This window comes from Rhodococcus sp. IEGM 1330 (assembly GCF_033142445.1).
GTDB lineage: Bacteria > Actinomycetota > Actinomycetes > Mycobacteriales > Mycobacteriaceae > Rhodococcoides.
In genome coordinates, this window is sequence record NZ_JAWLSB010000016.1 from 1 (window position 1) to 55,980 (window position 55,980).

The window sequence follows — 55,980 nt, forward strand, 5'->3', positions numbered from 1 at the left end:
GAAGACCAGGTCGGTGTCCGTCGCTCTGACTCGACAAAAGTTACGCCACCAACCACACCAACGCAAATCGGCAGGTCGACTGACGCTCTCTGGGCATTCGCGCAGCTCGACCTCGGAGCGTCACGTCATCGCGCCCGTCACACGCTGCAACGTACGCATGTGATGCCAGACACAGCCGAACTGCCACTGCTGCAACAGCGTTCACCCCCGCATCGCGTTCCTGCGCACATCATCCACATGCTCCGGCACCGGAATATCCCCCGCGAGTTCCGAGGCAGGTTCGGCGTCGCCGAGCGCCTCCCACACCGGAACGACGCCGGCCCACACGTCGCCCCGTTGGATGTCGAGGTCGTCGTCGACGGGTCCGCCGGACCTCGATTTCACCGATGCCTCGTACATCGGAAGTGCCAGAATCGCGGTGGCAGCAAGCTCCTTCCGCGTATGCGAACGCAGATGGGCACTCCTTCCCGGGACCACCTGATCGACTATCGCGTCCAATGCTCGAATCCGTTCGTCGGCGTCCTCCACTCGGCGAGGCCGGCCGACCACAACGGCACTTCGGTAGTTCATCGAATGGTGGAATGCCGATCGAGCCAGGACGAGTCCGTCGACGACGGTCGTCGTGACGCAGATGTCCTGCTCAGGAGCATCGATCATGCTGCGCGATGCCACGGATCCGTGCAAGTACAGCGTGCCTCCCTTGTCCGGACCGGCGGGATCCACGCCGAACACCGTCGGTAAAACGCGAGGCACCCCCGCCACGATCACGCCGATATGACAGATGCGCGCCGAGCGCAGGACGTCGAGCAGCGTTGCCCGTTCGAGCCTGGCGCGATGCCTACCCCGCATCACTACGGTTCGCGCGGTCGGGGAAAGAGGCACGTCGTCAACTGTCATGGTTGCAAGGATCCGGGACGAGTGGCCTTTCGTCATGGTCCAATAGAGTCGAATCTGTTCAGGCCACTTTCACGCGGATGCCGAAGGAGACCGACACTCCATGCTCCCTAGCTCTCTGTCGATCACCATCGATCGCGCCGACGCTCGGACACTGCCCGTCCAACTGGCCGATCGCATCCGATCCGCAATCGACGACGGAGAGCTGCAACCCGATTCTCGATTACCCAGTACCCGAGCACTTTCCGTCGATCTGGGCGTTGCACGTGCGGTCGTGGAGAAGGCTTACGAACAGCTCGTCGCCGAAGGATGGCTCGATGCCCGGCGCGGTTCGGGCAACTACGTCCGACGCATCCCCCGTGCACGTCGATCGAATGCGATGCCGTCGAACGCACACACCGCACCGCGAGCATCCCCGCGGATATCGCTCCGCCCAGGAATCCCGTGGACTCCACCCTCGGCATCCGATGCTTGGAAGCGCGCGTGGCGCGACGTCGGTGGCACACCACCTCCCGGCGACTATCCCGATTCCGCCGGCACGCTCGAACTGAGGACTCGCGTCGCCGAACTACTCCGCCGCGCACGCGGACTGCACACCACTCCAGCATCGATCGTGATCACGACGGGCAGCATTCACGGTCTCGATCTCGCCCTGGGCGCGCTTTCGGTTGCCGAATCGGTCGAACACGTTCTGGCACTGGAGAATCCAGGGTACAGGTCCGCCGCTGCGCTCGCGACACACCGCGGGTGGTCTCTACACGACGTTCCCGTCGACCGCGATGGCTTGATCGTCGAACAGCTGGACTCGGCTCCCCCGCGGACACCGGCCGTGTACGTCACGCCGTCGCATCAGTACCCGACCGGCGCTTTCATGCCCATCGGCCGTCGACGCGCCCTGGCGGACTGGGCCCGCGGCAACGATTCCATGATCATCGAGGACGACTACGACTCCGAATTCCGTTATGGCGCAGCACCTTTGCCCACTGTGGCCGAACTGGCAACCGACCGGACCGTCTACCTCGGCACCGTCTCCAAGACCCTCGGTGCCGGGATACGTCTCGGCTGGATGGTGGCACCCCAGTCGATGGTCGACCGTATCTCGGCAACGCGCCGCGCGATCGGCGACCACCCATCGGTTCCCGTCCAGCATGCAATGACGTCCATGTTGCGCGACGGCGAATGGGACAGAACCGTCCGAACGGCGCGGCGGCTCTATCGCACCCGCGACCGCGTGGTCGCCGCAGCGCTGGCCAGGTTCGGCGAGCTCCGGGGAGTTGGAGCGGGGCTGCATACGGTGTTGATGCTCGATACCGACGCAGCGCGCGACGTCGCTATTTCGTGTGCGGCGAGTGGCGTGGACGTACCGACACTCGAACACTCGACCCGCTCGCCCACAGCCAGGGGTGGAATCGTCGTCGGATACGGATCCGTCTCCGACGACGAACTGGACTATGCCATCAGTACATTGGTCGATGCGCTGGAAGCTGCGCTACTCAGCTGACCCGCTCGATGCTGCCACCGAGTGCACTCAGGTTCTCGACGAATCGCGGATAACCGCGATCGATGTGGAACACGTCGTGCACTTCTGTCGTACCGTCGGCCACCAATCCTGCGAGAACCAGGCCGGCTCCCGCCCGGATATCGGAGGACCACACCGGCGCACTGGACAGCTGCGGCACACCGCGCACCACGGCGTGGTGGCCATCGGTACGCGCGTCGGCCCCGAGCCTGATCATCTCCTCGACGAACCGGAATCGAGCCTCGAAGACGTTTTCGGTGATCATCGACGTGCCGTCGGCGACGGTCGCGAGTCCGATGGCCATCGGCTGCAGGTCGGTTGGGAACCCTGGATACGGAAGCGTCGCGAAATTGACCGCCCGCGGCCGTTCGTGCTGAACGACGCGGAAGCCGTCAGGCTCGCTGGTGACCTCGGCACCGGCAGATCTCAACTTGTCCAACACCAACGACAGGTGCTTGGGATTGACACCGCGGACTCGCACATCCCCACGAGTCATGGCAGCGGCGATTCCCCAGGTCGCAGCGACGATGCGATCGCCGATAACCCGATGGGTCGTCGGCTTCAGCGCGCTCACACCACGAATGGTCAACGTCGATGTGCCTGCACCGCGGACGTCGGCACCCATCTCGTTGAGCATGTTGCACACGTCGACGATGTCCGGCTCACGCGCGGCGTTGTCGATCACCGTCTCCCCGGTGGCGAGGACTGCGGCCATCAGGATGTTCTCGGTGGCACCAACGGACGGAAACGCCAGTCTGATGTTCGCGCCGCGCAATTCGTCTGCTTCCGCGACGACACACCCGTGTTGGATCTCGCTGCGCGCCCCGAGCAATTGGAGACCGGACTGGTGCATGTCGAGGGGACGCGACCCGATCGCGTCACCACCCGGCAGTGCCACCACAGCTCTCTTGCACCGCGCAACCAGCGGTCCCAACACGCACACCGAAGCTCGGAACTGGCGAACTGCCGCGAAATCGGCGTGATACTTCGGCATCGCCGGAGTGGTGATGTGAACGACCGATCCCTCCAACTCGACCTCACAGCCGAGCCCGCGCAACACCTCCGCCATCAGCGGCACGTCCAGGATGTCGGGGCAATTGGTGATCGTGCTCGTGCCCTCTGCCAGCAGCGCAGCCGCCATCAATTTGAGGACGCTGTTCTTCGCACCACCGACCGCCACCTCACCGACGAGGCGATTACCACCGTTGACCAAAAAGCGTTCACTCACGTCGACAGCGTAGCCAGCGGGACCGGCCGACACCCGCGCGGTACCGTAGCGCGCATGGCCGTCCACCTCACCCGCATCTATACGAGAACCGGCGACGACGGGACCACCGGACTGAGCGATTTCTCGAGGGTGTCCAAGAACGACGAACGACTGATTGCCTATGCGGACTGCGACGAGACCAACGCCAGCCTCGGTGTGGTTCTCGCACTGGGCAACCCGCCCGAATCGGTGCATTCGGTGATCCGCACCATCCAGAGCGATCTATTCGACGCGGGGGCCGATCTCTCGACTCCGGTCGTCGAGAATCCGCAGTACCCGCCTCTGCGTATCGATCAGAGCTACGTCGACCGCCTCGAAGGCTGGTGCGACGAGTTCAACGAGGATCTCCCCGCACTGACGTCGTTCATTCTGCCGGGCGGAACGCCGCTGGGAGCGTTGCTACACGTGTCGCGAACGGTAGCCCGACGCGCGGAACGGTCGGCATGGGCTGCAGTGCACGCGAGCCCGGAGACAACGAGTGCATTGCCGGCGAAATACCTCAACCGACTCTCGGATCTACTGTTCATTCTGAGTCGCTACGCCAACCCCGAAGGCGACGTCCAATGGGTTCCCGGATCGAGCCGCACTTCGGCCGATCCGACTACCGACGAGAGCTGATCAGGCCGCCGGTCGACGGCGACGCGAGCGGCCGGAGGGCCGAGACTCGACCCAGGACAGGAAAGCGGTCAACGCACTTCTGTCCAGCGCGATCTCGAAATTCTTGCCGTTGCCGGACAGTTCCAACACAGCGATGTCCGGTGTCATGATGTCGAACTCGGTGTCCCGTGGGGCTCGTCGATCACCCACATGAATGTCCTGCCTGCCCAGCCGATGATCCGGGCCGGGCCGAAGACTCGACAGCTTGAAGAAAACGAGCGTGTTGTCGCCGTACCGAATGATGCCGTGACGCCAACCGGCACCACCGTCCGACGGCAACACCCGCATGATCGCGGCAGTTCCCCCGCGCCGAAGAACCGTCAGACGGTACGCAAAAGCCGCGACGAGCCCTGCGAGCAGCACAACCAGAATGATCAGAACAATCAATCCGGTGTGCATCGCAGGTCTCGTCGCGGCTTCTCGTGAACCTAGGACCGCTCGACAGCGCGGATACGTCCCTTGGCCACCGCAATGGCCTCGAGGTCGTCGCCGTTCTCTGCCACTACGGACCGTGCTGCTTCCACGTCGATGTCGTCCGCAAAATCGGCGGACTCTGCCAGCACGGTCACCGTCTTGCCGGTGACCGACAGGAAGCCACCGTGGACAGCGGCGATGATCTTCTCGCCGTCGGTCGTGGTGATCGACACCGTGCCCGCCTCGACCAGCTGGCCGAGGACAGGCTCGTGGCCCAACATGATGCCGATCTCACCTTCGGTGGTCTGAGCGCTGACGATGGTCGCGGTACCGGACCACAGCTTTTGCTCCACAGCGACCAGGGAGACCTCCATGCCGCTCTTCTCGGAAGAAGTCACGTCGGTCTACTTTCCGGCCATCTTCTTCGCGGCTGCCTCGACATCGTCGAGACCGCCACAGCTGTTGAAGGCCTGCTCGGGAAGGTGGTCGTACTCACCCTTGGTGACCTTGTCGAATGCCTCGATGGTGTCGGAGAGCGACACGACCGAACCGGCCTCGCCGGTGAACTTCTCGGCAACGATGAAGTTCTGGCCGAGGAACTTCTGGAGGCGGCGTGCGCGGCCGACCAGAACCTTGTCCTCTTCCTGAAGCTCGTCCATACCGAGGATGGCGATGATGTCCTGCAGCTCCTTGTACTTCTGCAGGATCCGCTTGACCTCGTTGGCGACGCGGAAGTGCTCCGCACCGACGATGCCGGGCTCGAGGATGCGCGAGGTGGAGCTCAGCGGGTCCACAGCGGGGTAGATACCCATCTGCGAAATCGGACGCGAGAGCTCGGTCGTCGCATCGAGGTGCGCGAACGTCGTGGCCGGGGCCGGGTCGGTGTAGTCGTCGGCGGGAACGTAGATCGCCTGCAGTGAGGTGATCGAGCGTCCACGGGTCGAGGTGATGCGCTCCTGGAGCTCACCCATCTCGTCCGCCAGCGTGGGCTGGTAACCGACGGCAGACGGCATACGACCGAGAAGGGTCGACACCTCCGAACCTGCCTGCGTGAAGCGGAAGATGTTGTCGATGAACAGAAGAACGTCCTGCCCCTGAACATCGCGGAAGTACTCCGCCATGGTCAGTGCCGACAACGCCACGCGCATACGCGTGCCGGGCGGCTCGTCCATCTGGCCGAAGACGAGGGCGGTGTCCTGGAGGACGCCCATCTCTTCCATCTCGAGGTGAAGGTCGGTGCCTTCACGGGTGCGCTCGCCGACTCCTGCGAACACCGAGGTGCCCGAGAACTCGCGTGCGATACGAGTGATCATTTCCTGGATCAGAACGGTCTTGCCGACACCGGCACCACCGAACAACCCGATCTTTCCGCCCTTGACGTACGGGGTCAGAAGGTCGATGACCTTGATGCCGGTCTCGAGGATCTCGGTCTTGCCCTCGAGCTGATCGAAGGCTGGTGGCTTGCGGTGGATGCCCCACTGCTCGCCGTCGCGGCCGAGTCCGGGGGTGTCGAGGCAGTCACCGAGGGCGTTGAACACGTGGCCCTTGACGACGTCACCGACGGGAACCGAGATCGGCTTGCCCGAGTCGACGACTGCAGTGCCGCGAACGAGTCCGTCGGTGGGCTGCATCGAGATGGTGCGAACCAAGTTGTCGCCGAGGTGCTGTGCGACCTCGAGCGTCAGGGTCTTGGCCACGGTCGGCAGAGTGATCTCTGCGTTGAGGGCGTTGAACAGTGCGGGAATCGAGCCGCGCGGGAACTCGACGTCCACAACGGGGCCGATGACCCGAACGACACGGCCGGACTGTGTGTCCGCTCCGCTCGCGTTCTCTTGGGCTACTGCTGCGGTCATTGCTTAGTCACTTCCTGCGCTGTCGGCCAACGCGTTGGCGCCACCGACGATTTCGCTGATTTCCTGGGTGATCTGGGCCTGCCGAGCCTGGTTGGCCTGACGGCTCAAGGTCTCGACCAATTCGTTCGCGTTGTCCGTCGCTGCCTTCATGGCGGTACGACGCGCCGCGGATTCCGACGCTGCTGCATCGAGCAACGACGCATAGATCCTGGTGCTGATGTACTTGGGCAGCAGCGCCGAGAGCAGAGTTCCTGCTTCCGGCTCGAACTCGTACTGTGCCTGCACATCTGCGGACGGCGAGTCGCTCAACGCGTCTGCACCCATCTCGAATTCCTCGTCGGTGTACGAGATTTCGAGCGGTGCCATACGGCGAACTTCGGGCTTCTGCGTGAGCATCGACACGAAGCGGGTGTAGACGATGTGCAACTCGTCCACGCCCTCGACGGTGCCTTCACCGTTAGGAGCGTCGACCTCGGTGCCCGAGCCGGCCATGAACAGCTCGACCAGGTGCTTGCTCGCCTTGGCCGCGTCGGCGTATCCGGGCTCCTGCGAGAAGCCCGTCCAGGCACCCTTCACGTCCCGCTCGCGGAATGTGTAGTAGCCCAGGCCTTTTGCGCCTAGGACGTAGATGACCGGATCCTTGCCCTCGGAGCGGAGCAGCTGGAACAGCTCCTCCGTCTCCTTGAGCACGTTGGAGTTGTAGCCGCCGCACATACCGCGGTCGCTGGTCACGACCAGGACCGCAGCACGCTTGGGCTCGGGCCGCTCGTTGAGCAGCGGGTGATCGAGCGAACTCGATGCACTCGCCAACGCCGAGAGCACCTTGGTGATCTCTTCCGCGTACGGCTTCGATGCGGCAACGCGGGCTTGCGCCTTGGTGATTCGCGATGTCGCGATCAACTCTTGGGCCTTGGTGATCTTCTTGGTCGAGTTGACCGACTTGATGCGGGAGCGAAGCTCGAGAATGCTTGCCATCTAGCTGTTCACGCTCCCTTCTGTGCTCGTCTTGTCACCTGTCATCGCCGGCCTACTTGCTGACTGTCTTGCGAGTGACGTTGACCTGCTCCTGGCTGACCTCGTCGGCGTTGAGCGTGTCGGCCTCGGCCTCGTTGACGACGCGGTTGCCGTCAGCGTCGACGAATCCGGCCTTGAACTTCTCGGTCGCCTCGGTCAACGCCTTCTGGTTGTCCTCGTCGAGTGCCTTGCCTCCGGCAATGCTGTCGTAGACACCGCTGGCGTTGCGGTGCAGATCTTCGAGCAGCTCGCTCTCGAAGCGACGCACGTCGCCGACCGGAACGGAGTCGTACGTGCCCTGCCCGGCGAGCCAGATCGAGACGATCTGATCTTCGACGGCAACCGGTGAGTACTGATCCTGCTTGAGCAGCTCGACCAGACGTGCACCGCGTTCGAGCTGAGCCTTGGAGGCCGCGTCGAGGTCGGATGCGAATGCCGAGAAGGCTTCGAGCTCGCGGAACTGAGCCAGCTCGAGGCGAAGGGATCCGGAGACCTTCTTCATGCCCTTCGTCTGCGCGGCACCGCCGACTCGGGAAACCGAGATACCGACGTTGATCGCGGGACGGACACCCTTGTTGAACAGGTCGGACTCGAGGAAGACCTGGCCGTCGGTGATGGAGATGACGTTGGTCGGGATGTATGCCGAGACGTCGTTGGCCTTGGTCTCGATGATCGGCAGAGCCGTCAGCGATCCGCCACCGAGCTCGTCGGACAGCTTCGCCGAACGCTCCAGCAGACGGGAGTGCAAGTAGAAGACGTCACCGGGGTATGCCTCGCGGCCCGGCGGACGACGCAGCAGCAGCGAGATGGCGCGGTACGCCTCGGCCTGCTTGGTCAGGTCGTCGAACACGATGAGGACGTGCTTGCCCTGGTACATCCAGTGCTGGCCGATGGCCGATCCGGTGTACGGGGCGAGCCACTTGAAGCCGGCCGAATCCGACGCGGGAGCCGCGACGATGGTCGTGTATTCGAGTGCGCCCTGCTCCTCGAGTGCAGCCTTGACGCCTGCGATCGTGGAGCCCTTCTGGCCGATGGCGACGTAGATGCAGCGAACCTGCTTCTTCTCGTCACCGCTCTCCCAGTTGGCCTTCTGGTTCAGGATTGCGTCGATGCAGACCGCGGTCTTGCCGGTCTTGCGGTCGCCGATGATGAGCTGACGCTGGCCGCGGCCGATCGGGGTCATGGCGTCGATCGCCTTGATACCGGTCTGCAGCGGCTCCTCGACGGGCTGACGCTCGAGCACCGAGGCAGCCTGCAGTTCGAGGGCGCGGGTCTCGGAGGACTCGATGTCGCCGAGGCCGTCGATGGGCTCGCCCAGGGGGTCCACGACGCGGCCGAGGTAGCCGTCGCCCACGGGGACCGACAGCACGTCTCCGGTGCGCTTGACTTCCTGGCCTTCTTCGATGTGCTCGTAGTCACCGAGGATGACGGCACCGATTTCGGTGGCATCCAGGTTCAGCGCGACACCGAGGACTCCGCCGGGGAATTCCAGGAGTTCGTTGGACATCGCCGACGGCAATCCGGACACGTGAGCGATTCCGTCGCTCGTGTCCGTAACCGTGCCGACCTCCTCGCGGGAAGACTCCGGTGAGTAGCTCGCGGTGAAGTTATCGATCGCGCTACGGATCTCGTCGGAGGAGATCGTCAGCTCCGCCATAGTGTTTCCTGCTCTTCCTTCAAATGATCGCGGGGTGAAATGTCTCGAAAGTCGAGACGCTTCTTCTCGTTACTGTGTCCGTGTCGGACTATTTGAGCGTCTTTCGCAATGCAGCGAGGCGGCCTGCCCCGCTACCGTCGATGACCTCGTCGCCGATACGAACGACAAGTCCGCTGAGCAGTTCGGTATCGACCTCTACATGCACCGTGACCTGCTTGCCGTACGTGCGGGTCAAGGTTGCCGTCAGCTTCTCGAGCTGACTGTCGCTCAGTGGGGCTGCGCTGCGGACGTGTGCAACCGCGCGGTCACGCTGTTCGGCGGCCAGATCGGCAAGTCCGTTCAGTACGTCGGCGGGAGCCGCCTTTCGCGGACGCGTCACAGCCTGAACTGCGAGCGCCTCGGTGACAGCGGTGACCTTGCCGTAGAGCAGACGGCCGAGCAGTTCGCGCTTCGCCTGCGAGGGCTTCGAGCGATCCGATAGTGCCTGCTCGAGCTGCGGGTTGCCGGCCACGATGCGTCCGAGCCGGAACAACTCGTCCTCGACCGTGTCCAGCTGATCCTGATCGGCCGCGGCACGGAGCAGAGCTTCGCGTCCCAACTCGACCAGGGAGTTCAGTAGGTCGCGGGCGTTGGACCAGCTTTCGCCGGCAGCAGCCTTGACGATGGTCGCCGTTGCACTCGACACCTGGCCGGAGAAGACCTCTCCGGCCAGATTGCTACGTCGATCGCCCTCTACCGACGAGTCGGCAAGAGCGGTACGCAACGTGCGCTGCGCGTCGAGAGTTTCGACGACGGCGAACAACTCGGCTCCGGTCTGAGCAGCGACGGCTGTCGCCTCGCCTCCCGACGCGGACCCCAGAGCTTCGTGGGCAACCGACCGCGTGCGGGCGAGTGCCTCACGAGAAGTTGCGTACATGGTTCGACTCACTTTCCGGATGCGGAGTCCGCGGTGACGGAATCCAACTCGTTGAGGAAGCGATCGATCGAACTGGAACGCTTCGCGTCGTCGGACAACTGCTCTCCGATGACCTTCTCAGCGAGTTCGACGGCCGTACGTCCCAGATCTCCCCGAAGCTCGGTGACGATCTGCTGACGCTGAGCAACGAGCTGATTGTGACCTGCGGCCACGATCCGGTCGCTTTCTTCCTGCGCCTTTTCCTTCATCTCGGCGAGAATCGCCTGCCCCTGGGTGCGCGCTTCCTCACGGATCTGCGCGGCCTCGGAACGGGCGTCGGCCAGCTGAGCGTGGTACTGCTCAAGGGCAGCCTTGGCTTCTGCCTGAGCCTGCTCGGCCTTCTTGATTCCGCCTTCGATGAGCTCGGAGCGCTCGGCGAGAACCGTCTGGAAACGCGGTACGACGTACTTCCAGAACAGGAAGCCGATGATCACGACACAGACGATCGACCAAACGATGTCGTATGTTGCGGGCAGCAGCGGGTTCTGGGATTCACCTTCCCCGGCTGCGAGCAGCGTTATCGCGTTTGTCATCGCGCTCTCAGAGAATGAAGCCGGCGACGAGGCCGATCAGGGCGAGGGACTCGGTGAATGCAATGCCGAGGAACATGGTCGTACGGAGCTGACCGGCCAGCTCGGGCTGGCGAGCGGTGGCTTCCATGTTCTTGGCGACGACGAGGCCGAGGCCGATGCCACCGCCGATCGCTGCGAGGCCGTAGCCGATGGCGCCGTATCCGCTGGCGGTGATTTCCTGCGCCTGGGCCAGAACTTCAAGGCTCATTCGGTTTTCCGTTCCCTTTCTTCGGTCCACATCCGGGTGTCGGAGGTGGCGGTGTAGCTAGTTCGGTCTGTTGGTCGGTCAGTGCGAGTCGGCGTGTAGCGCCAGGTCGATGTAGATCGCCGTGAGTAGCGCGAAGATGTATGCCTGCAGGAAGATCACCAGCATCTCGAACATCGTGAACAGGAAGCCCATGATGAGCGAGGGTGCAGCGAAGATCTTCAGGCCGGCAGAGGCCTCGAAGAGGAAGAACTGCGTGGCGCTGAAGAACAGCACCAGCATGATGTGGCCGGCGAGCATGTTGGCCAGCAGACGCACGGTCAGCGTGAACGGGCGTAGGACGAAGTTCGAGATGAACTCGAGCGGAATCAGCAGCACATGCATAGCCGGCGGAATGCCGGGGATGACGATCGTGCCTTTGACGAACTTGCCGACGCCGAACTTCTTCACACCTGCGTAGATGAACGCGACATATGCGACCGCCGCGAGCACTATCGGCAGGCCGATGCGCGCATTGGAAGAGATGTTGAGGAACGGAATGACGGCACTGGCGTTCACCGCCAACACTGTGAAGAAGATTGTCATGATGACGGGCAGGAATCGACGTCCCTGTTCCTTGCCGAGTACATCCTCCGCGACGTGGATCCGAACGAAGTCGAGAGCGATCTCGGCCATGTTCTGAATCCCGCGAGGCACGATCTTGGGGCTGCGCAGAGCAATCAGCATGAAGACAATCAGCAGCGCCGACATCAGGATGCGGATGAGCATCAGTCGGTCGAGCTCGAACGGGGTTCCCTCGAACAGCACCGCGGGCGGAAAGAAGTCGGATAGTGACGGCGGACTGAACTCCGCAGCCAGGTTGGTGACGCTCAGCGGTCTCTCCCGTGTTCGGGCCGCAGCCGGTAGCGGCTGCGGTTCGATCGGACAATGACGATCTATCAAGTCGACGAAAATCGGCTCGCAATCGTCAGAGGCTGAGGCCCGGTCTTCATCGGCCAAGCGTCTGTCGGGTGTCGGCGACTCACGTCGACTCGGCAACTCTCAGGGCGAAACCTTACGTTGCCGAAGTCGAAGACTCCGGGCCCACTGTAAGGAAGCTCACGCTGATGGTTACCTGCGGGGGTCCAGTCCGGGGAAAAAGTCTCTTTCGTCCCAGTCTTGCCCACCGCTTGATACAAACTTTATCAACAGAACTACGACGTTGTGTAGGCGGGCCTCAGCTTAACCGATTACGACAGCCTGTCGTACTACCGGCCGTCGGTGTGGTCGGCGGCGGGAACGCTGTCGACGTAGGCAACCTTCGTCTTGACGACTCCGAAGACTTCTGCCCCGAGCACGACCACGAGCGCACCGAGGATGGTCAGGCCGAGCGAGTAGCGGTTGTAGAAGTCGGCATCCTTGAGCGCAACGAGCACGATCAGCGCGATGACCATCTTCACGAGCCAACCGCCGAGCAGCAGCGCTCCGACGGCCGAAGCCGGAAAACGGGTGGTGAGCGCAACCGACAGCGCCGTCGTGATGACAAAACCGCCGCCGATGGCCACGCCGATGAGCGATCCCCACAGGCCGGGCGTGCCTGCCGCGGCGACGGAGATTCCGACGCACACCACCGTCAGTACCACCAGTCCGATGAGTCCGTATCGAACTGCGGCGCGAAGCGGCGCGAATTGGTCGGGCATGGACTGCGGAGAGAAGGTCACAGTCGTCGAGAGTACCCAGGACGCGGCCGGGACCAGCCGACGGCATCAGCTGCCGGGTCGACCGCCTCGAGGTTCGACGCGAGGCGATCGGTCCACCCTCAAGGTGGGCACAGCTGTGACCACCAGGGCGAATACGAGGCCGGCCGCGACCAGAAGTACCACGATTCGGCGGTCGAGCAAAGACGAGCCGACGGCGCCGAAGGCGAGGACTCCGACCCACAGGTAGATCACCAGCACCACCCGGCGGTGCGAATGTCCGATCTGCAGCAGCCGATGGTGCAGGTGCATCTTGTCGGGACTGAAGGGGCTTCGCCCGGCTCGGGTACGGCGGATGACAGCCAGCAGCAAGTCGAGGATCGGGATGAGCATCACGGCACCGACCAGCAGAAGCGGCGACAACAGGCCCAACAGATCGCGTGGACCGTAGGCCGTCAGCGGGATCCGCCCCGAGGCACTCGTCGAGATCGTGGCCAGCGTCAGCCCGATGAGCATCGATCCCGAATCGCCCATGAAGATGCGTGCGGGTTGAAAGTTGTGCGGCAGAAATCCCAGACACGCGCCCGCCAGCGCCGCTGCGATCAGTGCCGGCGGGTAGACGCCGACATCACCGCCCTGCTCCTGCAACAGCCCAACCGAGAAGATGCAGATCGCCACCGAGGAAATGAGCCCGAGACCGGCCGCCAACCCGTCGAGACCGTCGACGAAATTCATTGCATTGACGATCACGACGGTGATCAGAACCGTCACGAGTCCGGCTTGCAGTTGATCGAGGACCAGGGTGCTACCCGGCTGACCGGGCTCGCCTCCCCACGGTTGATACAGCACGACCCAACTGACACCCATGATCACGAGCACGCCTGCTGCCGTCACCTGCCCGACGAACTTGGTCAGGGCGTCCAGGCCCCATCGGTCGTCGATGACGCCGACCAGCACGATCACGAAGCCGGCAACCAGTGCGGCCGGAATGTCGCGGTTGTAGGCGACGTCGAATCCACGAGCCAACGCAGGCAGTTGCGACGCGAAGAGCAGCGCAGCCAGCATGCCCGCGTAGATGCCCACTCCCCCGAGCCTCGGAGTGGCCTGCACGTGGACGTCACGATCTCGAGGCACGGCGACGGCACCGAACTTGATGGCCGCCACCCGGACTCCGCCGGTCGCGAAGAACGTGACCACTGCTGCGGTGAGGAACACCAGGAGTAGTTCGCGAATCGGAACGCCTGCACCCAGATTCGACTGAGCCAGCATCTCGACGCTCATGCGGCACGAACAGGCATGTCAGGACGCTCCCGGGACCAGGCTTTCGGCGGTGACACCGAGAACCTCGGCAATCTTCTCGGTGGGAATGGCACCGACCCGCAGAATTCGTGCTCGATCGCTCGTCAGATCGATGATGGTCGACGCCACCGCGTGATCGGCCGGTCCCCCGTCCAGGTAGACCGCAGCCGAGCCGCCGAGTTGATCTCGCGCCTCCGTCACGGTGGTGGCGGGTGGACTCCCGGAGATGTTGGCACTGGACACCGCGAGCGGGCCGACCTCGCGCAACAGCTCGAGCGCAACCGGGTGCAGCGGCATCCGCAACATGACGGTGCCCTGGGCGTCGCCCAGATCCCAGGCCAGGGATGGAGCCTGCTGCACGACGATGCTCAGCGCGCCGGGCCAGAAGGCACGTATCAGGTCTCGGGTGCGTGGCCGGACACTCTGGACCAGGCCGTCGATGGTGTTCCACGAACCGACGAGCACGGGAACCGGCATATCGCGTCCCCTGCCTTTGGCCCGCAGCAGATCCGTGACAGCGCTACCGTCGAATGCATCTGCGGCGATCCCGTACAGGGTGTCGGTAGGCATGACGACGAGTCGGCCGGACTTGAGGGCACCGCGGGCAGCGGTCAATCCGGCAGCGCGCGCGTCGGCTTCACGGCAGTCGTAGACGGTACTCACGGCACCTATCCTTCCATCTTCGATAACGAACTGATGTCAGGTGTCGCCCGCCTGCCGTTCCCGTAGTCAGGCCGAGGCTGGGTGTGCCCGTGCTGCGACGACGAACCGGGGCCTACCCGCCAGATCCGGATGCGCGGTGACCTCGGTGAACACTCGTCGTCGAGACAGCAATGCCGCCACCTCGCTGCCGTTGGAGTCGTCGTGTTCGATGGCGACACCGCCGCCGATCCGAAGCCAGCGGGCAATGTTGCCGATCATCGGTTCGATGACCGACAGTCCGTCCGAACCGCCGAACAGCGCCATGTGCGGATCGTGATCGATCACCTCGGGATCGAGGTCAGCCCCCTCCGGGATGTAGGGCGGGTTGGCGACGATCATGTCGACTGCACCGTCGAGCTCGGTCAACAGATCTCGTGCCGTGACGTCGCCGTGGTGCAGTGTGATCGGGGTATCGCCGTGGCCGCTGCGCAGATCGGCGTTGCGCCGGGCCCACGCCAACGCCGACGGGTCGAGCTCGACGGCATGGACGACGGCGTCGGGCCGAGCGTTGGCGATCGCCAGCGCCAATGCGCCCGAGCCCGTGCACAGATCGAGAATCACCGGCGGATGGTGGTCGACGTTTTCGAGGAACGCCAGAGCCCAGGCCAACAACAATTCGGTTTCCGGCCGGGGCACGAACACGCCCGGTCCTACTTCGACGTCGATGTTGCCCAGCGAGGTCGTTCCCGTGATGTATTGCAGCGGAATGCGTTTCGCGCGCTGCTCGACGGTGCGGAAGTACGCCTCGACAACCTCGGGTTCGACGAGAGGAACCAGACCGAGACGACCGCGATCCACGCCGACGAGGTGTGCGGCGAGCAGCTCCGCATCGACCCGTGGGCTCGGCACGCCTGCAGCATCGAGCATCGACGTTGCTTCGAGGATGGCCAGACGTAACGGCTTGCGGCTCACCCGTACAGACTGCCACGAGGCACCGACAACCCGATCACACGCGCCCCAGCAACTCCGACTTCTTGGCGTAGAACTCGTCGTCGGTGAGGAAGCCCTTCGCGTGCAGACCTGCGAGAGCCTCGATTGCAGCCGTGATGTCGGAGATGTCCACGCCTGAAGGGTTGCCCTGAGGCGACTGGTTCGAGGACTGCGAAGACTGCTGCGACGAGGACGGTTGCGCGTACGTCTGCGGAGCGGATTGCGGCGTCGACTGGTTCTGTGAGTTCGTTCCGCTCGACTGCTGGTCGACGCGAGGCAGGCTGCCTGCGGTGAACGTGCCGTACTGGCTGGTGAACTCGAGCGAGCCCGGTCCACCGCCCTGCTGTTGCTGGACTCCGCCGATGGAGTGATCGAGAGTGTCGTACACGGCCAATTCTCCGCCGGCCGACACGGCGAGGCGTCGAGATCCCGGGAACACTGCGTACTGCGAGCCGTTCTGACCACCGCTCGAGCTCGGCGCACCGAGATCCGACGGCCACCACGAACCGCCGCCGAACGAGTTGCCACCGAACGAGCTGCTGCCGGTCTCCCTGGGCGGGTACACCTGATGCTGCGCCAGCACCGCAGACAGATCGCGGCAGAGGCCGTCGACCCGGCTCTTGAGTCCGTGATCGAACATGTTGCCCACCATGGTCATTCCGCCGCGCATCCACTGCCCACTGCCGCCCAGCTCGGGGATGTTGAACTGAGCCATGGTGCCGCGGCCGTTGTTGACGGCGTCGAGCATCGTGCGGACGGCATCGGTCGAGACGCCGTAGCGCGACGACAGCTCGGACACGGCGTTCTCGCCTGCGGGGGTCAAGGCCTGGTTCATGTTCTTCTGTGCCTCTCGGGCGCTGTTACGGGGTCGAACTTGGCCGCCAGGGTATCGCACCGATCGGTGGATCAGCCCGGCGAAATCTGTAAAGCTATGCGCCGCAGCTACTCTGCTTGCATGCGCGCGTCGCGGTCCGCCTTGGCGAGCGCGTCGAGCAACGCATCCATTTCGCCGTCGAGCAGGGCATCGAGGTTGTGCGCCTTGAACCCGATGCGGTGATCGGTGATGCGGTTCTCGGGGTAGTTGTAGGTTCTGATCCGCTCCGAGCGGTCGACGGTGCGCACCTGGCTGGCTCGTCCGGCCGAGGCCTCTTCGTTGGCTGCTTCCTCTGCGGCCGCCTGCAGGCGAGCGGCGAGAACCTGCATCGCGCGTGCCTTGTTCTGCAGCTGCGAGCGCTCGTTCTGGCAAGTGACCACGATGCCCGTGGGAAGGTGCGTGAGCCGGACTGCGGAGTCGGTGGTGTTGACGCCCTGCCCGCCCTTGCCGGATGAGCGATACACGTCGATGCGCAGATCTGTCTCGTCGATCTGAACTTCTTCGACCTCGTCCGGTTCCGGATACACCAGGATTCCGGCCGCAGAGGTGTGCACGCGTCCCTGTGATTCGGTGACCGGTACCCGCTGCACGCGGTGGACCCCACCCTCGAACTTCAACCGTGACCAGACGCCGTCGAGCGGATCCTTGGTCTTGATGGACAGGGTCGCGTCCTTGTATCCGCCGAGGTCCGAGACGTTGGCGTCGAGGACCTCGACCCGCCACCCGCGGCGTTCGGCGTAGCGCACGTACATCCGCGCGAGATCGGCTGCGAAGAGCGCCGATTCCTCGCCACCCTCACCCGACTTGACCTCCATCACGATGTCGTCGCCGTCGTGCGGGTCACGTGGTGCCAACAAGTCGGTCAGAGTCTGCTCCAGCTGCACCACCGTCGCCTCGAGGTCTGGAACCTCGGCCGCGAACGACGAATCGTCGGCCGCCAATTCACGTGCAGCTTCGAGGTCGCCCTGCGCGGAGGTCAGCTTGGTGTGCGCGGACATGATGGGGGCCAGTTCGGCGAATCTCTTGCCTGCTCTGCGGGCCGCGGAGGGATCGTTGTGCAGAGCTGGGTCGGCGAGTTGCTGCTCGAGTCCGGAGTGTTCGGCGAGAATGTCGTCGATGGCCGAAGGCTTGTCTGTTCTCGCCATGTTGATGACTCACTCTCGAACGCCGGTGCAACTGAATGTGGACACAAAAAAGCCGACGCCCGTCCTGTGATGCACAGGACGGGCGTCGGCGAAACAGCTAGCTGTCTGCGTCGGCCTTCTTGCCGGCGCGCTTGCCGTAGCGAGCCTCGAAGCGAGCGACGCGGCCGCCGGTGTCGAGAATCTTCTGCTTGCCGGTGTAGAAGGGGTGGCACTGCGAGCAGACCTCGACGCTGATGCGCTCTTTGTCGGTGGTGCTTCGGGTCTCGAAAGTATTGCCGCAACCACAGACGACTGTCGTCAGTGTGTAGTCGGGGTGAATTCCTGCCTTCATGGTGTCCTTACCGTTCTCTCTAGTGGTCGCCGGGTCGTCTTCGCCGATCGAAGACGTGAACCGGAACCGGACTCGGCCGTTGATTATGCCAGAGCGTGCATCTGACCTGCTAATCGCCGGTACTTCTGTGCCGACAGATGCTTACAACGCGCGCACCTGTCGACTTGTTCCCCGGACGAAAGATCCGGAGGACAACCGTCAGTCGTTCGTCCCGCCCGGCGCAGTCTTGGAGACTTCCATCAGGAACTCGAGGTTGTTCTTGCTCTTCTTCAGACGGTCGACCAGCAGGTCGATGGCCTGATGCGAGTCGAGTCCGGACAACACGCGCCGCAGCTTGTGCACAACGGCAGCCTCGTCGGGAGCAAGGAGCAGCTCGTCGTGGCGGGTGCTCGACGGGTTGATGTCGACTGCCGGGAACACGCGGCGTTCGGCGATCTTGCGATCGAGCTTGAGCTCGGCGTTACCGGTGCCCTTGAACTCCTCGAAGATCACGGTGTCGCCGGTGGATCCGGTTTCGACCATGGCCGTGGCGATGATCGTCAACGATCCGCCGTGCTCGATGTTTCGAGCCGCACCGAGGAATCGCTTCGGCGGATACAACGCGGTCGAGTCGACACCACCGGACAGGATTCGGCCCGATGCGGGCGAGCTGTTGTTGTACGCACGTCCCAGACGGGTGATCGAGTCGAGCAGAACCACCACGTCCTGGCCGGCTTCGACCAGACGCTTGGCCCGTTCGATAGCCAGCTCGGCCACCGCGGTGTGGTCGCCCGGCGGCCGGTCGAACGTCGACGCGATGACCTCGCCCTTGACGGAGCGCTGCATGTCCGTCACTTCCTCGGGACGCTCGTCGACGAGGATGACCATCAGGTAGCACTCGGGATTGTTGATGGCGATCGCGTTGGCGATCGCCTGCAGAACGCTCGTCTTACCTGCCTTCGGCGGGCTGACGATGAGCGCGCGTTGGCCCTTGCCGATCGGCATCACCAAGTCGATGATGCGCGTGGTCAGGATGTTCTGCTGCGTCTCGAGACGCAGCCGCTGATTGGGGTACAACGGGGTGAGCTTGCCGAATTCCGGACGCTTGCGCGCGGCCTCGACCTCTCCCCCGTTGACGGTGTCCAGACGCACGAGCGGGTTGAACTTCTGCCGCTGGCTGGACTGCTCGCCTTCGCGTGCCACTCGAACCGCACCGGTCACCGCGTCGCCGCGTCGAAGGCCGTTCTTGCGAACGAGGTTCATCGACACGTAGACGTCGTTGGGTCCGGCGAGGTAGCCGGAGGTTCGGACGAACGCGTAGTTGTCGAGAACGTCGAGGATGCCGGCTACCGGCTGAAGAACATCGTCCTCGCGAATCTCGGTGTCGCGCTCGCGGCCACCGCCACCCTCGTTGCCTTCGCCACGGTCGCGTCCGCGACGGCGTTCACGGAACCGACGTCCCCGACGTCCGCGGCCTTCACCGTCGTCGTCCTGGTTGTTGTCGCGGTTGTCGCGCGGACCGTTGTTGCGATCCTCGTTGCGGTTGTCGTTGCGACCGTCGCCCTGATTGCGATTGCGACCGCCCTGATTGCGACCGCCGCCGTCGCGGTTGGAGTTCTCCCGGTCACCCTGATTGCGGTTTCCGTTGTCACGGTTGCCGTTCTCGCGGTTGGAGCCGTCCCGGTCGCCTTGATTGCGGCTTCCGGAGTCACGGTTCGCGTTGTCGCGGTTGCCGTCGGCGTCACGCGGTTCGCGTTCCGACCCGTCCTGGCGGTTACGTTCGCCGCGGCTACGGCGTGGGCGCTCGGTGGCGGCCGTGTCGCCGGTCTCGTCCTGCTTCTCGGCCTCCGGCGCGGGTGCCGGCGAATCGGTAGCCGCGGGAGCGGATCCAGCCGAATCGTTGCTGTCGTCGAGTGGGAGTTGATCGGGAGCACCGGCGCGCCGACCTGCGGCACGACGACCGCGTGTACGGCGGCCCGTCTCGGGAGCCGCATCGGCAGAATCGCCCGATTGCGTCGCGGGTGCGTCCGAGGACGGCGCTTCGGGAGCCGACTGCTTCGGTGCCGTCTCGGCTGCAGGCCGGTCCTCGACGGCCGGCGCGGATGCAGCGGCACGACGCGACCTGGGTGCGTCCGACTTCGGTGCGTCCGACTTGGCCGGTGCGCTGCCCGATTGCCGCTCGGAGATCGCAGCGATCAGATCGCCCTTGCGCATACCGGAAACGCTCTTGATACCGAGTTCACCAGCGAGGCTGCGCAGCTCGGTGAGAACCATTCCGGACAGGCCTGCACGTCGGCGTGACGTTTCGGGCGCAGAGATAAGTTCCGTATCGGTCACGGAGGTCCTTTCCTTCCCTCGCTCGCTCGATGCGCAGCAGAGGGTTCGTTCCGCAGTTCGGCGTTCTACCGAACTCGGATATTGCCGTTCATGTTCGACGCACTCCGTCGACGACGCCATCGATCCGAGACCGCAGAGAACCACGGGAAGGATCGAGTCAGGAGCGTCACATCACTCGGACGTTTGAATCCCCCGAATACAGCGACCTGATTGCCCTGACGAAACCGGCGTCTGAAGCGCACGATGTACGGACAGGGTTCACCATAGCGCCGTTGTCCCCGCTCGGCAAGAACCCTACTCGGCGTTTGTCACGCGATGGTGACTCCGTCGGCCACGTCGAGGTCGAGCACCCGCCACCCCTCGGCCGCTGCGGCGTCGCGCAGATCGGCCGGAAACTCCTCGGTGCACAGCGCCATCACCGTCGGGCCCGCGCCGGAGACCACTGCGGCGATCGACCGCGCACGTAAGGTGGCGATCCAACGGGTGGTATCGGGCAGCGCCTGAGCACGTTGACCTTGATGCAGCAGATCCTCGGTTGCCGCCATCAGCAGATCCGGACGTTCGGTCAGCGCTACGACCGCAAGGGCACTTCGACTGACGTTGAAGGCTGCGTCTCGGTGGGGCACCAACTCGGGCAACAGTCCTCGGGTGTGCGACGTCGACGAGCGTTCGGACGGTACGAGCACGACGACCTTGATGCTCGGATGCACCTCGAGCCGAACCGCCGCGTACTTCCGCGCCGTCACACTGGCATTGGGCGGTTCGCTCCACGACACCACCGCACCGCCGAGGCAACTCGCCGACGCATTGTCGGGATGACCCTCGAATTCCGACGACAGCTGGACGAGCTGGCCCTCCGACAGCGCAAGCGACCGATCCACTTTCGCGGCGAGCGCGTTGGCGGCAGCGAGGCCCCCGACCACAGCCGACGCCGAGGAACCGAGCCCCCTCGAATGCGGAATTACGTTGCGGCAGTGAACATCCAGGCCGTCCGCCCACACTCCGGCAGCTTCGAGTCCCCGCTCGATGGCGCGCACCACCAGATGCGTCGGCCCCCACGGCACGTCCGCCGAACCCTCACCGTCGACGTGTATCCGCAGTCCCGACGCGGTGGTCGTGACCTCGATCTCGTCGTACAGCCCCAAAGCGATTCCGAGACTGTCGAATCCGGGTCCGAGGTTGGCACTGGACGCCGGGACGCGCGCGGTGACCGTGAGCCCGATGGGCAGTGTCGTCGTCATGGCCGGAGATTCCGTCAACTCAGGCCAGCTCGAGCGCAGCCGCGACAGCGACGGGATCGACCGAAATCGGTTCTACGACAGGCATTCCCGCCAATGCGGTATCGGGATCCTTGAGCCCGTTTCCGGTGACCGTGCACACGACGGTCAGGCCCGGTTCGAGCCAGCCTTCCTTTCGAGCCGCGAGGAGCCCGGCGACACTCGCCGCGGAGGCGGGCTCGACGAACACGCCCTCGGTCTTCGCGATCAATCGGTACGCCTCGAGGATCTCCTCGTCGGTCGCTGCGCGGAATGCTCCGTTGGATTCTTCCTTGGCGTTGACGGCACCGTTCCAGGATGCGGGCGAGCCGATCCGGATTGCGGTGGCGATCGTTTCCGGATCCTTCACCGGCGCACCGTGAACCAGAGGAGCGGCGCCCGCGGCCTGGACTCCGAGCATCCGCGGCTTGCGCGTGGTGAGACCGTCACGGAAGTACTCCGAGTAGCCGCGCCAGTACGCGGTGATGTTGCCTGCGTTGCCGACCGGAAGTGCATGGATGTCCGGTGCGTCGCCGAGGGCGTCGCAGATCTCGAAGGCCGCGGTCTTCTGGCCTTCGATGCGGACGGGGTTGACGGAGTTGACCAGACCGATGGTCGGGAACTCGGCCGTGGTCTTGCGGGCCAGTTCGAGGCAATCGTCGAAGTTGCCCTGCACCTGAATGATCTTGGCTCCGTGCATGACTGCCTGAGCGAGCTTGCCCATGGCGATCTTGCCCTGCGGAACCAGTACGGCACAGCTCATTCCGGCCTTGGCCGCGTAGGCGGCTGCGGAGGCCGAGGTGTTGCCGGTCGAGGCGCACAGAACGGCTTCCTGGCCTCGGGCCAGCGCGTCGGTGACAGCCATCGTCATGCCGCGGTCCTTGAAGGAGCCGGTGGGGTTGAGACCCTCGACCTTCAGATGCACTGTGCACCCGGTCAGTTCGGACAGGTGCCCGGCCGGCAACAGCGGGGTGCCGCCCTCGCGCAGCGTGACGGTCTTCCAATCCGGGCCGATCGCCAGACGCGAGCGGTATGCCTCGATCAGACCGGGCCAGGGGGTGTGGACGCTCATACGGTGGTGCCTTCCAATCGGAGAACGCTGGCGACGTGGACGACGACGTCGAGCTGCTCGAGGGATGCAACGGTGTCGGACAGTGCGGAGTCGGCCGCGAGGTGCGTGACCACGACGAGCCTGGCTCCGTCACCCGAGCCCTGCTGACGCACCGTGGAGATGCTGACGTCGCGCTTGGAGAACTCGGCCGCCACCGTGGCGAGAACGCCTGGCTTGTCCGCGACCTGCATGCTGACGTAGTAGCGAGTGAGGATGTCACCCATGGGGGCCACCTTGAGCTTGGCGTACTTCGATTCGAGCGGGCCCCGTCCGCCGTAGAACTTGTTGCGAGCGGCCATCACCAGGTCGCCGAGTACGGCAGACGCGGTCGGCGCACCGCCGGCACCCTGGCCGTAGAACATCAGGCGTCCGGCGGCCTCTGCTTCGACGACCACGGCGTTGAACGCACCGTTCACCGATGCCAACGGGTGGTTCAGCGGAACGAGCGCGGGGTAGACCCGAGCGGAGATTCGCTCCTTGCCCTTGGGCGTGACGATTCGCTCGCAGATGGCCAGCAGCTTGATGGTGCAGTCCAGCGATTTCGCGGTTTCGAGATCGTCCGAGGTGATCTTGCTGATGCCCTCGCGGTAGACGTCACCGGCAGTGACTCGCGTATGGAACGCGATGGACGCCAGGATGGCGGCCTTCGATGCAGCGTCGTAGCCCTCGACGTCAGCGGTCGGGTCGGCCTCGGCGTAACCCAGACGCCCTGCCTCGGCGAGGGTTTCGGCGTAGTCCGCTCCGGTCTCGTCCATGGCCGAGAGGATGAAGTTGGTGGTGCCGTTGACGATGCCGGCAACCTTGTTCACGCGGTCACCCGCGAGGGACTGCATCAGCGGACGAACCACGGGAATGGCTCCGGCCACAGCGGCCTCGAAATACAGGTCGGCACGCGACTTCTCGGCCGCGTCTGCCAGTTCTCCGGTGTACTCGGCCAGCAGGGCCTTGTTCGCCGTGATGACGGACTTGCCCTTCTCCAGCGCAGACAGCACCAACTTGCGGGGAATGTCGATGCCGCCGAGTACCTCGACGACGATGTCGACGTCGTCGCGGCCGACCAGTTCGGCCGGGTCGTCGGTGAGCAGCTCGGCCGGTACTCCACGATCGCCGTCGACTCGACGCACTGCGATACCTCGAATCGCCAGCGGCGCACCGATTCTCGCTTCGAAGTCCTCGGCGTTCTCGGTGAGGATGCGGACGACCTCGCTACCGACGTTTCCGAGTCCGAGTACGGCGACGCCTATCGGCTTCGATGTCATGGCTGAACCTCCAAGCTGAGCAGATCTTCGATGGTTTCCCGCCGCAGGATCAGGCGCGAATGCCCGTCCTTGACCGCAACCACAGCGGGCCGCGTCAGCAGGTTGTAGCGACTGGACATGGAGTAGCAGTAGGCCCCCGTGGCCGCTACCGCGAGCAGGTCACCGGGCCCCACGTCTGCCGGCATCCATGTGTTCTTGATGACGATGTCGCCGCTCTCGCAATGCTTTCCGACCACCCGTGCCACGACTGCCTCGGCATCGCTCGAGCGCGAGACCAATCGACAGTCGTATTCGGCCTGGTAGAGCGAGGTTCGGATGTTGTCGCTCATGCCGCCGTCGACGCTGATGTAGCGCCTGCGCGTCGACTTGTCGACGGTGACATCCTTGATCGTGCCGACCTCGTAGAGCGTGACGGTGCCCGGTCCGGCGATGGCGCGGCCCGGCTCGACGGCGATCGTCGGGACCGGTAGTCCTACTGCGGCGGACTCCGTCTCCACGATGGCGGTCAACTTCGCCGCGAGTTGCTCCACCGGGGGCGGATCGTCACTCGGCACGTACGAAATACCCATGCCGCCACCGAGATCCAGTGTCGAGATCTGCGCGGTCTTCTCGACGCCGAACTCCGAGACGATGTCTCGTAGCAGCCCGATCACCTTGTGCGCTGCCAGTTCGAAGCCGTCGACCTCGAATATCTGCGAACCGATGTGACTGTGCAGTCCGACGAGGCGAAGGTTGTCGGCAGCGAACACGCGCCGGACGGCGTCGAGTGCCGAGCCGTCGGCGAGAGAGAAGCCGAACTTCTGATCCTCGTGCGCGGTGGCGATGAACTCGTGCGTATGCGCTTCGACACCGACGGTGATGCGAATCAGAACGTCCTGCACCACACCGGCCGCACCGGCGACGCCGTCGAGACGGTCGATCTCGATGTTGGAGTCGAGTACCACATGCTCGACGCCTGCACGCACGCCCGCCTCGAGCTCGGCGACCGATTTGTTGTTGCCGTGCATGGCAATTCGGTCAGCTGGGAATCCGGCAGCCAACGCTATGGCCAGCTCGCCTCCGGAGCAGATGTCGAGTGAGAGCCCTTCGTCGGCCACCCAGCGTGCGATCTCTCCGCACAGGAAAGCCTTGGAGGCGTAGTGAACTCGTTCGGGTGCCCCGAATGCGGCGGCCATTTCACGGCAGCGCGAACGGAAGTCGTCCTCGTCGATGACGAACAACGGTGTGCCGTACTGCTCCGCGAGCTCGGTGACCGACACTCCGGCGAGACGGACGGTTCCGTCCTCACCGCGCTCGGCGTTGCGGGGCCACACCTGCTCGGGCAGCGTCGTCATCTCCGACGCGTCGGCCGGACGATGGGACATCGACTCTTTCGCGGGGGCATCGGCATGCTTGGGTCCTGCCGGATGTGCGCTCACATGCGCTCCGGTGCGCTGACCCCGAGCAGTTCGAGGCCGTTGGCCAAGACCTGCCGGGTCGCGTTCCCCAACGCCAGTCGTGCGGTGTTCACAGGTCCGGGCTCCTCGTCTCCTTGTGGAAGTACTCGACACGCACCGTAGAAACGGTGGTAGGCCCCCGCCAACTCTTCGAGGTAGCGGGCGATTCGGTGTGGCTCACGTAGTTCGGCAGCGCTGGTCACCACACGCGGGTACTCGCCGACCGTCCTGATCAGCTCGCCTTCCTGCTCGTGAGTGAGCAAGCTCAGATCCGGTTGTTCCGCACTGATTCCGAGTTCGGCGGCATTGCGCGCGAGCGAGGCCAGGCGGGCGTGCGCGTACTGGACGTAGTAGACGGGGTTCTCGTTGCTCGCACTCGCCCACAGGGCGAGATCGATGTCGATGCTCGAGTCGACGGACGACCGGATCATGACGTACCGGGAGGCATCGACGCCGATGGCATCGACGAGGTCGTCGAGCGTGATGACGGTACCGGCGCGCTTGCTCATCTTCACGGCCACACCGTCGCGCACCAGGTTGACCATCTGCCCGATCAACACCTCGACGGTCTCGGGGTCGTCGCCGAAGGCTGCTGCGGCTGCCTTGAGGCGTCCGATGTATCCGTGGTGGTCTGCTCCGAGCATGTAGATGCACAGGTCGAACCCGCGCTGCCGCTTGTTCTGGAAGTAGGCGATGTCGCCGGCGATGTAGGCGGCGTTGCCGTCGCTCTTGATGACGACGCGATCCTTGTCGTCTCCGTACTCGGTGGACCGCAGCCACCAGGCGCCGTCCTCCTCGTAGAGGCTTCCGGAGCTCTTGAGGTACTCGACCGACTTCTCGACAGCACCCGAGTCGAACAGCGAGTTCTCGTGGAAGTAGACATCGAAGTCGACGCCGAACTCGTGCAGATTGGCCTTGATCCGGTCGAACATCAGCTGGGTGCCGATCGACCGGAACGTCTCTTCCTGTGCCTCGGGGGCCAGCGCGAGCGCTTCCGGCTCCTTCGCGAGAACCTGCTCCGCGATCTCGGCGATGTACTCGCCTGCGTAGCCGTTCTCCGGAGCGGGTTCGCCCTTTGCGGCGGCGATCAGGGACCGGCTGAAGCGGGCGATCTGTGCGCCGTGATCGTTGAAGTAGTACTCACGAGTGACCTCGGCACCGTGGGCGGTCAGGATCCGACCGAGCGCATCGCCGACGGCTGCCCACCGGGTACCGCCGAGGTGTACCGGGCCGGTCGGGTTGGCCGAGACGAACTCGAGATTGACCTTCTTGCCTGCCATCGATGAGCCGTTGCCGAACGCCGCGCCTGCTGCGAGCACGCGGGCAACGATCTCGCCTTGCGCTGCAGCGGCCAGCCTGATGTTCAGAAATCCGGGGCCTGCGACGTCGGCGTCGGCGATGGCGGCGTCGGCGGCGAGAGCCTCGGCGAGCCAGCCGGCGAAGTCGCGGGGATTGGCTCCGGCTTTCTTCGCGACCTGGAGTGCCACGTTGGTCGCGTAGTCGCCGTGCTCGGGATTGCGGGGACGCTCGACGGTCAGCTTCGCAGGGAGGACGGATGCATCCAGGCCGCGGTCGGCAAGCACCTTCGCGGCGGTCGCGTGAAGCAGTTCGGCAAGATCGGCGGGAGTCACAGGTAGCTATCCTATTGGCTGGTGCACGGCGTCCTCGCATCCACTGCCCGTCTGCCCGCGAGCAGCCTCGGCCGACGCGGTACGCGCAGGCTCTGAGCACGCTCTCAGGCGGAGAACGTACAGTGAGGACGCTCTGCGCCGACGCTCATCCAATGATGCCGTCACCAGCAGATACGCATCACCAGCGCTACCGACCACCACCTTTCCTCGACTGAGAGAGCAACTACAGCGATGCCAACGGGTCCCGACAAAGGCAGTCAGAACAAGTCGGCTGCGAAGGCAGACAAAGCCATCAATGCAGCCAACAAGAAGTCAGCTCGCAAGAAGAAGGGCGGCGTGCCCACCGCCACGGGCAGGCAGATTCCCTGGCTGACGGTTGCCGGTGTCGTTGTGGTTGTCGGTCTCGTTGCGGGCCTCGGGATCAATCTGTATCCGAAGTACCAGGACCGAGCCGAGGCGCAGAAGTTCGCGCCCAGCGAGGCCAATCAGGATCCGTCGACCGGCATCGAGGGCGTGACCGTGCAGGAGTACGCCGCGGCTCTTCACGTCGGGCGCACACAGCGGGTCGCCTACGACCAGTCTCCGCCGTTCGGTGGACCGCACGATGCCGTGTGGGCCACCTGCACGGGAATCGTCTATCCCGAGGCCATCCGTACCGAGAATGCGGTGCACTCCCTCGAGCACGGTGCCGTCTGGGTCACCTACAACCCCGACGATCTGAACGCGGACCAGGTCCAGTCACTGGCCGATCGCGTCGACGGTGAAACGCAGATGATGATGTCGCCGTACCCCGGCCTCGATTCCCCGGTCTCGCTGCAGTCCTGGGGCCACCAGCTCAAGTTGGACAGCGTGGACGACGAACGCATCAGCCAGTTCATCTCTGCACTGCGACTCAATCGCTTCGCCTACCCGGAGGTCGGTGCCAGCTGCGCGTCGGTCCCGAACACCAGCGGCGACGGCTTCGACCCGGACAACCCGCCGCTGTTCGATGCCTCCGCCCCCGGCGCGGATGCGGTGCCGATGGACGGTGCCGGAATCACTCCCGACGCCAGCGAGACCGGCGGAGCCGGCGGGGCGCAGCTGCCGAGCGATCTCCAGATCCCCACCAACTGATGACCGAACCGACACCGACCGAGAACGCGGGAGTCACCACGTCCGCGGCCAAGCCGAGTCAGCGCACCGCGCTGGTGGCCCTGGCGCTGATCGCCGTCCTGGCGATCGGCTTCGCCCTGGGCTTTCTGGTGCAGAGTCCGTTGGGCGGCGACGACAGTGCACCCGCCGCGGACTCGGTCGATGTCGGCTTCGCTCAGGACATGACCGTGCACCACAACCAGGCCATCGAGATGGCCGCGGTGGCGTTGACCAACGCCTCCGATCAGTCCGTCAAGAATCTGGCGTTCGACATGCTCACCTCGCAGCAGAACCAGGTGGGACAGATGCAGGGCTGGTTGGCCCTGTGGGACCGAGCGCCGATCTCGACCGACGGCTACATGACCTGGATGGCCGAGGACGACTCTCACGGTCACTCGATGGGCGGGATGTCCATGGATCCCGGATCCTCGGATCCCACCAGGGCCATGCCGGGCATGGCCAGTTCCGCTGAACTCGCCGCACTTCGCCAGGCCACTGGCACGGACGTCGACGTGATGTTCCTACAGCTCATGCTGCGCCACCACGAAGGCGGTGTGGCGATGATGCAGTACGCCCAGACTCACGCGCAGTCACCGGCGGTGATCAATCTGGCGAAGTCCATGGTTGCCACCCAGACCAGCGAGTCGACCCTGATGAAACAGATGCTCGCCGAGAAGGGTGCTCAGCCGCTGCCCGAGGGGTGATTTCGACTCGGGTCGCGGATGCGCTAGTCTTTCGTACAGCCCAACAGGCACACCGGTTCGTCCGGTGCGCCCCCGTAGCTCAGGGGATAGAGCGTTCGCCTCCGGAGCGAAAGGCCGCAGGTTCGAATCCTGCCGGGGGCACACATCTTTCACGCACGTCACCGTTGTACGGTGGCTGCTCGAACGAGACGGTGGACTTCGATGTCCGAGAATCTCCCCCGAGTCGAGACCGTCGTCGACGACCTGTATTCACTCCCTCCCGCTGAGTTCGTATCGCATCGCGCCGCGTACGTCACCCGGTTCAAGAAAGCCGGCGACAAAGCCGGTGCCACCCGCATCGGTGCCCTTCGCAAGCCCACGGTCGTGGCGTGGTTGGTGAACACACTCGCTCGGCGAGACGAATCGGCCCTGGCGGAACTGTTCGATCTGGGTGAGCAACTCGAACGAGCCCAGCAGCGCGGCGACGGCCTCCGGCTACGCGAATTGTCCACTGCTCGAAGCACTTCGATACGCGCCCTGACCGACCGAGCAGTCTCGCTGGGACGCGACCTCGGGGCGACCGTCGGTGACAACGCTGCCCGCGAGATCTCCAACACCCTGAACGCGGCGATGGCCGATGCCGAGATACGCGACCGCGTCCGCGCGGGCAGAACCGTGGTGGCCGAAACGTACAGCGGCTTCGGACCTGCGCTGCTCTCCCTCGTTCCCGACGCGCCCGACGACGACGATGATGATGACGACGACGACCAGTCCGACCCGGCGTCTGCGGAGATCGAGGACGACCGGCAAACAACCGATGAAGCCGAACGGAACCGACTGCTCGCCGAACTCGAGTCGGCCGAATCGTACCTCGACGCCGCGGCCGTCGAATTCGACGAAGCACAGTCCGACACCGAACGGACGGCAACCGAAGTACGCAGCGCTGCAGCAGAAGTCGAGCGAATCGAGTCGGAGCTGACTGCGGCGAAGGCCCGCGCACAGGTGGCACGGGAAGCACATGAAGCGAGTGCCGTCCGCGCACGGTCGGCAACGGAGACACACGAGAAGGCCCGCGCCCGGGTTGCCGAAGCCCGGTCGGCCCTCGAAGAACCGAGCTGACCTACCCTGGCGGGGTGACCACACGCTGGCAAGCCGAGAACTCTGCAGACGATTCCGCGCGCTACATCGAGCGATTCGAGCGCCTGGCCGAACGCGGCGTGGATCTCCACGGTGAGGCCCGCATGGTCGACGCGGTGGTCTCCCCCGCGTCGAGCATTCTCGATGCCGGATGCGGGACCGGCCGACTCGGTGCGGAGTTGGCCCGACGCGGACACCGTGTGACCGCAGTGGATCTCGATCCGGTCCTGGCCGAGGCCGCGCGAGCACACCCCGAACTCGACGTGCATGTCGCCGATCTGACGTCTCTGGATCTGGGACGAACGTTCGACGCAGCCGTGGCAGCGGGCAACGTACTCGTCTTCATGAAGCCCGGTACCGAACGCGCAGCGCTCCAACGTATCTGGGCCCACCTGACCGACGGCGGAGTGTTCGTCACCGGATTCGCCACCGACCGGGAGTACACCGTCGGCATGCTCGACGAGGATCTGACTGCGGTCGGCTTCGCCGTGGAACACAGATTCGCGACGTGGGATCTGCGTCCCTGGCGCGCCGACGCGGATTGGGCCGTCACCGTGGCACGAAAGCCGGCTCTGCTCGCCTGATGGGAAACGAATCGAGACCGACCATTGCTGGTCGGTCTCGATCGAACAGAGCGAGCGACGGGATTCGAACCCGTGTGAACGGCTTTGCAGGCCGGTGCCTAGCCACTCGGCCACACCCGCATCACCGATGACCATGCCGTGTTCGCTGCCCGAGATCCACCCTTTCGATCACCGTGATTCGAAGACCGAGGGTTGATTCGGACGCCCACGGGAAGACTGAGCGTCATGAAGGAACACATGGCGAAGCTGCGGGAATCGTTCTGGTTCATTCCTGCCGTCCTCGGAGTTGTCGCACTCGTGCTCGCGCAGGCCCTGGTGAGTCTCGATCGCTACCTGCTCGACACCCGCGTGGATCTGACGGGCTCGCTGCTCTATCACGTGGGTGCCAGCGGTAGCCGCGACATCCTCGGTGCCATCGGCGGGTCGATGCTCGGCGTGGCCGCGACGTCGTTCTCCATCACCATCTCGGTCCTCGCCACCGCCAGTTCCTCGTACGGCCCCCGCCTGGTGCGCAACTTCATGGCGGATCGCGGCAATCAGGTAGTGCTCGGCATCTTCGGTGCCACGTTCCTGTACTCGCTGATGGTGCTGCGGTCGATTCGCTCGATCGAATCCGACGGGTCGGTCTTCGTTCCGGACATCGCCGTCAACGTTGCCGTTGCGCTCGCGGTGGTCGACGTCGGTGTGCTCGTCTACTTCATTCATCACATCGCGCAGTCGATCCAAGTGGCGACGCTGTCCGGCCGCGTCCGAGACGAACTGTCGGAGTCCGTCGACGCGCTCTACCCGCCCAAGCAACCCACCGATGCAGCGTCGGCGGAGCACATCGTGAAGCCGCCCGTCTACACCACGGTGCTGGCCGAGGAGTCCGGGGTGATCATCGACATCGACGAAAGCGCCGTACTGGACATCGCTGCCGACACCGACACAATGATCGACATTCACCGAGTACCCGGTGAACATGTCGTTGCCGGTGAACCGCTCGCCGACATTCTGGCCGATCGCTCGGCAGACATCTCCGCGGACGCGATCGGCCGAGTTCGAGGGTCGTTCGACATCGGCACCAGTCGAACACCCCGGCACGACATCGCTTTCGCCGTCGAGCAGATGACCGAAATGGCGGTGCGCGCCCTGTCGACAGGGGTCAACGATCCGTACACGGCACGCAACGCCATCGACGATCTCACGGTCGGACTTGTCGCGGTCGTCCAGCGCCCCATGCCGTCTCGTGCTCGTTGCGGCTCCGACGGCACCGTGCGGGTGATCACCCGCCGCGTCGCCGTTCCGTCACTGATCGACCATGCCCTCGACGCCGTACGGATCTACGGCACCGGCAGCCCCATGGTGGTGCAGGCCGGCATTCGTCTCGCCGAGCGAGTCGGTCGTGCGGCACAGCATTCCGAGAACGTCGACGCCGTACTGACCCAACTGGACCTGCTGGACCGCGCGTTGGCCTCCGGCGACACCGATACCGCCCGCACAGCCGAAGCCCGAGAGCAGATCTCGCTCGCCCGCGCGGCGATCACGGATCGGGTTCCGCTCGCAGTACCTCGCGTCGTGATTCGGTAGACGCCGGAACCGGACACCGTGGGAGGATGGTCGGTATGCCAGCACCGTCTCCGCTTCCCCTCGATCCCATTGCAGAGGCACACCGCCAGTGGACCGCGCACGGGTGGTCCGATGCTGCCGACGGTATGGCCGCAGTGACGTCGTTGATGCGTGCGCAGCAGATCATGCTCGCCCGAGTCGAGGAAGCGTTGAAGCCGACGGGACTGACCTTTTCGCGCTACGAATTGCTGACGTTGTTGACCTTCACCAAGAACGGCGCTCTGCCGATGGCGAAGGCGAGTGCACGTCTGCAGGTGCATCCCACGAGCGTGACCAACGCTGTCGATCGCCTCGAGTCCGTGGGATACGTTCGACGCATCCCGCATCCGAGCGATCGGCGCACCACGCTGGTCGAAATCACCGAGCAGGGGCGCACGTTGGCAGTGGAGGCCACCGAGCGCCTGAACTCGCTGGTGTTCGCACACCCCGGGCTGGCGCGGGACAAGTTACTGTCGCTCGTTCGGATTTTGGCGGAACTGCGTTCGGATGCAGGCGATTTCGACAGTGATGACATCACCACATCGTTCTGAGTTCGATGGTGACTCGTCACAAGACAATGGCACACCCGTACCGTTCGTGGTGCAATTGCACTGGGAACGGGGCGGAGTCGATCTGCTGAAGGGCGGGGCGGGGTGCTGGTGTTGGGGGTCGGAGCGGGTGCGCACGGTGCACGCGCAATTCTGACGTATCTGGACAGCCCCCACCGCACACCCATCGTGTCGCGGACGGTGCGCCGCGCTCCTGGACAGTCGTTGTCCACCACGATCGCCACCGGCGTAGACGCCATCCACTCCATCGCCGCGACGATGTCGCTCCCGGTTCAGTTCTCGGCCATCGCCTACCGGGTTGCCACCGATCCCGGCTCGGTCGCCACCCGAGGTACGGCTCGCACGGCATCGCTCGTTCCGGAAACCGCTGCGCAAGTGCGCTATCTGCGTTTCATCGGGCTGGTACCCAATCACGGCGTCACCGTGTTGTGCGATATCGGTAGCACCGGAACCACGGTCACCGTCATCGATCTCGCGTCCACTCGCACCCTCATGACGCGACGCACTGCCACGTTCTGCGGCGACGATCTCGATCACTCGGTTCGCAGGTTGCTCTCGTCCAACGGCGTTCGCGTCGGAATCGACGCCAGCCGATCCATCAAGGAGCAACTGAGCGTCGACTCCGTCGTCAGCACCGCTGATCCATCCGGTGCTGCGCGGCATGTGCTGACCCTACGCGACTTCGACGATCTGATCGCCGGACCGGTGCGGTACGCGGGCATGCTGGTGGAGCAGACCATCCAATTGTCCGGTGCCAGGCCGCAGTCCATCGTCGTGGTCGGCGGCGGCGCGAACATCACCTCGATAGCGCGGTCTCTCGAGCTGCGGACCGGCCTGACGACGCTGGTGCCGTCGATGCCGGAGCTGGTCTCGGCCCGCGGGGCCGCCCTCCTGTCCCCCGACAGGTAGGGCGACCCCCGGAATGGAGCCTGCGGAACGACCCAGAAGATCAGTTACCGGTGCTGGAAGTTCGGCGTCCGCTTCTCGATGAAAGCCGACATGCCTTCCTTCTGATCCTCGGTGGCGAACGTGGAGTGAAACACGCGGCGCTCGAACAGAACACCCTCGCGAAGGCTCGACTCGAACGATCGGTTCACCGCTTCCTTCGCCATCATGGTGACCGGTAGCGACATCTCGGCGATGGTGGTGGCGGTCGCGATGGCGTCGTCGAGCAGATCGGCGACCGGCACGATGCGCGAGACCAATCCTGCTCGCTCGGCTTCCTCGACCTTCATGTTGCGACCGGTCAAGCACATCTCCATGGCCTTGGCCTTGCCCACCGCACGCGTCAGGCGCTGTGACCCGCCGATTCCCGGAATGACGCCCAGTTTGATCTCGGGTTGTCCGAATACCGCAGTGTCCGAGGCGATCAGCACGTCGCACAGCATCGCCAGTTCACACCCGCCGCCGAGCGCGTAACCGGAGACCGCTGCGATCAGCGGCGTCCGAGCCGATGCCAGTCGATCCCAGGCGGCGAAGAAATCGTCGAGATACACGTCCATGTAGGACTTGGGCTGCATCTCCTTGATGTCGGCCCCGGCCGCGAATGCCCGCTCGGAGCCGGTGATCAGGATCGCACCGATGTCGGAGTCAGCGTCGAGCTCGTCGACCACCGAGACCACTTCACGCATCAGCTCGGAGTTGAGCGCGTTCAACGCCTTCGGACGGTTGAGTGTGATGATGCCGACGCGTCCCCGACGCTCGAGCAGAATCGTCTCGTACTCACTCACAGGCCTGCTCCGTTCGAGCGCTCGCGGATGTCGTTGATGATTCCGGAGAAGTCGACATCGGTGCCGCCCCCGGACGTTTCCTTGAATCGAGCGTACAGCTCGGCTGCGGCCAGACCCAGGACGCCCTCGACACCGTTGTCGCGCAGTGCATTCGCCGCCAGACCCAGGTCCTTGTCCATGAGAGCCGCCGCGAAGCCGGGCTTGTACTCGTTGTTGGCAGGGCTCGTCGGGACCGGTCCGGGTACCGGGCAGTTCGTGGTCAGTGCCCAGCATTGACCGGACGCAGTCGACGCCACGTCGAACAGTGCCTGGTTGCTCAGACCCAGCTTCTCCCCCAGCACGAAGGCCTCACTGATCGCGATCATCGACACTCCGAGGATCATGTTGTTGCAGATCTTGGCAGCTTGGCCGTTGCCCGCCGCGCCGCAGTGCACCACCTTGCGACCCATGACGTCGAGAACTGCTGCAGCAGAGGCGAAATCCTCCTCGGATCCGCCGACCATGAAGGTCAGCGTTCCGGCGGCGGCTCCCCCGACACCGCCGGAAACCGGCGCGTCGAGACTGCGATGGCCGGCCTCGTGCACAAGCGTGTGCGCGGCGTGAGCGTCGGCGACGTCGATAGTCGAGGAGTCGATGAACAACGTGCCCGGCGCGGCAGCAGGCAGCAGGTCCGCGTACAACCCGAGTACCAGTCTGCCGTTGGGCAGCATCGTGATGACGATGTCGGCATCGGCGACGGCGGCCACGGCCGACTCCACCACGGTGACGCCGTCCTTCGTGGCCTGCTCGAGCGCGGCGGGAACCAGGTCGAAGCCCTGCACCGTGTAGCCGGCCGCAGCCAGATTGGCGGCCATCGGTCCACCCATGTGGCCGAGGCCGATGAAGCCGATCGTCTTCTCGCTCATGACTGCTCACCTTCTGTGTGTGCGTTCGACAGGCCCAGTTCCGCGTCCCCGAGAGGTGCGAAGTACCGGTCGATGTCCTCTGGCGTGACGTCTGCCAACGTACGCGGTTGCCATTGCGGGTTGCGGTCCTTCTCGACCACCTGTGCTCGGATTCCCTCGACGAGGTCGTGGCTGGACAGCGACGCGACCGACACCCGGTATTCCTCGTCGAGCACCGCCTCGAGCGTCGGCAGCGTCCCTGCCCGACGCAGCGATCTCAGAGTCACGGCCAGCGACACAGGCGATTTGGACGCAATGTCCTGCGCCGACTTCTGCGCCTCCGGCACTGTGCTGGCGGCCAGAGCGTCCACGATGCCTTGGACGTCGTCGCCGGCGTAGCACTCGTCGATCCATCCCTGCTGACCGACAACTGTGGACTCCGGTGCCGGCTCACTGAACGTTGCGACGGCCTCTCCGACGCTGACCGTCTCGAGTGCCGAGTAGAAGTCTTCCAGCTTGTCGGAGGGGATGTAGTGATCGGCGAAGCCGACCGCGATGGCGTCGGCGGCATCCATTCGCGCCGTGGTGAGCGCGAAGTGGGTGCCGATCTCGCCCGGGGCACGCGAGAGCAGGTACGTGCCACCCACATCCGGAACGAAGCCGATTCCGACCTCGGGCATCGCGATCTTCGATCGCTCGGTGACGATGCGAGTGTTGGCATGTGCCGAGAGCCCGACGCCTCCGCCCATGACGATGCCGTCCATGATGGCAACGAACGGCTTGGGGAACCGAGCGATCGCGGCGTTGAGGATGTACTCCTCGCGCCAGAAGTCCTTGCTACCGCTGCCGCCGTCTTTGGCGTCGTGGTAGATGGAGACGATATCGCCGCCGGCACACAGTCCGCGCTCACCGGCTCCGGTCAGAAGGACGAGGTCGACAGCGTCGTCGGTTGCCCACTGCGCCAATGCCGGTGCGATCTCACGAACCATCGCATGATCGAGCGCATTGATGGCTTTGGGGCGGTTCAGGGTGATCCGACCGATACCGCCGGAGACCTCGAGGATCACGTCGCTCATGCGGCACCCACGATCGACCGAGCGACGACCACCCGCATGATTTCGTTGGTGCCTTCCAGAATCTGGTGCACCCGAAGGTCACGAACTATCTTCTCGACGCCGTATTCACTGAGGTAGCCGTAGCCGCCCAACAGTTGCAGCGCTCCGTTGGCGACGTCGAACCCGGTATCGGTTCCGAAACGCTTTGCCATCGCGCACATTTCGACCTTGTCCGGAGCGTCGTTCTGCAACGCGTCCGCGGCCCGCCACAGCAGCGTACGGGCGGCCTCGAGTTCGGTCTTGAAATCGGCAAGTCGGAACTGGAGCGCCTGCGCATCGAGCAACCGTGCCCCGAACGCCTTGCGCTCGGCGAGGTAGGCAACGGCCTTGTCGAGAGCGGACTGCGCTCCGCCGATCGAACACGCGGCGATGTTGATGCGTCCGCCGTTGAGTCCGTTCATCGCGATACGGAACCCGTCGCCCTCGTCACCGAGTAGATTCTCGGCCGGGATGCGGACTCCTTCGAGGACGACCTGGCGGGTGGGCTGAGCATTCCACCCCATCTTCTTCTCGTTGGCTCCGAACGAGAGTCCCGCGGAGTCCTTCGGCACGATGAACGCCGAGATGCCACGCGGCCCCGCTGCACCGGTGCGCGCCATCACGACGTACACCTCGGATGTGCCTGCGCCGGAAATGAATTGCTTGACGCCGTCCAGCACGTATTCATCGCCGTCGCGCACTGCCTTGGTAGCGAGCATCGCAGCATCGGATCCCGCGCCGGGCTCGGTGAGGCAGTAGCTCCCCAGCTGGTCCATCGCGCACAGGCCCGGGAGCCAACGCTGCCGTTGCTCGTCGTTTCCGTAGGTGTCGATCATCCACGCCACCATGTTGTGAATGGAGATGTATGCCGCGATGGACGGGTCACCGGTGGCCAGTTGCTCGAAGATCCGCACCGAGTCGACTCTGGTCAGACCCGATCCACCCACATCCTCGCGAATGTAGATGCCGCCCATTCCCAGTCCCGCTGCCTTGCGCAGAACGTCGACCGGAAAGTGTTTCTGCTGATCCCATTCGATGGCATTGGGCGCCAGGAACTCGTCGGCGAATTCGCGAGCGGTGTCGTTGATCGCTCGCTCGTCCTCGTTCAAGGTGAACATCGCCGGATCAGTCCATGTTCGGAATGACGAAGTGATTCTGTGCAGCCGCCTCTTTGGTGCCCGACGGCCAGCGCTGGGTGACCGTCTTGGTCTTGGTGTAGAAGCGGATCGAATCGGGTCCGTGCTGGTTCAGATCGCCGAATCCCGAACGCTTCCAACCACCGAACGTGTGGTAAGCGATCGGCACCGGAATCGGCACGTTGACGCCGACCATGCCCACCTGGACGCGTGAGCAGAAGTCGCGGGCAGTATCACCGTCACGGGTGAAGATGGAGACGCCGTTGCCGTATTCATGCTCGGTGGGCAGGCGCAGCGCGTCCTCGTAGTCCTTCGCGCGAACGACGATCAGGACGGGTCCGAAGATCTCTTCCTTGTAGATGCGCATGTCGGTGGTGACCTTGTCGAACAGCGTTGCGCCCGCGAAGAATCCGTTCTCGTGTCCGGCGAGGCTGAAGCCGCGGCCATCGACTACCAGTTCGGCACCCTCGTCCACACCGATCTGGGTGTAATCGTTGACTCTCTTCAGCGCATCGCTGCCCACGAGCGGGCCGAAGTCCGCGCTCTCGTCGTCGCTCCGGCCGATCTTCAGCTTCGCCACCCGCTCGGTCAGTTTGGCGACCAACGCGTCGGCAGTCTCCTCCCCGACCGGAACCGCGACGGAGATGGCCATGCATCGCTCGCCCGCCGAACCGTATGCGGCACCGAGCAATGCGTCGGCGACCTCGTCGAGATCGGCGTCGGGCATCACGAGGGCATGGTTCTTGGCTCCGCCGAAGCACTGTGCGCGCTTGCCGTGCTGGGCTGCCGTCTCGTAGATGTACTGCGCGATAGGCGTCGAGCCGACGAAGCCGATCGCCTTGACGCGGTCGTCGGTGAGGAGCACGTCGACGGCATCCTTGCCGCCGTTGACGACGTTGAACACACCCGGCGGGAGTCCCGCTTCGAGGAAGAGCTCGGCAAGCTTGAGCGGAACGGACGGGTCACGCTCGGAGGGCTTGAGGATGAACGCGTTTCCGCAGGCGATGGCCGGGCCGGCCTTCCACAGGGGAATCATCGCGGGGAAGTTGAACGGGGTGATTCCGGCTACGACGCCGAGCGGCTGACGCATCGAGTAGACGTCGATTCCGCCGCCTGCACCTTCGGTGTACTCGCCCTTGAGCAGATGCGGGACGCCGACGGCGAACTCCACGACCTCGACGCCACGCTGGATGTCACCCTTTGCATCGGCGATGGTCTTGCCGTGCTCGGAGGACAACAGACGCGCGAGCTCGTCCATGTCGCGAGTCACCAACGCGAGGAATTTCATCAGCACGCGTGCGCGGCGCTGCGGGTTCCATTTCGCCCACTCACGTTGAGCCTGTTCGGCGTCGGCGATCGCAGCCTCGACCTCGGACACATCCGCGAGGGGAACTCGAGCCTGCACCTCGCCGGAATTCGGATCGAAGACGTCCCCGAAGTGTCCGGAGGTGCCTGCGACATGCTTGCCGCCGATGAAGTGCGTGAGTTCGCGAGCCATGGAGTTTGTCCGTCCTCGAGCGTGGAAGTGAAGTACGACCATCCTATAGTCGGATGTCCACGTAAGTCCAGGAGCGGTCACATCCGGTCGTAGAACTGCCTCAGATCGGCACCGGCGCGACTGACCTCGGCCTCGGTGGAGCCGTCGGCGCGGAAGATTCGGCGCAGGATCAACGGATCGAGATCGTCCACCGCCGGAGCGAACGACACCTGGGGGAGTTCGGGGAACGACGCGCGATCGGCGAACCAGTCATCGGGGTCGAACTCGTCGTCAGCGTCACCGACGCCCTCGATCAGTTGATCGAGATCGACTCCACGCAGAGTGAGGATGGTGGCGGCGGACGCGTCGATGTGCTCGGCGGCGATGTACATCAGAGCCGCCGCGTGTTTGCAGGGCCACCCGTCGTCTGGGCATGTGCAGTCGAAATCGAGCTGCCCCTTGTCGTGCGGCAGCAATACCGACGCCAGTGCCTGCGGAATGGAATTGGAGGCAAGCTCGCCCAGCATGCCAGGGTTCGATCGCACCCTGCCGACCAGCGCGGCGACCTCACCCTGCGTGAGCGGGTCGACGGTGACCGAGGCGGAGAACGGCTCGAGCTGACTGCCCTGCACCTCGCCGTATATCTGCCCGCGCTCGACCCCGAGAGTGAGCACCTGCCCTTGGCGCGCATACGTTCTGCCTCGAGCAATCCGACCCGGATCCGCGAGGTCTTCCATGGCCGCCACGAAATGCCTGCCCCACCACGTCTGCCCGAAAGCACCGCGCTTGTTTCTGGACTCGATGCCGCCCTTGGCTTTTCGCCGCTTGCCGTACTGCGAGAAGTCGACCATCACTCCCCCACCGCATCCTCGCTGAGGCGGAACAGTTCCTGCAGCTCCGCGGTGTCCATTTCGGTCACCCAGTTCTCGCCGGTGCCCACCGCCAGATTCGCCAGATCCTGCTTGGAGACGAGCATCGAGTCGATCCGTTCCTCCACGGTGCCCACGCACAGCAGTTTGCGCACCTCGACGTTCTTGCGCTGCCCGATGCGAAAGGCCCGGTCCGTCGCCTGATTCTCCACCGCCGGATTCCACCAACGATCCAGATGCACAACATGATTGGCGGCCGTGAGATTCAGCCCGGTGCCGCCGGCCTTGAGCGAGAGCATCATGATCGGCGGACCGTCGTCGCTCTGGAACTTCTCCACCATCTCGTCGCGCTTGGACTTGCTCACGCCGCCGTGCAGGAACGGCACCGCAGTCCCGAATCGTTCGGCGAAGTAGGGTGCCACGAGCTCACCGAACTCCCTGAACTGCGTGAACAGCAACGCTTTTTCGTTGTCGCCCAGAATCGAGTCGAGCATGTCCTCCACCAAACCGATCTTGCCGGAACGATGCTGCCCCCTCTTGAGCACCGGCGAGCCGTCGGACAGGAAATGGGCGGGGTGATTGCACACCTGCTTGAGACGAGTGAGCGCGGACAGCACCGCGCCCTTGCGCTTCATGCCCTTCGCGTCGGCGATCTGCGCCATCATCTCGTCGACGACCGCCTTGTAGAGCGCAGCCTGCTCGGCAGTGAGGTTGGCGCGCACGGTCATCTCGTTCTTCTCGGGCAGATCCGAGATGACCGTCGGATCGGTCTTGACGCGGCGCAGAATGAACGGCGAGGTGATGGCGCGCAGACGCGAGACTGCGTTCTCGTCGTTCTCGCGCTCGATCGGAACCGAAAATCGCTTCCGAAAGTCCGACGGCCTACCGAGCATGCCCGGATTGGCGAAGTCGAGAATGGACCTCAGCTCGTCCAGGCGATTCTCGACCGGTGTTCCGGTGAGCGCCAACTTGTGATCGGCGGGGATCGCGAGCGCCGCCTTGGCCTGCACGGTCCCCGAGTTCTTGATGTGTTGTGCCTCGTCGAGGACCACACGACGCCACGTCTGCTCCGCCAGCTGCGCGCGATCCTTGGCCATGAGCGCGTACGTGGTGACGATCAGATCGTGCTCGGCGATCGCCCGGTCGAGTTCGTCTCCTTTGGACCGAGCCGGCCCGTGGTGCACCAGAACTCGCAGTGCCGGAGTGAATTTCGCCGCCTCACGCTGCCAGTTGCCGACCACCGACATCGGTGCCACCAGCAGCGTCGGCGTCGAACTCTGTTCGTGTGCAAGCAAAGTCAACACCTGCAGCGTCTTGCCGAGCCCCATGTCGTCGGCGAGTACCGCTCCGAGACCGAGCCTGCTCATGAACGCGAGCCAATCGAGCCCCCGCTGCTGATAGGGCCGCAGAGTGGCGTTCACACCGGCAGGCACGGGAATCGTCTCCGGCACCGCACCCGGCTCGAGCAGCGTGGCCGCCCATCCGGTGGCCCGGATGTCCTGCACCGGAGCCGGCGGTGGATCGGCCAGCGTCATCTCGCGCATCAGCGTGCTCAGTGCAGTCCCGTCGCCGTGATGCTCGGCAACGTACTTCGCGGCTCGCGCAAGCTGACCGCCGTCGGCCAGCACCCACTGTCCGCGGAGCCGCACGAGATCACCCTTCGAGACGGCAAGTCTGTTCATCTCCGCCTCGGTGAGCACCATGTCGCCGAGTTGGAGCTGCCAGTCGTAGGACACCAATTCGTCCATGCCGACCGCCCGATCGGCTGCCGCTTTCGTCACCGCGGGTGAATCGACGCGCAGCCTCATCGACGGATCGAGCCTCGTCCAGGCCCGAGGGAGCAGAACCGTCGTTCCGGTGGCCTGCAGCGCCGTTGCCCCGTGTTCGACGAGGTCGATGACGACCGACGTCGGAAGCAACAGATCGAGGGTGCCTTCCTGAGACGGCAGATCCCGCAGTCTCGGGTACGCCGCCACGGCCTCACCGAGCTTGCGCACGGCGATGGAGAGCAAGGTGGCATCGACCTTGCGGCTCATCGGAACCGGTCGCGGCGCTTCACCGTCTGCTCGCAGACACACCTGCAGCGTCCAGTAGGACTCCACTGCTTCCTCGGAGGAACTGTCGACGGCGTCATCGTCATCGGGTTCGAGCAGGCGTAGCACCAGGGACGGTTCGTCGACGGTGAGGCTTCCACGCCAGTTCTCGAGCAACGTCGATATCTGTTGGGTGCCATCTGCATACGGGTCGTCGCGAATCAGAGCCGACAACAGCGGATGCTCCGAGTCGGGTCTACCCAGAACCGATCTGACGATCGGATCGGTGAGCTCCTCCACCATGTCGTCGAGGATCTTCTTGGGTCGCTCGCCGGCACGTTGGACCGACGGCATCGCGACGGCGAGTTCGCTCAGCCAGGCACGTTGACGTTCACCCCCGACCAGACGCCACCGTGGCCACCACTGCCCGTCCATCAACTTCAGGGCCGGAACGACGCGACCGCCGCGGACCCAGCGTTCGATTCCGCGGGCGACGTGCGCCAGGTAGCGGAGGTCACCGGAGATCGCCGCGTGCTCGGACGGCGTCCGCAACAGCAGATCGGCACCGTCGTGCGGGGCGAGCGCGATGGCCGGAACCTTCACCGGGGCCTGCGCGGTGGCACTCCGCCCGGACGCCGGAAACGACACCTCAGCACGATGCCGGAACGTTCTGGTGAGGACGTGCGCGTGGGTCGGCGGCAGATCCGGTTCGTCGCCGGTGGTGATCTCGTCGTCCCACAGCATCAGCCCGGCACCGGGAGACCAGAGACCGTGCAGCATCGGTCCATCCAACCAGCAAGCACCGACACACCTCCAGGTGAGGCGCTACCGAGCGAGTCGCTGGGTGAGGCACAGTATGTACATGATCGCGTACGGCTTCAGTGAATACGGCGGACCCGACACCGAATACCTTCTGGACCTCCCCGTCGCCGAGCCGGGACCGGGGCAGATTCTCGTCGCGGTGCACGCCGCCGGGGTCAATCCTGCGGATTGGAAGGTGCGGGCGGGCAATCGCAAGGACACCGTGCAGATCACGTTGCCCGCGGTTCTGGGTCGGGAAGTATCGGGCACTGTCGTGTCGGCCGGTGCTGGTGTGGCCGACTTCTCGGTGGGCGACCACGTGTTCGGAGCCACCGCGTCGGGATACGGAGGCTATGCGCAGTACACCGTGCTCAACGCGTCGAGCACTGCCCACAAGCCGGAGGCCGTCTCGTGGGCAGCCGCGGCCACTCTGCCGGTTGCTGCCGGGACCGCATACGACGCGCTGCGCCGGCTCGGCGTCGGCGCGGGTGATTCCATCCTGGTGCTCGGCGCTGGTGGCGGCGTGGGTTCGACCGTTCTGCAACTCGCGCAGGCCGACGGTATCGACGTTCTCGCGGTTGCGAGTGCAGGCAAGCGGCAGTGGATCGAGAGCCTCGGAGCCGAATTTTTCGCCTCTGGCCTCGACTTCGTCGATTCGATCTCGCGACCGGTGAACGGCATCGTCGATCTCGTCGGAGGCGAGACGTTGCGCGCCGCCGCGACCGCGGTGACGGCGGGGGTACCGATCGTCAGCGTCGCAGACCCGATGCTCGCGGCGCAGTGGGGCGGTTCCGGAGTCGATCGCGAACGCACCACCGCAGCGTTCGCGCGGCTGGCGGACCTCACCGCGTCGGGCGTCATTCGTCCGCGTATCGACCATGCCTTCCCGCTCGAGCGCGCGGGTGAGGCACTTGCTCTCGTCGAGGACGGACACGTGCTGGGGAAGGTCGTAGTCGAGGTTCGCTGACGCCGGGTTCGGGTGAGCGGATCACTGTCGGTACCTTCCGGCACACTGCTGTCGCGAGGACCGATGACGGAGTACGAAGATCGACGATGGGGCGTGCGTGAGAAAGCTGTGGGTAGCGGTACTGCTGGTGATCGCTGCGGCAGTGATGGCTGTGTTCGGCTCGTGCGACCGGCCCGTCATCCCCGGTTTCTCCCCCGCCGAGCCCGCTCCGGGTAGTCCCACGCGCACTCAGATCGAGCAGTTGCTCGCCCAGGTTCGCGTCGTCGCTGCCAGGCCCGATGCCCTCGGCTACGAGCGCGGGTGCAAGAGCGGCGAAGGGTGTGTGTTCGGCCCGGCGTGGACGGACGACTACGACGGGCCGGGTGGTCACGACGGCTGCGGTACCCGCGACAACGTCTTGGCGCTGTCGATGACCGAGGTCGAGTTCCGCGCCGGCACCCGCGACTGCGTCGTGCTGTCGGGTTCGCTCGCAGATCCGTACTCCGGTGAGCCGATGCAGTTCACCAAGTCGGACGCCGGAAAGATTCAGATCGATCACGTCTACCCCCTGTCCGCTGCGTGGGACATGGGCGCGAACACGTGGTTGCCCGACAAGCGCGTTCGGTTCGCCAACGACGTGGCGTTCAATCTGCTCGCGGTCAACGGGGCAGACAATCAGAGCAAGAGCGACAAGACACCCTCGCAATGGTTGCCGCCGAACGCGGCCTACCACTGCTTCTATGCGGGCAAGTACCTGTCGGTCGCTGCCCAGTACGAGTTACCGATCACCCAGGCCGATCAGGGTGTTCTCGCTTCGGTCGCCTCGACGTGCGCGGCGTAACGTCTCAGCGATGGCAACAGCACACCCGCGCAGCGTCCTCGACCGTGAGACACAGCTCTGTATGTCCTTGTCCGGCCGACCGAGCAACATAGGAACTCGCTTCCACAACTATCTCTACGACGAGTTGGACCTGAATTTCGTCTACAAGGCGTTCACCACCACCGACCTCGCCGCCGCAGTGGGGGGCGTTCGCGCGCTGGGCATCCGAGGCTGCGCCGTCTCCATGCCGTTCAAGGAAGATGTCATCGAACTGGTCGACGTGATGCACGAGTCGGCGAGCGCCATCGAATCCGTCAACACGATCGTCAACGAGAACGGCGTCTTACACGCGTACAACACCGACTACCAGGCCGTCGCAAACCTACTCGCCGCGAGTGGCTTCTCGACCGACTACTCGGTGGCCGTCACCGGCAGCGGCGGTATGGCCAAGGCTGTCGTTGCCGCACTGCGGGATTCGGGTTACACCCGGGGCACCGTCGTCGCCCGCAACTCGAACACCGGCCCTGCCCTCGCCGAGACCTACGGCTACGACTGGTCGGCCGACGCAGTGGGCGCAGACCTGCTGGTGAACGTGACCCCGGTGGGTATGGCCGGCGGGCCGGACGCTGATTCGGCACCGTTCACCGAACAGCAGATCGACGCATCGAAGGCCGTGTTCGACGTCGTCGCCATGCCGTCGGAGACGCCGCTGATCGTTGCCGCCCGGGCGGCGAACAAGCCTGTGATCACCGGCGCTCAGGTCATCGCCCTGCAGGCGGCAGAACAGTTCGTTCTCTACACCGGAGTGCGGCCGTCGGACGAACAGATCGCGCGCGCATCGGAGTTCTCGCGCAGCTGACTCACAGGTGCTGCCACCGGGGCTTGTTGGCATAGGCGTACCGGTAGTACTCCGCGAGTGCGAGCGACGACGCTGCGGCCTCGTCCAACAGCACCGTTGCGTGCGGATGCCACTGGATCGTCGACGCCGGACAGTGCGCCGACAACGGTCCTTCGACGGCCGCCGCCACCGCGTCCGCTTTCGACTCCCCTGTTGCGATCAACACGAGGTGACGCGCCTCGTCGATGGTGCCCAGCCCCTGCGTCAGCACGTGATGCGGCACGTCCTCGGGCAAATCGAAGAACCGCGCATTGTCGACGCGAGTACGTTCGGTCAGCGTCTTCACCCGCGTCCGCGATCTCAGTGACGATCCGGGCTCGTTGAAACCGATGTGTCCGTCGGTGCCGATTCCGAGGATCTGAACATCGATGCCGCCTGCGGCTGCGATCGCCGCGTCGTACCGCTGCGCCTCGGCAGCGATGTCGTCCGCTTCGCCGTCGGGCGAGAACACCGTGGCATCGTCCAGATCGACGTGGTCGACGAAGTTCGCTCGAATGAACGAAAAGTAGGACTGCTCTGCTGTTTTCGCCAGTCCGATGTATTCGTCGAGCAGGAAGGCTCGACATTGCGCGAACGACAGGCCGTCGTCCCGATGCCGTCGCGCCAATTCGCCATACGTGCCCACCGGGGTGGACCCGGTTGCCAGTCCCAATACAGCCGGACCGCTTCGTACCACTCGTTCGACGATGTCGGCGGCCGTTCGATTCACTGCGTCGACCCCCTCGAGGATCACGACCTCCATCTAGCTGTCCTCTCTGATTGCAGTTCCGCCTCTGATCACCTGTAGCGGCTCGAACGCCGCGTCGACCACCAGCACGTCGGCTCTCATGCCCTGTTCGAGGCACCCGATGTCGGAGCCGAGACCGATCGACGCCGCCGGAGTCGACGATGCAGCCCGTACCGCCTCGACCAAGGGCACGCCGGCGTCCAGCACGGCGCGGCGCAACAGGTCCAGCACGGTCGCGGTTCCGCCCGCGATCGGAGCGGTCTCGGAATCTGCGCCGCGGGACAACCGTGCGACCGAGTGGTGGACGGTCACATCCAGTGGTCCGAGTCGATAGCGACCGTCCGGCATACCGGCCGCGGCCATCGCGTCGGACACCAGCGCGATCCGTGCGCCACCGACGAGATCGAACACCGCGCGCACGGTCTCGTCGGCGAGATGCACTCCGTCGCCTATCAATTCGAGCACCATCACGCCGCGCGCCGCGGCCGCCAAGCACTCGCTCACCGGGCCCGGCGATCGATGGTGCCAGGTCGGCATTCCGTTGAACAGGTGCGTGGCCGTGATCGGACCGTCCCCCAGCGACTCGATACCGCGTCGGGTGGTGAGCGCATCGGCGTCCGTGTGACCGATGCTCGGCAGTATCCCGTTCTCCCGCAACATCTCTGCTACGGCAGCGAAACCGTCGATCTCGGGTGCAAGGGTCATCGACCGCACCGCTCCCCGTCCCGCGCCCAGTATGTCGCGCAGCAGTCCGGGATCTCCGCTACGCAACGAGGCCGGGTCCTGTGCGCCGCAGCGGACGACCGAGAGGAACGGCCCCTCGAGGTGGACGCCTGCGATGTCACCGGACTCGTACAGATCGGCCAACAGCGACGTCTGCTCGATCAGCCGTTCCGGCGGTGCCGACACCAGTGAGGCGAGCATCGTCGTGGTCCCGCGGGAGCGGTGATGCCGTACCGCAGTCATGAGATCGACGGCCGGTGAATTGGGAAAAGAAGCCCCCGCTCCACCGTGGCAGTGCAGATCGATCAACCCTGGGAGGATCGTCGAACTCGTGTGCGGTGCTGCTTCACCGGGCCACGCCGATGCGGGTCCGACCCACGAGATTCGGTCTCCCGTCAACGCGACGACGCCGTCCTCGATCACCTGGTCGCTGGTGACGACCCGCCCTCGGAGCGTCGTCGTAGTGGATGCGGTCATGCCCGATCGGGTTCGAGCACTGCGTCGTCCTCACGTCCGGGGGTGCGCAGGTTCCACTTCTTGATGACGAAGCTGAACAGGAAGTAGTAGATCACCGCGTACACCAGGCCGATCGGGATGAGCAGCCATGCCTTGGTGGCGATTCCGTAGTTCAGCAGGTAGTCGATGCCGCCAGCGGAGAAGAAGAATCCGTCATGGATTCCGAGGGCATTGGTCAACGCCATCGAGGTTCCGGTCAACACCGCGTGGATGATGTAAAGCGGCCAGGCCACGAACATGAACGAGTATTCGAGCGGCTCGGTGATCCCGGTGACGAAGGCAGTCAGGCCGGTGGACAACATGATTCCGCCGACGATCTTCTTCTGCGACGGCTTGGCGTTGCGGTAGATCGCGAATGCCGCAGCGGGAAGTGCGAACATCATGATCGGGAAGAATCCGGTCATGAACACTCCGGCGGACGGGTCGCCGGCGAAGAACCGGTTCAGATCTCCGCGGACCAATTGACCGCTTGCATCCTGGTAGTCCCCCACCAGGAACCATACGACGGAGTTCAGAATATGGTGCAGCCCTGTGGGAATGAGCATGCGGTTGGCGAAGCCGTAGATTCCGCTGCCCACCACACTGTGGTCGGCGACGGTGTTGCCCACCCATTGGAGAGCGCTGTAGAAGAGTGGGTACACGAACGACATGATGACGGCGAGAACGAGACCGGTGATCGCCGTCATGATCGGCACCAGACGACGGCCGCTGAAGAAGCCGAGATAGTCCGGCAGCTTCTGTCGATAGAAGCGCTGCCAGAGAATTGCCGAGAGCAGTCCGATGACGATGCCTGCCAATATGCCGTAGTCGATCACGGCCGGGTCACCGTTGGCATCGACCTCTCCGTCGAGCACGACCGGCGACATGGCCGTGAAGACGCCGTTCATCACCATGTAGCCGACCACAGCTGCGAGCGCGGTCGAACCATCGGACTTCTTGGCCCAGCCGATGGCGATACCGACCGCGAAGATGAGAGGAAGCCAGGTGAACACCGCCTGACCTGCGGCGGATATGACCGCAGCGGCGGTCTCCAGTGCGCTGAATCTCCCCAGCAGGTCGTCCTGACCCAGCCGCAGGAGAATTCCGGCGGCGGGCAGAACAGCGATCGGGAGCATCAGGCTGCGACCGAACCGCTGCAGCCCGGCCAATGATCGAGATTCCTTCTTCTGCTCGGTATCGACCGAGTCCGTCTTCTTCGGGGTCATGGCGACCTTCTCTTCGAGGCTGGTCCTTCGGGGGCGATTTCGCTGTTGTGACCGGGTGCCATCAGGGGTACTGTCCGGTCATTACCAGTTGTAGTTTGGCCAGGTGGCAAGCACATGTCAACCCGGCCGTGTGATCCACCCGACAGATATACGCCGACAGAAAGCGAGAACCCCACATGTCCAAAGCGGACGCGATCGTCGAAGGCCTCGGCGGTGCCGACAACATCGTCGAGATCGAAGCGTGCATCACCCGGCTGCGCACCGAGGTCAAGGACGGGTCGTTGGTGAACGAGGCAGCACTCAAAGCGGCAGGTGCCCACGGCGTTTTTCACAAAGGAACCGCAGTTCAGGTCATCGTCGGCCCCGAAGCGGACACGCTCGCAGAAGACATCGGCGACATCCTGTGAGCGACGCCAGGGCGATCCTCAGCCCTGTTGCCGGCCAGGTCATCTCGCTCACCGACGTGCCGGACCCGGTGTTCTCGGCGCAGATGGTCGGCTCCGGCGTGGCGCTACGCCCGGCCCCGAGCGACGGGTCGGTCGAGGTTCGTTCACCGGTCGCGGGCACGATCCTCAAACTCCATCCACACGCGTTCGTCGTCTTCACCGAGGACAAGGCGGGCGTGTTGGTGCACATCGGTATCGACACCGTGAAGATGAAGGGCGCGGGCTTCGAACTCGTTGCAGCAGAGGGTGATCGAGTCGAGGCCGGCGACCTCGTCGTCACCTACGATCCAGCCGCGATAGCGGCAGCGGGCTACTCGGACGTCGTTCCCGTGGTCCTGATGGATTCGAAGCCGGATTCGGTGACGAGTGCGAGCATCGACAACACCGTGGCAGTGGGCGACCTACTGTTCGAGCTGCCCTGATCTCACCGACGCTGCGAGGTGCGTCGCCCGCCTTCGACTTCCATCGACAACTGGTACCGATCGCAGCGGTACCAGCTCTCGGTGTGTTCGAGCGGCTCGTCGCCGCTGAAGGAGACGCGGTCGAAGTACAGCACGGGGGCACCTCGCTTGGTGCCGAGCAGGGTGGCGGTATCACTGTCGGCCGCAGTGGCTTTGACGGTCTGCTCGGCCCGGTCGATGGTCAACCCGTAGTGGATCTGAACGGCCTCGTACACCGATTTGCTCAGGTCGTGATCGATCAGACCCGGGAGCAGTGCGGCCCGAAACCACCCGTCGTCGACGCTGACCGGTTCGGCATCGGCCAGTCGTAGACGCTTGACGTGGTAGGTCTGTTCACCATCTGCCAGTCCGAGAGCACGAACCGTTGCCGCCGAGGGTTTTTCGAGTCGCGCGAACAGCACCACCGTCGTCGGCGTCAACCCTTGCGCCCGCATCTCCTCCGAGAACGACGCCAGGTGCAAACGAGACTGCACGGTGCGACTGGCCACGAACGTGCCCTTGCCACGGACCCGCACCAGGTGTCCGTCGTTGACGAGCTGGCCGATGGCTTCGCGAACGGTGATGCGGCTGACGCCGTAGTCCTCCATCAGTTTTCGCTCGCTGGGCATCAGATCGCCGGGTTGCAGCTCCTTGGTGCAGCGGTGCAACAGAATTGCGCGAAGCTGTTCGTGCTTCGGGACCTGACTGTCCCTCAGATGTACGGGCATCACCACTGCGCCGGCCTTTCCGTCACTCGCCGAACCAGCGGTACGGACTGGTCCGGTCCAACCAAGAGACTACGTCACATCGACGGTGCCCCGACAGCACTCGACCGCCGACGCATAGCGCCGACTCGGCTCGATGCGAAACGACGCGACAGGCGACGGCCCACAGTGCATCATCGACACTCGTGACCACTGCCGACGCTGCCGACAGACCGACGCCACTCTCGACCCCCGTCAGCGCTGGAATCGTGGCCTCACTGGTCGGCTTCACCAGCTCGTTCGCCGTCGTGTTGACGGGCCTGCGGGCGGTAGGTGCCAGCCCGACCGAGGCGGCCTCCGGATTGCTGGCGCTGTGTGTCACCCAGGCCGTGGGCATGATGTGGCTCGCGCGCAGATACAGACAGCCCATCACGCTGGCGTGGTCGACGCCGGGCGCTGCGCTGCTCGCCGGAACCGGCGTGGTGGTCGGAGGGTGGCCCGCCGCGGTGGGTGCGTTCGTCACCGTCGGGGTGCTGATCGTCCTGACTGGCCTGTGGCCGAGACTCGGCGCGCTCGTCTCGAGAATTCCGGTACCACTCGCTCAGGCGATGTTGGCCGGAGTGCTGCTACCGCTGTGCGCGGCACCGGTCGTTGCATTTGCCGACTCCCCCGCTCGGATAGCGCCGGTGGTACTCGTCTGGCTCGTGGTACTTCGATTCAGCGCGCGCTGGGCAGTGCCCGCTGCGTTCCTCGCGGCGGCAGCGGTCATCGCGGCCGACTTGATCGGCGGCGGCACCCCCATCGCGGCCTCCGATCTGATTCCCCGAATCGACTGGACGGTTCCGCACTGGAGTTGGCAGGCCACAATAGGTATCGCGGTGCCGTTGTACATCGTCACGATGGCGTCCCAGAACATCCCGGGCACCACGGTCATGGCGTCGTTCGGGTTCCGAATTCCGTGGCGTGCGTCGATGACCGTCACCGGAGCCGGCACCGTCCTGGGCGCATTCGCCGGCGGTCACACGATCAACCTCGCCGCGATCAGCGCTGCGCTCTCGGCGAATCCAAGTGCCCATCCGGACCCGAAGCGGCGATGGGTCGCCGCCTTCTCCGCAGGATCCTCCTACCTGGTGCTGGCGCTGCTGTCCACGGCCCTGGCGACCCTGGTCGCCGCAGCTCCCGCAGGTGTGGTGGAAACCGTTGCCGGCCTTGCCCTGTTGGGAACTCTCGCGGCGTCGTTGTTCGGCGCACTCGAACATGCATCGGACCGAGAAGCAACGGTTCTGACTTTCCTCGTCGCTGCGTCCGGCCTGACATTCGCAGGAATCGGCTCCGCGTTCTGGGCCTTGGTCGTCGGTCTGGTGGTCCGAGCAATCTTGCGTCGGCAGTCCCCGGCGGTGCCCGCTACCGACGCCACTGGTTAGGGTCACGTTCATGACCGATCAGGTGAACCCCGGGCCGGAGTTGTCGCATGCATCGGACTTTCCGGCTCTGTGGCCCGTGACGACGCGATGGGACGACAACGACCACTACGGCCACGTCAACAACGTCACCTACTACGCGTATTTCGATACCGCCGTCAACGGTTGGTTGATGGAGACGACGGGACTCGATATCCGGACACTGCCGGCGATCGGTGTCGTCGCCGAAACCTCGTGCCGATACCTGTCCGAGTTGAGCTTTCCGGATCGCCTTCAGGTGGGCCTGGCCGTCGAGAAGCTCGGCACCAGGAGCATCGTGTATTCGCTCGGGTTGTTCCGCGAGGCCGGCAACGATGTGTTGGAGCTGGCGGCGAGGGGTCGATTCGTACACGTGTACGTCGACGGGGTCACTCGCCGACCGGTGGCGATTCCGCCCGAAATCGAGAGCGCAGCTCGCACTTTGGTGATCGGGACCGCGTCGATCTGACCGACTACAAGCCGATCTCGTCGGCTGTACGCAACGCCCTGGTGATGATGTCGTCGATGAGCGTCGTGGTCGGCCCGCCTGCCACGGCCCGATTCCGCGAGTCGGCTTCCAGACGGCGCATGACGCCTTCGGCGATGATCGAGAGCTTCCACAGCGCCAGCACTTGCCAGAATCCGACATCGGAGACGTCGCGCCCGGTGTGCTGCGCATACGACTCGACGAGCTCGGCCCGAGTAGGAAAGCCCGGCAGAGTCGACGCCATGAACGGACCGGCGACCCCGTCGTCGGCTTGCGGCCAGTAGGCCAGCAGGCCGCCGAGGTCCGCCAACGGATCTCCGAGTGTGCACAGCTCCCAGTCGACGACCGCGGCGACACGGCCGTCTTCGCGGAGCGTGATGACGTTGCTGAGGTGAAAGTCTCCGTGCACCAGGGTCACCTCGTGCTGCGGAGGAATGCCGGCTGCCAATCGAGTTGCCAGCGAATCGATACCGGGTACGTCGCGAGTGCGCGTGGATTGCCACTGCTTGGTCCACCGGGCGAGTTGGCGAGCGGCGTACGGCTTGTGGCTGGCCAGATCGGCCAGACCCGAAGAGTCCAGATCCACGCGGTGGATGTCGGACAGCGCCACCGTGAGGCCGAGCCCGACTCGGCGTCTGTGATCGGCGTCGAGTTGTTCGGCTGCCGTCACCGAGTCGACGACGATCCCGTCGACGAAACTCATCAGCACGAGCGGGACCTCGGACACCGAAGAATCCTCGGTGATCGCAATCATTTTCGGAACCGGCACCGCCGTGTTCTGCAGGCCCGACAGAATTCGATGTTCGCGCACGACATCGTGTGCGGACGCCAACAGTTTCCCCAGTGGGGGACGTCGAAGTACCCAGCTACTGCCACCGGCGTCGCGGACCGCGTAGGTGAGATTGGACTGACCGTTGCCGATCCGATGAAAGGTGAGAGGCGAGGTTGCGCCGATTCCCAATCCTGCGATCCAGGTCGATACTGCTTCTTCGTCCAGTCCCACGACACCCATTCCGCACCCTCACCTCGCCGTTCAGCTCCATTGCCGACTGCAATCATCGCGTCGAACGATCCTAGCGATGTGGGACCGTCCGAGGTGCGGGCACGGGGGGTGAGGGCGAATCAGCTGGCGCGCTCGAACGCGGAGATCAGCGCCGGAGTAGCGATCGCGGCGGCAGGCGTGGCCGCCTCGTGCCGCTTGACCGCGATTTCATCGACTTCGCCTACCAGCAACGCAACAAGAGCGTCTGGCTCGGCCGCCCAGACCGAGGAGATGTTGCGTACCTCGGCAGGGGCGAACAGCCCGCTGGTGGCCAACGCGTCGATCCACTCGGCGATGGCATCGCCGGTTGGCTCGGGCATGATCGTGCGGTCCAGTGAGTCCGCTTGGAACTCGTTGCAAAAGAACGCGCGGACCATATCGAGCTGTCCCTGAGACATTGCGGTCATGTTCTTCTCCTTCGAGTTCCGGCATCCTGAGGTGTCGAGTACCCGACTTCGGCGGGCTGTGACGCGTACCAAGGACCGTGTTCAGATCGTTATCGATCTCGCTGTAACAACAGAACACGTTATTCCGATGTGGCTGAAACTACGCCCTTTTGGACGGTCCCGCCCAGGGTGAGCGGGTGCATGTGACCATCGTCACACACATTTCCCCATCCAAACAACACTCTGCAACGAAGTCATAGTTTGCTTTACGAAATGCTGTGAACCAGAACAATGCAGGGATAAAACACCAGGCTGGCGCCCCGGAGGTCGCCCGGGTACACATTCCAGCAGTTCAAAATCGGACACGGCCCCTCCGAGACAGGCGATTCGATTTCAATCTGCACGCCCTTTCAAGCGATAGAAAACAGTCTGGTCACCCGAATTCGACCGATTTCACCAACAGTGAGCATTTGACAGACGGCTCGCGCGCTAGTGGAGCTAGGACACGTTCACACCCTGGCGGTGTTATCTGATCGTTACTGATCAGCGCTCAGCAAGTTCCCACTGTGCTCACATCCAACGTTCAGTCGGATGAGGCACTGTGGCTTTCATGCCATGCCCTCGCCTCGACGATGACCCGATCCGAGCATCCCCTCGAGCCGAAGCGTCCACGGCACCGACCGGCAGGAGGCTTCGTTCTCGACGGACTGCGGTTCTGATTCGCGCTACGACCGCGGGCATCTGTGCGGCACTGTTGCCGGTGTGGTTGCTCGGGGCGCCGCACGTGATGCCATCGGTCTCGTTCGATCCGAGCCAGGCGACCGTTCTCGCCGCCTGGTTGGTGGATTCGATCGATGTGACGACTGTGCTGCTCATGGTCGCTGCGCTCACCGTCGTAGCGCTGCTCCGCTCGCTGCCCTACGGGATCGGGGTGGTGATCGCCTGCACCGTCGGGGCTGTCGTCAGCACTTCACTCGGCCGCGAACTTGCCGGATCGTCGATCACATCGACCGATCTACCGAATGGGCAGCTGGTCGCGGCTGCGGCACTCCTCGGCGCGGCGTCGATGGTTGCGTCCACCACATGGCGTCCGGCCGTCCTCGGTCTGGGCACCGTGACGACAGTCGTGGTGGCACTGTCGGCCGTCGTCGTCGAATCCTCATCGATCACCGGCATCGTGGGTGCTGTGTTGATCGCGTCCGTGTGGTGGTCCATGTGCTCGATCGTCATGCTGTACTCGCCCGACGCAGCTGCCCGCGAAGCCCGCAACCCGCTCGACACGGCCGCTCTGGCCGTTCAACGCACAACGGGGCGCTCCCGGTGATGAACAACCGGAGCGCCCCATCGGTACTGCTGACTGCTCGTGTTCAGAGGGCCTTGAGCTCCTCGGTCACCTCGGACACCGATTTCTTCGCGTCACCGAACAGCATCGAGGTGCCCTCGGCGAAGAACAACGGGTTCTCGATGCCTGCGAATCCGGACGACATCGACCGCTTCAGAACGATGACCGACTTCGACTGATCCACGTTCAGGATCGGCATCCCGTGAATCGGGCTCGACGGATCGTTACGCGCCGCCGGGTTGGTCACATCGTTCGCGCCGATGACCAACGTGACATCGGTACGGGCGAACTCGTCGTTGATGTCGTCCATCTCCTTCATCGCGTCGTACGCGACGTCGGCCTCTGCCAGGAGCACGTTCATGTGCCCTGGCATGCGACCGGCGACGGGGTGAATGGCGTACTTGACCTCGACACCCTTCGACTCGAGCAGCTTGGCCATGTCCTTGACCGCGTGCTGTGCCTGCGCAACGGCGAGGCCGTATCCGGGAACCACGATGACCTGATTGGCGTAGGCCATCTGGATGGCAGCGTCGGCCGCGGACGTGGCCTTCGCCGTTCCCCCACCTGCACCCGCGGGACCTGCAACAGCGTCACCGCCGCCGAATCCACCGGCGACGATTGCCGGAATCGAACGGTTCATGGCCTTGGCCATGAGGTTGGTCAGGATCGTGCCGGACGCGCCGACAATCATGCCTGCGACGATCATCGCGGTGTTGTTGAGCGCCAGACCTGCAGCCGCAGCGGACAAACCGGTCAGAGCGTTGAGCAACGAAATGACGACCGGCATGTCCGCGCCACCGATGGGCAGCACTACCGTCAGACCGAGAATTCCGGCCAGTACGAGAACCGCAACGATCCACCACTGCGACACCCCGCCGCCCGGAGTGGCGTTGATGCCGATGACCACTGCAGCTGCCACAGCGCCGATCAGCAGCAGAGCGTTGAGCGGCTGCTGCAACTTGCCGATGGTGATGGGCGAACCGGGCAGGGTCTCCTGCAGCTTGAGAAACGCGATCAGCGATCCCCAGAACGAGATGGACCCGATGATCGCCGCGAACAGCGACCCGATGACGATGTGGACCGTCGGCGATTCACCGTGCTTGAAGTTCGAGAATCCCGACGTGTCGAGGAACTCGGCCCAGGCGATCAGCGCGACCGTTCCACCGCCGAC

At 64.5% G+C, this 55,980-nt stretch carries 55 protein-coding genes and 2 tRNA genes (1 of these 57 only partly in view); 18 read left to right on the top strand and 39 right to left on the bottom strand.

The features are described from left to right. Positions 1 to 201 precede the first annotated feature (201 nt). The gene (locus R4P57_RS25670; RefSeq protein ID WP_317805689.1) at positions 202 to 897 is read right to left on the bottom strand and encodes a pyridoxamine 5'-phosphate oxidase family protein; all 696 of its coding nucleotides are present in this window, start codon (positions 895 to 897) and stop codon (positions 202 to 204) included. Positions 898 to 997: 100 nt separating this feature from the next. Here R4P57_RS25670 and R4P57_RS25675 point away from each other — a divergent pair, with 100 nt between their 5' ends. After that, on the top strand, positions 998 to 2,395 hold the full coding sequence (locus R4P57_RS25675) for a PLP-dependent aminotransferase family protein (RefSeq protein WP_317805690.1): 1,398 nt from the start codon (positions 998 to 1,000) through the stop codon (positions 2,393 to 2,395). Here the strand turns inward: R4P57_RS25675 and murA are convergent. Beyond that, the gene (gene murA / locus R4P57_RS25680; RefSeq protein ID WP_094614651.1) at positions 2,388 to 3,641 is read right to left on the bottom strand and encodes a UDP-N-acetylglucosamine 1-carboxyvinyltransferase; all 1,254 of its coding nucleotides are present in this window, start codon (positions 3,639 to 3,641) and stop codon (positions 2,388 to 2,390) included. The genes R4P57_RS25675 and murA overlap by 8 nt on opposite strands. A gap of 54 nt (positions 3,642 to 3,695) precedes the next feature. On the opposite strand from murA, the gene R4P57_RS25685 reads away from it, so the two are divergent. Then, positions 3,696 to 4,298, top strand: a complete 603-nt coding sequence (locus R4P57_RS25685) for a cob(I)yrinic acid a,c-diamide adenosyltransferase (protein ID WP_317805692.1) — start codon at positions 3,696 to 3,698, stop codon at positions 4,296 to 4,298. On the opposite strand, the gene R4P57_RS25690 is transcribed toward R4P57_RS25685, so the two are convergent. From R4P57_RS25690 to argS, 22 genes are all read right to left on the bottom strand, one after another. Next, entirely contained in the window at positions 4,299 to 4,736 is a 438-nt protein-coding gene (locus R4P57_RS25690; RefSeq protein WP_317805693.1) for a DUF2550 domain-containing protein, read from the bottom strand. Positions 4,737 to 4,765: 29 nt separating this feature from the next. Next, positions 4,766 to 5,125 (bottom strand): F0F1 ATP synthase subunit epsilon, encoded by a 360-nt coding sequence (locus R4P57_RS25695; RefSeq protein ID WP_032402867.1) that lies wholly within the window; start codon positions 5,123 to 5,125, stop codon positions 4,766 to 4,768. A 30-nt stretch (positions 5,126 to 5,155) separates the two neighbouring features. Beyond that, positions 5,156 to 6,604 carry a F0F1 ATP synthase subunit beta gene (atpD, locus tag R4P57_RS25700; protein ID WP_027497899.1) on the bottom strand — a complete coding sequence of 483 codons (1,449 nt, stop codon included), beginning with the start codon at positions 6,602 to 6,604 and terminating at the stop codon, positions 5,156 to 5,158. Positions 6,605 to 6,607: 3 nt separating this feature from the next. After that, complete coding sequence (locus R4P57_RS25705) at positions 6,608 to 7,579, bottom strand: F0F1 ATP synthase subunit gamma (RefSeq protein WP_317805694.1); 972 nt, start codon at positions 7,577 to 7,579, stop codon at positions 6,608 to 6,610. 52 nt (positions 7,580 to 7,631) lie between these two features. Further along, the gene (atpA, locus tag R4P57_RS25710; RefSeq protein ID WP_317805695.1) at positions 7,632 to 9,275 is read right to left on the bottom strand and encodes a F0F1 ATP synthase subunit alpha; all 1,644 of its coding nucleotides are present in this window, start codon (positions 9,273 to 9,275) and stop codon (positions 7,632 to 7,634) included. 88 nt (positions 9,276 to 9,363) lie between these two features. Continuing rightward, positions 9,364 to 10,191 carry a F0F1 ATP synthase subunit delta gene (locus R4P57_RS25715; RefSeq protein WP_317805696.1) on the bottom strand — a complete coding sequence of 276 codons (828 nt, stop codon included), beginning with the start codon at positions 10,189 to 10,191 and terminating at the stop codon, positions 9,364 to 9,366. Between the two features lie 8 nt (positions 10,192 to 10,199). Beyond that, the gene (locus tag R4P57_RS25720; protein WP_317805697.1) at positions 10,200 to 10,763 is read right to left on the bottom strand and encodes a F0F1 ATP synthase subunit B; all 564 of its coding nucleotides are present in this window, start codon (positions 10,761 to 10,763) and stop codon (positions 10,200 to 10,202) included. 7 nt (positions 10,764 to 10,770) lie between these two features. Next, positions 10,771 to 11,010: an ATP synthase F0 subunit C gene (locus tag R4P57_RS25725; RefSeq protein WP_008715092.1), complete on the bottom strand. Its 240-nt coding sequence runs from the start codon at positions 11,008 to 11,010 to the stop codon at positions 10,771 to 10,773. 78 nt (positions 11,011 to 11,088) lie between these two features. Beyond that, positions 11,089 to 11,949: a F0F1 ATP synthase subunit A gene (gene atpB, locus R4P57_RS25730; RefSeq protein ID WP_411742444.1), complete on the bottom strand. Its 861-nt coding sequence runs from the start codon at positions 11,947 to 11,949 to the stop codon at positions 11,089 to 11,091. 305 nt (positions 11,950 to 12,254) lie between these two features. After that, positions 12,255 to 12,686 (bottom strand): hypothetical protein, encoded by a 432-nt coding sequence (locus tag R4P57_RS25735; protein ID WP_317805772.1) that lies wholly within the window; start codon positions 12,684 to 12,686, stop codon positions 12,255 to 12,257. A 66-nt stretch (positions 12,687 to 12,752) separates the two neighbouring features. Continuing rightward, positions 12,753 to 13,964: an MraY family glycosyltransferase gene (locus R4P57_RS25740; RefSeq protein WP_317805698.1), complete on the bottom strand. Its 1,212-nt coding sequence runs from the start codon at positions 13,962 to 13,964 to the stop codon at positions 12,753 to 12,755. 18 nt (positions 13,965 to 13,982) lie between these two features. Then, entirely contained in the window at positions 13,983 to 14,645 is a 663-nt protein-coding gene (locus tag R4P57_RS25745) for an L-threonylcarbamoyladenylate synthase (RefSeq protein ID WP_317805699.1), read from the bottom strand. Between the two features lie 66 nt (positions 14,646 to 14,711). Continuing rightward, entirely contained in the window at positions 14,712 to 15,596 is an 885-nt protein-coding gene (gene prmC, locus R4P57_RS25750; protein WP_317805700.1) for a peptide chain release factor N(5)-glutamine methyltransferase, read from the bottom strand. 34 nt (positions 15,597 to 15,630) lie between these two features. Next, complete coding sequence (locus tag R4P57_RS25755) at positions 15,631 to 16,449, bottom strand: SHOCT domain-containing protein (RefSeq protein ID WP_317805701.1); 819 nt, start codon at positions 16,447 to 16,449, stop codon at positions 15,631 to 15,633. Positions 16,450 to 16,556: 107 nt separating this feature from the next. Next, positions 16,557 to 17,633, bottom strand: coding sequence for a peptide chain release factor 1 (gene prfA, locus R4P57_RS25760; RefSeq protein ID WP_317805702.1), 1,077 nt, complete (start codon positions 17,631 to 17,633; stop codon positions 16,557 to 16,559). A 97-nt stretch (positions 17,634 to 17,730) separates the two neighbouring features. Then, entirely contained in the window at positions 17,731 to 17,964 is a 234-nt protein-coding gene (rpmE, locus tag R4P57_RS25765) for a 50S ribosomal protein L31 (protein ID WP_008715081.1), read from the bottom strand. 198 nt (positions 17,965 to 18,162) lie between these two features. Beyond that, the gene (rho, locus tag R4P57_RS25770) at positions 18,163 to 20,217 is read right to left on the bottom strand and encodes a transcription termination factor Rho (RefSeq protein WP_411742445.1); all 2,055 of its coding nucleotides are present in this window, start codon (positions 20,215 to 20,217) and stop codon (positions 18,163 to 18,165) included. A 371-nt stretch (positions 20,218 to 20,588) separates the two neighbouring features. Continuing rightward, positions 20,589 to 21,521 carry a homoserine kinase gene (gene thrB / locus R4P57_RS25775; RefSeq protein ID WP_317805704.1) on the bottom strand — a complete coding sequence of 311 codons (933 nt, stop codon included), beginning with the start codon at positions 21,519 to 21,521 and terminating at the stop codon, positions 20,589 to 20,591. Between the two features lie 19 nt (positions 21,522 to 21,540). After that, entirely contained in the window at positions 21,541 to 22,608 is a 1,068-nt protein-coding gene (gene thrC, locus R4P57_RS25780) for a threonine synthase (protein ID WP_057477861.1), read from the bottom strand. Next, positions 22,605 to 23,906 (bottom strand): homoserine dehydrogenase, encoded by a 1,302-nt coding sequence (locus tag R4P57_RS25785; protein ID WP_317805707.1) that lies wholly within the window; start codon positions 23,904 to 23,906, stop codon positions 22,605 to 22,607. Before R4P57_RS25785 ends, thrC begins: the two co-directional genes overlap by 4 nt. After that, the gene (gene lysA / locus R4P57_RS25790; RefSeq protein WP_317805709.1) at positions 23,903 to 25,324 is read right to left on the bottom strand and encodes a diaminopimelate decarboxylase; all 1,422 of its coding nucleotides are present in this window, start codon (positions 25,322 to 25,324) and stop codon (positions 23,903 to 23,905) included. The genes R4P57_RS25785 and lysA overlap by 4 nt, the downstream gene beginning before the upstream one ends. Continuing rightward, positions 25,321 to 26,973, bottom strand: a complete 1,653-nt coding sequence (gene argS / locus R4P57_RS25795; RefSeq protein WP_317805710.1) for an arginine--tRNA ligase — start codon at positions 26,971 to 26,973, stop codon at positions 25,321 to 25,323. Before argS ends, lysA begins: the two co-directional genes overlap by 4 nt. Before the next feature lie 231 nt (positions 26,974 to 27,204). Between argS and R4P57_RS25800 the strand changes: the two genes are divergently transcribed. From R4P57_RS25800 to R4P57_RS25820, 5 genes are all read left to right on the top strand, one after another. After that, on the top strand, positions 27,205 to 28,086 hold the full coding sequence (locus R4P57_RS25800; protein WP_317805711.1) for a DUF3105 domain-containing protein: 882 nt from the start codon (positions 27,205 to 27,207) through the stop codon (positions 28,084 to 28,086). After that, positions 28,086 to 28,808, top strand: a complete 723-nt coding sequence (locus R4P57_RS25805; RefSeq protein ID WP_317805712.1) for a DUF305 domain-containing protein — start codon at positions 28,086 to 28,088, stop codon at positions 28,806 to 28,808. Before R4P57_RS25800 ends, R4P57_RS25805 begins: the two co-directional genes overlap by 1 nt. A gap of 68 nt (positions 28,809 to 28,876) precedes the next feature. Continuing rightward, positions 28,877 to 28,949 (top strand) — tRNA-Arg (locus R4P57_RS25810). A gap of 60 nt (positions 28,950 to 29,009) precedes the next feature. Next, entirely contained in the window at positions 29,010 to 29,906 is an 897-nt protein-coding gene (locus R4P57_RS25815; RefSeq protein WP_317805714.1) for a hypothetical protein, read from the top strand. 14 nt (positions 29,907 to 29,920) lie between these two features. After that, positions 29,921 to 30,508: a class I SAM-dependent methyltransferase gene (locus R4P57_RS25820; protein ID WP_317805715.1), complete on the top strand. Its 588-nt coding sequence runs from the start codon at positions 29,921 to 29,923 to the stop codon at positions 30,506 to 30,508. A gap of 49 nt (positions 30,509 to 30,557) precedes the next feature. Here the strand turns inward: R4P57_RS25820 and R4P57_RS25825 are convergent. Continuing rightward, positions 30,558 to 30,628 (bottom strand) — tRNA-Cys (locus R4P57_RS25825). Between the two features lie 105 nt (positions 30,629 to 30,733). On the opposite strand from R4P57_RS25825, the gene R4P57_RS25830 reads away from it, so the two are divergent. The 3 genes from R4P57_RS25830 (at position 30,734) to R4P57_RS25840 (ending at position 33,573) form a co-directional block, all read left to right on the top strand. Beyond that, on the top strand, positions 30,734 to 32,077 hold the full coding sequence (locus R4P57_RS25830) for a DUF2254 domain-containing protein (protein ID WP_317805716.1): 1,344 nt from the start codon (positions 30,734 to 30,736) through the stop codon (positions 32,075 to 32,077). Between the two features lie 35 nt (positions 32,078 to 32,112). Continuing rightward, positions 32,113 to 32,646, top strand: a complete 534-nt coding sequence (locus R4P57_RS25835; protein WP_317805717.1) for a MarR family transcriptional regulator — start codon at positions 32,113 to 32,115, stop codon at positions 32,644 to 32,646. A 102-nt stretch (positions 32,647 to 32,748) separates the two neighbouring features. After that, positions 32,749 to 33,573, top strand: coding sequence for a hypothetical protein (locus R4P57_RS25840; protein WP_317805718.1), 825 nt, complete (start codon positions 32,749 to 32,751; stop codon positions 33,571 to 33,573). Between the two features lie 44 nt (positions 33,574 to 33,617). Here R4P57_RS25840 and R4P57_RS25845 read toward each other — a convergent pair whose 3' ends face one another. The 7 genes from R4P57_RS25845 to R4P57_RS25875 form a co-directional block, all read right to left on the bottom strand. Next, positions 33,618 to 34,394 carry an enoyl-CoA hydratase gene (locus tag R4P57_RS25845; RefSeq protein ID WP_317805719.1) on the bottom strand — a complete coding sequence of 259 codons (777 nt, stop codon included), beginning with the start codon at positions 34,392 to 34,394 and terminating at the stop codon, positions 33,618 to 33,620. After that, complete coding sequence (mmsB, locus tag R4P57_RS25850; RefSeq protein WP_317805720.1) at positions 34,391 to 35,299, bottom strand: 3-hydroxyisobutyrate dehydrogenase; 909 nt, start codon at positions 35,297 to 35,299, stop codon at positions 34,391 to 34,393. Before mmsB ends, R4P57_RS25845 begins: the two co-directional genes overlap by 4 nt. Continuing rightward, complete coding sequence (locus R4P57_RS25855; RefSeq protein WP_317805721.1) at positions 35,296 to 36,354, bottom strand: enoyl-CoA hydratase/isomerase family protein; 1,059 nt, start codon at positions 36,352 to 36,354, stop codon at positions 35,296 to 35,298. The genes mmsB and R4P57_RS25855 overlap by 4 nt, the downstream gene beginning before the upstream one ends. Continuing rightward, positions 36,351 to 37,490, bottom strand: coding sequence for an isobutyryl-CoA dehydrogenase (locus tag R4P57_RS25860; protein ID WP_317805722.1), 1,140 nt, complete (start codon positions 37,488 to 37,490; stop codon positions 36,351 to 36,353). Before R4P57_RS25860 ends, R4P57_RS25855 begins: the two co-directional genes overlap by 4 nt. Positions 37,491 to 37,497: 7 nt before the next feature. Continuing rightward, the gene (locus tag R4P57_RS25865) at positions 37,498 to 39,006 is read right to left on the bottom strand and encodes a CoA-acylating methylmalonate-semialdehyde dehydrogenase (RefSeq protein WP_317805723.1); all 1,509 of its coding nucleotides are present in this window, start codon (positions 39,004 to 39,006) and stop codon (positions 37,498 to 37,500) included. 77 nt (positions 39,007 to 39,083) lie between these two features. After that, the gene (locus R4P57_RS25870; RefSeq protein WP_317805774.1) at positions 39,084 to 39,836 is read right to left on the bottom strand and encodes an SWIM zinc finger family protein; all 753 of its coding nucleotides are present in this window, start codon (positions 39,834 to 39,836) and stop codon (positions 39,084 to 39,086) included. Beyond that, positions 39,836 to 42,667 carry a DEAD/DEAH box helicase gene (locus R4P57_RS25875; protein ID WP_317805724.1) on the bottom strand — a complete coding sequence of 944 codons (2,832 nt, stop codon included), beginning with the start codon at positions 42,665 to 42,667 and terminating at the stop codon, positions 39,836 to 39,838. The genes R4P57_RS25870 and R4P57_RS25875 overlap by 1 nt, the downstream gene beginning before the upstream one ends. An 82-nt stretch (positions 42,668 to 42,749) precedes the next feature. On the opposite strand from R4P57_RS25875, the gene R4P57_RS25880 reads away from it, so the two are divergent. From R4P57_RS25880 to R4P57_RS25890, 3 genes are all read left to right on the top strand, one after another. Continuing rightward, a complete protein-coding gene (locus R4P57_RS25880; protein WP_317805725.1) occupies positions 42,750 to 43,655 on the top strand; it encodes an NADP-dependent oxidoreductase in 906 nt (301 codons plus the stop codon). Between the two features lie 145 nt (positions 43,656 to 43,800). Further along, positions 43,801 to 44,475: an HNH endonuclease family protein gene (locus tag R4P57_RS25885; protein WP_411742446.1), complete on the top strand. Its 675-nt coding sequence runs from the start codon at positions 43,801 to 43,803 to the stop codon at positions 44,473 to 44,475. A 10-nt stretch (positions 44,476 to 44,485) separates the two neighbouring features. Beyond that, entirely contained in the window at positions 44,486 to 45,313 is an 828-nt protein-coding gene (locus R4P57_RS25890) for a shikimate 5-dehydrogenase (protein WP_317805727.1), read from the top strand. 1 nt (position 45,314) lies between these two features. Here the strand turns inward: R4P57_RS25890 and nagB are convergent, their stop codons facing one another. The 3 genes from nagB to R4P57_RS25905 are packed head-to-tail and all read right to left on the bottom strand — an operon-like array spanning position 45,315 to position 48,523. Next, positions 45,315 to 46,094: a glucosamine-6-phosphate deaminase gene (gene nagB / locus R4P57_RS25895; protein ID WP_317805728.1), complete on the bottom strand. Its 780-nt coding sequence runs from the start codon at positions 46,092 to 46,094 to the stop codon at positions 45,315 to 45,317. Continuing rightward, positions 46,095 to 47,279, bottom strand: coding sequence for an N-acetylglucosamine-6-phosphate deacetylase (locus tag R4P57_RS25900; protein ID WP_317805730.1), 1,185 nt, complete (start codon positions 47,277 to 47,279; stop codon positions 46,095 to 46,097). Beyond that, on the bottom strand, positions 47,276 to 48,523 hold the full coding sequence (locus tag R4P57_RS25905) for a PTS transporter subunit EIIC (protein ID WP_317805731.1): 1,248 nt from the start codon (positions 48,521 to 48,523) through the stop codon (positions 47,276 to 47,278). The genes R4P57_RS25900 and R4P57_RS25905 overlap by 4 nt, the downstream gene beginning before the upstream one ends. 176 nt (positions 48,524 to 48,699) lie before the next feature. On the opposite strand from R4P57_RS25905, the gene R4P57_RS25910 reads away from it, so the two are divergent. Together R4P57_RS25910 and R4P57_RS25915 are read left to right on the top strand one after the other, a co-directional pair. Further along, the gene (locus R4P57_RS25910; RefSeq protein WP_032393491.1) at positions 48,700 to 48,930 is read left to right on the top strand and encodes a glucose PTS transporter subunit EIIB; all 231 of its coding nucleotides are present in this window, start codon (positions 48,700 to 48,702) and stop codon (positions 48,928 to 48,930) included. Then, positions 48,927 to 49,391, top strand: a complete 465-nt coding sequence (locus tag R4P57_RS25915; protein ID WP_317805732.1) for a PTS glucose transporter subunit IIA — start codon at positions 48,927 to 48,929, stop codon at positions 49,389 to 49,391. Before R4P57_RS25910 ends, R4P57_RS25915 begins: the two co-directional genes overlap by 4 nt. Before the next feature lie 2 nt (positions 49,392 to 49,393). Here the strand turns inward: R4P57_RS25915 and R4P57_RS25920 are convergent, their stop codons facing one another. Next, positions 49,394 to 50,140, bottom strand: a complete 747-nt coding sequence (locus R4P57_RS25920; RefSeq protein ID WP_317805775.1) for a GntR family transcriptional regulator — start codon at positions 50,138 to 50,140, stop codon at positions 49,394 to 49,396. Positions 50,141 to 50,319: 179 nt separating this feature from the next. Here R4P57_RS25920 and R4P57_RS25925 point away from each other — a divergent pair, with 179 nt between their 5' ends. Beyond that, positions 50,320 to 51,537: a benzoate/H(+) symporter BenE family transporter gene (locus tag R4P57_RS25925; RefSeq protein WP_317805733.1), complete on the top strand. Its 1,218-nt coding sequence runs from the start codon at positions 50,320 to 50,322 to the stop codon at positions 51,535 to 51,537. 10 nt (positions 51,538 to 51,547) lie between these two features. Next, a complete protein-coding gene (locus R4P57_RS25930) occupies positions 51,548 to 52,021 on the top strand; it encodes a thioesterase family protein (protein ID WP_317805734.1) in 474 nt (157 codons plus the stop codon). Positions 52,022 to 52,025: 4 nt separating this feature from the next. Here the strand turns inward: R4P57_RS25930 and R4P57_RS25935 are convergent, their stop codons facing one another. Together R4P57_RS25935 and R4P57_RS25940 are read right to left on the bottom strand one after the other, a co-directional pair. Beyond that, entirely contained in the window at positions 52,026 to 53,051 is a 1,026-nt protein-coding gene (locus R4P57_RS25935; RefSeq protein WP_317805735.1) for a phosphotransferase family protein, read from the bottom strand. A 110-nt stretch (positions 53,052 to 53,161) separates the two neighbouring features. Continuing rightward, complete coding sequence (locus R4P57_RS25940) at positions 53,162 to 53,488, bottom strand: hypothetical protein (RefSeq protein ID WP_317805736.1); 327 nt, start codon at positions 53,486 to 53,488, stop codon at positions 53,162 to 53,164. A 763-nt stretch (positions 53,489 to 54,251) separates the two neighbouring features. Between R4P57_RS25940 and R4P57_RS25945 the strand changes: the two genes are divergently transcribed. Beyond that, complete coding sequence (locus R4P57_RS25945; RefSeq protein WP_317805737.1) at positions 54,252 to 54,791, top strand: hypothetical protein; 540 nt, start codon at positions 54,252 to 54,254, stop codon at positions 54,789 to 54,791. A 43-nt stretch (positions 54,792 to 54,834) separates the two neighbouring features. Here the strand turns inward: R4P57_RS25945 and R4P57_RS25950 are convergent, their stop codons facing one another. After that, a protein-coding gene (locus R4P57_RS25950) for an NAD(P)(+) transhydrogenase (Re/Si-specific) subunit beta (protein ID WP_317805738.1) crosses the window boundary here: on the bottom strand, positions 54,835 to 55,980 show its 3' portion. 276 nt of this gene lie beyond the right edge of the window; the window shows 1,146 of its 1,422 coding nt (coding positions 277–1,422); the start codon falls outside the window, past its right edge; the stop codon is at positions 54,835 to 54,837.

Bases quoted from the DNA above. Each gene is read 5' to 3' on its own strand.
- R4P57_RS25830 (WP_317805716.1), top strand. From the start codon at position 30,734: ATGAAGGAACACATGGCGAAGCTGCGGGAATCGTTCTGGTTCATTCCT.
- R4P57_RS25940 (WP_317805736.1), bottom strand. From the start codon at position 53,488: ATGACCGCAATGTCTCAGGGACAGCTCGATATGGTCCGCGCGTTCTTT.
- mmsB (WP_317805720.1), bottom strand. From the start codon at position 35,299: ATGAGCGAGAAGACGATCGGCTTCATCGGCCTCGGCCACATGGGTGGA.
- R4P57_RS25865 (WP_317805723.1), bottom strand. From the start codon at position 39,006: ATGGCTCGCGAACTCACGCACTTCATCGGCGGCAAGCATGTCGCAGGC.
- R4P57_RS25740 (WP_317805698.1), bottom strand. From the start codon at position 13,964: ATGAGCGTCGAGATGCTGGCTCAGTCGAATCTGGGTGCAGGCGTTCCG.
- thrB (WP_317805704.1), bottom strand. From the start codon at position 21,521: ATGACGACGACACTGCCCATCGGGCTCACGGTCACCGCGCGCGTCCCG.
- R4P57_RS25715 (WP_317805696.1), bottom strand. From the start codon at position 10,191: ATGTACGCAACTTCTCGTGAGGCACTCGCCCGCACGCGGTCGGTTGCC.
- R4P57_RS25890 (WP_317805727.1), top strand. From the start codon at position 44,486: ATGGCAACAGCACACCCGCGCAGCGTCCTCGACCGTGAGACACAGCTC.
- atpD (WP_027497899.1), bottom strand. From the start codon at position 6,604: ATGACCGCAGCAGTAGCCCAAGAGAACGCGAGCGGAGCGGACACACAG.
- R4P57_RS25880 (WP_317805725.1), top strand. From the start codon at position 42,750: ATGATCGCGTACGGCTTCAGTGAATACGGCGGACCCGACACCGAATAC.
- R4P57_RS25875 (WP_317805724.1), bottom strand. From the start codon at position 42,667: ATGCTGCACGGTCTCTGGTCTCCCGGTGCCGGGCTGATGCTGTGGGAC.
- R4P57_RS25800 (WP_317805711.1), top strand. From the start codon at position 27,205: ATGCCAACGGGTCCCGACAAAGGCAGTCAGAACAAGTCGGCTGCGAAG.
- R4P57_RS25670 (WP_317805689.1), bottom strand. From the start codon at position 897: ATGACAGTTGACGACGTGCCTCTTTCCCCGACCGCGCGAACCGTAGTG.
- R4P57_RS25735 (WP_317805772.1), bottom strand. From the start codon at position 12,686: ATGCCCGACCAATTCGCGCCGCTTCGCGCCGCAGTTCGATACGGACTC.
- R4P57_RS25685 (WP_317805692.1), top strand. From the start codon at position 3,696: ATGGCCGTCCACCTCACCCGCATCTATACGAGAACCGGCGACGACGGG.
- R4P57_RS25900 (WP_317805730.1), bottom strand. From the start codon at position 47,279: ATGACCGCATCCACTACGACGACGCTCCGAGGGCGGGTCGTCACCAGC.
- R4P57_RS25755 (WP_317805701.1), bottom strand. From the start codon at position 16,449: ATGAACCAGGCCTTGACCCCCGCAGGCGAGAACGCCGTGTCCGAGCTG.
- R4P57_RS25675 (WP_317805690.1), top strand. From the start codon at position 998: ATGCTCCCTAGCTCTCTGTCGATCACCATCGATCGCGCCGACGCTCGG.
- rpmE (WP_008715081.1), bottom strand. From the start codon at position 17,964: ATGAAGGCAGGAATTCACCCCGACTACACACTGACGACAGTCGTCTGT.
- rho (WP_411742445.1), bottom strand. From the start codon at position 20,217: ATGGTTCTCACCGAGCTGCGCAGCCTCGCTGGTGAACTCGGTATCAAG.
- R4P57_RS25725 (WP_008715092.1), bottom strand. From the start codon at position 11,010: ATGAGCCTTGAAGTTCTGGCCCAGGCGCAGGAAATCACCGCCAGCGGA.
- R4P57_RS25785 (WP_317805707.1), bottom strand. From the start codon at position 23,906: ATGACATCGAAGCCGATAGGCGTCGCCGTACTCGGACTCGGAAACGTC.
- R4P57_RS25815 (WP_317805714.1), top strand. From the start codon at position 29,010: ATGTCCGAGAATCTCCCCCGAGTCGAGACCGTCGTCGACGACCTGTAT.
- R4P57_RS25835 (WP_317805717.1), top strand. From the start codon at position 32,113: ATGCCAGCACCGTCTCCGCTTCCCCTCGATCCCATTGCAGAGGCACAC.
- R4P57_RS25705 (WP_317805694.1), bottom strand. From the start codon at position 7,579: ATGGCAAGCATTCTCGAGCTTCGCTCCCGCATCAAGTCGGTCAACTCG.
- R4P57_RS25855 (WP_317805721.1), bottom strand. From the start codon at position 36,354: ATGAGCGACGTGATCCTCGAGGTCTCCGGCGGTATCGGTCGGATCACC.
- R4P57_RS25905 (WP_317805731.1), bottom strand. From the start codon at position 48,523: ATGACCCCGAAGAAGACGGACTCGGTCGATACCGAGCAGAAGAAGGAA.
- R4P57_RS25885 (WP_411742446.1), top strand. From the start codon at position 43,801: ATGGCTGTGTTCGGCTCGTGCGACCGGCCCGTCATCCCCGGTTTCTCC.
- R4P57_RS25695 (WP_032402867.1), bottom strand. From the start codon at position 5,125: ATGGAGGTCTCCCTGGTCGCTGTGGAGCAAAAGCTGTGGTCCGGTACC.
- R4P57_RS25870 (WP_317805774.1), bottom strand. From the start codon at position 39,836: ATGGTCGACTTCTCGCAGTACGGCAAGCGGCGAAAAGCCAAGGGCGGC.
- R4P57_RS25805 (WP_317805712.1), top strand. From the start codon at position 28,086: ATGACCGAACCGACACCGACCGAGAACGCGGGAGTCACCACGTCCGCG.
- R4P57_RS25690 (WP_317805693.1), bottom strand. From the start codon at position 4,736: ATGCACACCGGATTGATTGTTCTGATCATTCTGGTTGTGCTGCTCGCA.
- nagB (WP_317805728.1), bottom strand. From the start codon at position 46,094: ATGGAGGTCGTGATCCTCGAGGGGGTCGACGCAGTGAATCGAACGGCC.
- R4P57_RS25935 (WP_317805735.1), bottom strand. From the start codon at position 53,051: ATGGGTGTCGTGGGACTGGACGAAGAAGCAGTATCGACCTGGATCGCA.
- R4P57_RS25930 (WP_317805734.1), top strand. From the start codon at position 51,548: ATGACCGATCAGGTGAACCCCGGGCCGGAGTTGTCGCATGCATCGGAC.
- prfA (WP_317805702.1), bottom strand. From the start codon at position 17,633: ATGGCGAGAACAGACAAGCCTTCGGCCATCGACGACATTCTCGCCGAA.
- R4P57_RS25720 (WP_317805697.1), bottom strand. From the start codon at position 10,763: ATGACAAACGCGATAACGCTGCTCGCAGCCGGGGAAGGTGAATCCCAG.
- R4P57_RS25860 (WP_317805722.1), bottom strand. From the start codon at position 37,490: ATGTTCACCTTGAACGAGGACGAGCGAGCGATCAACGACACCGCTCGC.
- R4P57_RS25910 (WP_032393491.1), top strand. From the start codon at position 48,700: ATGTCCAAAGCGGACGCGATCGTCGAAGGCCTCGGCGGTGCCGACAAC.
- atpA (WP_317805695.1), bottom strand. From the start codon at position 9,275: ATGGCGGAGCTGACGATCTCCTCCGACGAGATCCGTAGCGCGATCGAT.
- thrC (WP_057477861.1), bottom strand. From the start codon at position 22,608: ATGAGCGTCCACACCCCCTGGCCCGGTCTGATCGAGGCATACCGCTCG.